The sequence below is a fragment of the Microbacterium bandirmense genome, assembly GCF_037204185.1.
GTDB lineage: Bacteria > Actinomycetota > Actinomycetes > Actinomycetales > Microbacteriaceae > Microbacterium > Microbacterium bandirmense.
In genome coordinates this window covers 1-56,597 of sequence record NZ_JBBDGM010000002.1, presented here as the reverse complement: position 1 = coordinate 56,597, position 56,597 = coordinate 1, and the positions used below count along the sequence as shown (strand labels likewise).

Sequence of the window (56,597 nt, the reverse complement as noted above, 5' to 3'; positions counted from 1 at the left end):
AGGACGCCGGCAGCAGCATCCCCTCGAGGTACGCGCCGAGCTCGTCCACGGCGTCCAGCGGCAGGATCGCCGAGACGTACTGATCCGGGCGCACGACCACCACGACGCCGTCGCGCGAGAGCTCGCGCGCGTCGAAGATGTCGGTCTCGGTCCACTTGCTCGGCCCGGCCGCGTACACCTTCTCCCAGTCGGTCAGACCCAGCGGACCGCTCTTCGGCGCGAACAGCGCGTGCGCTGCGGTGACCTCCAGCTCTTCGAAGGGCTGCTGGTGGATGGCTTTCACGTCGAAGACGGCATCGGCATCGGCATCCGACGGCGTGTACCGGGCGAACAGCGGCGCGGCCCGCTCTGCCCACGCGTCGAGCGCCGCTCCGGTGCGGTCGCCGAAGGCGTACACGCGCCAGCGGCCGTCGGCGCGGGCATGATGCCCCAGATGCACCACATTGCCGTCGCACACCCGCACGACCTCGGCCGACTTGAACCGCTTGCCGAGCGGGAATCCGGCGGCGAGCGCCTGATGACCATCGGTGCCCGTGATCATCGACGAGGAGTACTGCGTCATGAAGCCGGAGGGGAACTCCGCGGTGCCGAGGTAGAAGGTCGCCAGCTCCTGCGGGTCGGAGATCTCCTCGGGCTTGCGCGCCATCAGGCTCGACCACTCGCGGTCGAAGTCGATCAGCTGCTGTGCCACCGGACGCCGCTCGGCGCCGTAGGTCGACAGCAGCGACTCGGGGCTGCGCCCGGTGAGCACCGATCCGAGCTTCCAGCCCAGGTTGAAGCCGTCCTGCATCGACACGTTCATGCCCTGACCGGCCTTGGCGCTGTGCGTGTGACACGCGTCCCCGGTGAGAAACACCCGCGGGGTGCGCCCCGAGTCGTCCAGCACATCGTCGAACCCGTCGGTGACCCGATGCCCCACCTCGTACACGCTGTGCCAGGCGACCTCCTTCACGTCGATCGAGTACGGATGCAGGATCTCGTTCGCCCGCCGGATGATCTCCTCGATCGGGGTCTGCCGCACGCGGTGGTCGTCATCCTCGGCGACCGCGCCGAGGTCGATGTACATCCGGCTGAGGTAGCCGCCCTCCCGCGGGATGTGCAGGATGTTGCCCGCCTCGGCGTTGATCGCGCACTTGGTGCGCCAGTCGGGGAAGTCGGTGTTCACCAGCACGTCCATCACGCCCCAGGCGTGCGCCGAGATGCCGCCGACGTGCTTGCGTCCGATCGCCTCGCGCACCCGGCTGCGCGCACCGTCGCATCCGACCACGTACTTCGCGCGGATCGTGCGCTGCCCGCCCGCCTGCGAGACCTGCACCTCGACCGGGTGCTCCCCCGCCTCGTGCACCGTAAGCCCGAGGAACTCCACGCCGTAGTCGGGAACGATGCGTCCCGGCCCGTCGGCCGCCGCCTCGGCGAAGTAGTCGAGCACCCGCGCCTGATTCACGATCAGATGCGGGAACTCGCAGATGTCGAACGCGTAATCGGCGGTGCGCGTGGTGCGGATGATGTTCTGCGGGTTCTCGGGATCAGGACCCCAGAAGTTCATCCAGCCGATGTTGTACGCCTCGGCGATGATCCGCTCGGCGAAGCCGAACGCCTGGAAGGTCTCGACGCTGCGCGGCTGGATGCCGTCGGCCTGGCCGAGCACGAGCCGTCCCTCGCGCTTCTCGATGATGCGCGTGTTCACCTCGGGATACTGCGACATCTGCGCCGCCAGCAGCATGCCCGCCGGCCCTGAGCCGACGATGAGCACGTCCACCTCGTCGGGCAGCTCGGTGGGTCGGTCGACGCCCAGCCCCTCGGCGGGGAGCACCCGCGGGTCGTGGGAGACGTAGCCGTGGTGGTGGAACTGCATCTTTGCTCCTTCGCGAGGAGCGGATGCTCGTCAGCATCCGCTCCTGAGGGTTTCAGGCCTTCGACAGGCCGTAGATGGGGCTCTTGGCCTGCTCGGCCTCGTGCTCGGGGCCGAGCGGGATGCCGGTGCGGTCGCGCAGCAGCAGCGTCGCGATCAGGCCGATGACGGTCATGCCGGCGAGGTACCAGGTGATGCCGATGGTGGCGCCGGTGGCCTGGAAGATCGCCTGCGCGATCATCGGCGAGAACGCGCCACCCAGGATCGCGCCGATCGCGTACGAGATCGAGACGCCCGAGAACCGGATGGATGCCGGGAACAGCTCGCTGTACAGCGCAGCCTGCGGCCCGTAGGTGAGCCCGAGGCCGAGAGTGAGGATGACCAGGGCCCAGGCGAGCGACGCGATGGTGCCGACGTTCGTGAGGGGGAACAGCAGGAACACGCCCACCAGCTGCAGCACCCAGCCGAGGATGTAGGCGTTGCGCCGTCCGATCTTGTCGGAGATCCAGCCGCCGAACCAGGTGGACAGCAGCCACGTGACACCCGACAGCGCGACGACCCAGAACACCGGCGAGGTGTCGAGCTGGATGGGGCCGTTCGGGTCGGTGGCGTAGCGCTGCACGTAGCCGCCGGTGGTCATGTAGCCGACGGCGTTGTTTCCCGCGAAGACGAGCGCGGCGATGATGACCAGCAGCAGGTGGTGACGCAGCAGCTGCAGGATCGGCATGCGCGACTCCTCTTTGCGCTCGGCGATCTCGGTGAAGACCGGGCTCTCCGAGACCGTGCGACGCACCCAGTAGCCGACGCCGATCAGCACGATCGACAGCAGGAACGGCACGCGCCAGCCCCACTCGAGGAAGGCGTCGCCCGGAGCGATCTGCGCCATCAGCGCGAGCATCATCGACGCGAGCAGCAGGCCGATCGGCACGCCGATCTGCGGAGAGGCGCCGAACACGCCGCGCTTGGACTTGGGCGCGTGCTCGACGGCCATCAGCACGGCGCCGCCCCACTCGCCGCCGGCCGAGATGCCCTGCACGACGCGCAGGAAGATCAGCAGGATCGGCGCCCAGACGCCGATCACGGCGTGGGTGGGCAGCAGACCGACCAGTGTGGTGGCGATGCCCATCAGCAGCAGGGTGATGACCAGCATCGGCCTGCGGCCGATCTTGTCACCGTAATGCCCGGCGAGGAATGCGCCGAGAGGCCGGAAGAGGAAGCTGACTCCCACGGTGAAGAACGACACGATCTGCGCGAACTCCGAGCCCATCGGCTCGAAGAACAGCGTCGCGAACACGGTCGCGGCCGCGAAGGCATAGATGAAGAAGTCGTACCACTCGACGGTGGTGCCGACCACAGTCGCGAACACCACCCGCTTGCGGTCCTTGGGACTGGCGATGGTGCCGGTGGGGGTGAAGCCGGCCGAGCCGGGCTGATCGCTCATGATGCTCCTTGAGACGTCGTTGTCGGATGCGGCGGAGGATGATGCTTGCCACGCGCTGCGATGATCATATACGATTTCAAATACGACGCACAAGACATCGCTCGCAGAGTCGATCCGCGAAGCAGCACAGCGCGAGGAGGCGCAACCGTGGCACTGCCCGTCACCCCCGGCAAGATCATCGCCGTGCACCTGAGCTACGAGTCCCGCGCGGCTCAGCGCGGCCGCAAGCCCGCGCACCCCTCGTACTTCTTCAAGCCGCTGAGCTCGCTCGCCGCATCCGGCGGCACGGTCGAGCGTCCGGCCGGCACCGAGCTGCTCGCCTTCGAGGGCGAGATCGCCCTGGTCATCGGCGATCCGGCCCGCTGGGTCGGCGTGGACGACGCCTGGAACCACGTCGCCGCCGTCACCGCCGCGAACGATCTCGGCCTGTACGACCTGCGTGCGAACGACAAGGGATCCAACGTCCGCAACAAAGGCGGCGACGGGTACACCCCCATCGGCCCAGAGCTCATCGACGCCACCGACCTCGACCCGGCGGGCATCCGCGTGCGCGCCTGGGTCAACGGCGCGCTGCGCCAGGACGACACCAGTGCCGGCATGTTCTTCTCGCTCGCACAGCTGGTCGCCGACCTCTCGCAGCACTTCACGCTGCAGAGGGGCGACGTCATCCTCACCGGCACACCCGCGGGGTCGTCGGTCGTCGTCCCCGGCGACGTCGTCGAGATCGAGGTCGACGTCCCCTCGACCGGCGCCACGTCGGGTCGTCTGACGACCACCGTCACCCAGGGCGAGCACCCCTTCGATGAGAAGATCGGCTCGCTCCCCTCGATCGACGACCTCCAGCGCGAAGAGGCCTGGGGCTCGCGCGAGGCCGCCGGCCTGCCGCCCGAGACGATTCCTGAGCGAGCGCAGCGAGACGAAGGGCTCGACCCGTCGCTGCGGGCGAAGCTGCTCGAGGCGCCCACCGCCGGGCTGTCCAGCCAGCTGCGCAAGCGCGGCCTGCACTCCTGCTTCATCGACGGCCTGACGGCGAACATCCCCGGCACCAAGATCGTCGGCAGCGCGAAGACCCTGCGCTTCGTGCCCGCCCGCGAAGACCTCTTCAAGAGCCACGGCGGCGGCTACAACGCGCAGAAGCGCGCCTTCGACGCGGTGGGCGAGGGCGAGATCATCGTGATCGAGGCCCGCGGCGATGCGAGCACCGGCACACTCGGCGACATCCTGGCGCTGCGCGCGAAGACCCGTGGCGCGGCGGGTGTCGTCACCGATGGCGGTGTGCGCGACTTCGACGCGGTCGCCGAGATCGGTCTGCCCGTCTTCTCGAAGGGTGCGCACCCCTCGGTGCTCGGCCGCAAGCACGTGCCGTGGGAGTTCGACGTCACGATCGGCTGCGGCGGCGCGACCGTGCAGCCGGGCGACGTCATCGTCGGCGACGGCGACGGCGTGATCGTCATCCCCGCCCACCTCGCCGAGGAGGTCGCCGACGCCGCGCTCGCCCAGGAGGACGAGGATGCCTGGATCGCCGAGCAGGTCGCCGCCGGCCATCCCGTCGACGGGCTGTTCCCGATGAACGCCGAGTGGCGGGCCCGCTATGAGTCGCAGGAGCGAGCATGAGCACCGTCCGCGAGGGGAGCAAGTCCGAGCAGGCCTACACATGGCTGCGCGGACGCATCTCCTCGCACGCCTACGGCCCCGGCTACCGGCTGGTGCTCGGCTCCATCGCCGACGAGCTGCAGATGAGCGTCGTGCCCGTGCGGGAGGCGATCCGCCGGCTCGAGGCCGAGGGGCTGGTCACGTTCCAGCGCAACGTCGGCGCGCGCGTCTCGCTCGTCGACGAGAGCGAGTACGCGCACACCATGCAGACCCTGGGGCTGGTCGAGGGCGCCGCCACCGCGCTGTCGGCTCCGCTGCTCGACGAGGCCACCCTGGCGCGCGCCGAGAAGATCAACGAGCGGATGCTGCGCCTGCTCGAGCACTTCGATGCGCACCGATTCACGCAGCTGAACCGCGACTTCCACTCGGTGCTGTACGAACCGTGCCCGAACCCACACATCCTCGACCTCGTGCACCGCGGCTGGGGTCGACTCTCGGGCATCCGCGACACGACCTTCGCCTTCGTGCCGGGCCGTGCCACCCACTCCGTCGAGGAGCACACCCAGATCCTCGAACTCATCCGCACCGGCGCCGATCCGCTCGAGATCGAGCTCGCCGCCCGAAACCACCGCTGGCGCACCATGGACGCGTTCCTGAACGCCCGGCATCCGCATCCCACCGAAGAAGGACGATGATGACTGACGTGTATACCCCGGCCGACCTGCCGGCGAAGATCCAGCACTACATCGACGGCGAGTTCACGGACTCCGCCGACGGCGACACCTTCGAGGTTCTCAACCCCGTCACCAACGAGACCTACGTGCGGGCCGCGGCCGGCAAGAAGGCCGACATCGAACGCGCCGTCGCCGCCGCGCGTCGCGCGTTCACCGAGGGCCCGTGGCCGCGGATGCTGCCGCGCGAGCGCTCCCGGGTGCTGCACCGCATCGCCGACATCGTCGAGTCGCGTGATGCGCGGCTGGCCGAGCTGGAGTCCTTCGACTCCGGCCTGCCGATCACCCAGGCTCTCGGCCAGGCTCGCCGCGCCGCCGAGAACTTCCGCTTCTTCGCCGACCTGATCGTCGCCCAGGCCGACGATGCGTTCAAGGTGCCGGGCAAGCAGCTCAACTACGTCAACCGCAAGCCGATCGGCGTCGCTGGCCTGATCACGCCGTGGAACACCCCGTTCATGCTGGAATCCTGGAAGCTCGGTCCGGCGCTCGCAACCGGCAACACCGTGGTGCTCAAGCCCGCCGAGTTCACGCCGCTGTCGGCGTCGCTGTGGGCGGGCATCTTCGAAGAGGCGGGGCTGCCGAAGGGCGTCTTCAACCTCGTCAACGGCCTCGGCGAGGACGCCGGCGACGCGCTGGTGAAGCACCCCGACGTGCCGCTGATCTCGTTCACCGGCGAGAGCAGCACCGGTCAGTTGATCTTCGGCAACTCGGCGCCGTTCCTCAAGGGTCTGTCGATGGAGCTGGGCGGCAAGAGCCCGGCGATCGTGTTCGAGGACGCCGACCTCGACCTGGCGATCGACGCCTGCATCTTCGGCGTCTTCTCCCTCAACGGCGAGCGCTGCACCGCGGGCTCGCGCATCCTCGTGCAGCGCTCGGTGTACGACGAGTTCGTCGAGCGCTACGCCGCACAGGCGAAGCGCGTGAAGGTCGGCATGCCGCACGATCCCGCCACCGAGGTCGGCGCACTCGTGCATCCCGAGCACTACGACAAGGTGATGAGCTACGTCGAGCTCGGCAAGAGCGAGGGCCGATTGGTCGCCGGCGGCGGCCGGCCCGACGAGTTCCCCGAGGGCAACTTCGTTCAGCCCACGGTCTTCGCCGACGTCCCCTCCGACGCCCGCATCTTCCAGGAGGAGATCTTCGGTCCGGTCGTCGCGATCACCCCGTTCGACACTGAGGCGGAGGCGCTCGAGCTCGCCAACAACACCAAGTACGGCCTGGCCGCCTACGTGTGGACCAACGACCTCAAGCGCGGCCACAACTTCGCGCAGTCCGTCGAGGCCGGCATGGTGTGGCTCAACTCGAACAACGTGCGCGACCTGCGCACCCCGTTCGGCGGTGTGAAGGCATCCGGCCTCGGCCACGAGGGCGGCTACCGCTCGATCGACTTCTACACCGACCAGCAGAGCGTCCACATCACGCTCGGCGAACCCCACAACCCCACTTTCGGCAAGCAGCAGCATCCCGACGAGTCGTCGCTCGACGACCCGGACCCGCGCTGAACCGCAGCCGAACGAAAGCAAGGACGCTGACATGACGAACCGCAAAGACATGACGCTGACCTCGTCCGGTTTCTTCGTGAGCCAGGAGGTGCCGATCACCTGCGAAGACCCGACGCCGACCCCGAAGGCGCCAGCACCGGACATCCTGCGCTGCGCGTACATGGAGCTCGTGGTCACCGATCTCGCGGCCTCCCGCGAGTTCTACGTCGACATCCTCGGGCTGTACGTGACCGAGGAGGACGACGAGACGATCTACCTCCGCTCCACCGAGGAGTTCATCCATCACAACCTCGTGCTGCGCAAGGGCGAGCTCGCCGCCGTGCGCGCGTTCTCGTACCGCGTGCGCACGCCGGAGGATCTCGACAGGGCCGTGGCGTTCTTCACCGAGCTCGGCTGCGAGGTGCGCCGCAAGGAGGACGGCTTCGTCAAGGGCATCGGCGACTCGGTGCGGGTCATCGACCCGCTCGGCTTCCCGTACGAGTTCTTCTTCGAGACCACGCATGTCGAGCGGATGTCGTGGCGCTACGACCTGCACATCCCCGGTGAGCTGGTGCGGCTCGACCACTTCAACCAGATCACCCCGGACGTGCCGCGCGCGGTGAAGTACATGCAGGACCTCGGCTTCCGCGTCACGGAGGACATCCAGGATGAGGAGGGCACGGTCTACGCGGCGTGGATGAGACGCAAGCCCACCGTGCACGACACGGCCATGACCGGTGGCGACGGCCCGCGCATGCATCACGTCTGCTTCGCGACGCACGAGAAGCACAACATCCTCGCCATCTGCGACAAGCTGGGCGCGCTGCGCCGGTCGGATGCCATCGAGCGCGGCCCCGGCCGTCACGGTGTCTCGAACGCGTTCTACCTGTACCTGCGCGACCCCGACGGTCACCGCGTCGAGGTCTACACGCAGGACTACTACACCGGCGACCCCGACAACCCGGTGGTCACCTGGGACGTGCACGACAACCAGCGCCGTGACTGGTGGGGCAACCCGGTCGTACCGTCCTGGTACACCGACGGTTCGCTCGTGCTCGACCTCGACGGCAACCCGCAGCCCGTCGTCGCCCGCACCGACAGCTCCGAGATGGCGGTGACGATCGGCGCCGACGGGTTCTCGTACACCCGCCCCGACGAGGGCGAGCAGTCGATGCCGGAGTGGAAGCAGGGCGAGTACAAGCTGGGTCACCAGCTGTGACCCTGCCCGCCGAGACGATCGAGCAGCTCGCCGCCGAGCTGGCCGAGGCAGAGCGCGAGCGCGGCGTGATGCCGCGCATCACCGCGCGCTATCCGGATGCCACGATCGAGGACTCCTACGCCATTCAGGGCGTCTGGCGCGACTCGCAGCTCGCCGCGGGCCGAAAGCTGGTGGGCCGCAAGATCGGTCTGACCTCGAAGGCGATGCAGCAGGCGACGGGCATCACCGAACCGGACTACGGTGTGATGTTCGACGACACCGTGTACGCCACGGGTGCCGACATCCCGTTCGATCACTTCTCGAACGTGCGCATCGAGGTCGAGCTCGCTTTCGTGCTGAAGGCCCCACTCGAGGGGCCGGACTGCACCCTCGAGGATGCCCTCGCCGCGATCGACTACGCGGTGCCCGCACTCGAGGTGCTCAACTCGCACATCGAGCTGGAGGGTCGCACGATCGTCGACACGATCAGCGACAACGCCGCGTACGGTGCGATGGTGCTCGGCGACGTGCACATGCGCCCCGACGAGATCGACCTGCGCTGGGTGCCCGGAGTGCTCTCGCGCAACGGGCAGATCGAGGAGACGGGTGTCGCCGCCGGAGTGCTCGGGCATCCGGCCACCGGCGTCGCGTGGCTGGCGAACAAGTTCCACCAGCACGGCCAGCGGCTGGAGGCGGGCGAGATCATCCTGGCAGGATCGTTCACACGACCGATGTGGGTCGAGCGCGGCGATGAGGTGCTGTGCGACTACCGCGAGATGGGGACCATCAGATGTCGCTTTGTCTAGCCCGCACGTTCCGCGACGCGCTCGCGGCGGCGGACCGCCCGCTGATCGGCATGTGGCTGAGCACCGGGTCGATGCTGAACGCAGAGATCTGCGCTGGATCGGGCGTCGACTGGCTGCTGATCGACATGGAGCACGGCCCCAACACGATCATCACCGTGCAGCGGCAGCTGCAGGTGATCGCCGCGTATCCGGTCACTCCCGTCGTGCGAGTGCCCGTCAACGATCCGGTCATCATCAAGCAGGTGCTCGACACCGGCGCGCAGAGCCTGATCGTTCCGATGGTCGCATCGGCCGAGGAAGCTGCTGCGGCCGTCGCCGCGGTGCGCTATCCGCCCGAGGGCGTGCGCGGCGTCGGCTCGGCGCTCGCGCGCAGCGGCCGCTGGGGCCGGATCGCGGGCTACGTGCCGAACGCGACCGAGACCGTCTCGCTGTTCGTGCAGATCGAGTCGCGCGATGCTGTGGATGCCGCCGCTGAGATCGCCGCGGTCGACGGTGTCGACGGCGTGCTCGTCGGCCCCGCCGACCTCGCGGCATCGATGGGCGTTCCCGGTGAGCAGGGGCATCCTGAGGTGGTCGCCGCCGTGCGCCAGGTGTTCGAGGCGGTGATCGCCGCCGAAAAGAAGGTCGGTGTGAACGCCTTCGACCCGAAGACGGCGGACGCCTACATCGCCGCTGGCGCGCACTTCGTCTCGGTCAGCGCGGATGTGACGATCCTCGCCCGCGGCGCCGAGGCTCTCGCCGCCCGGTTCATCCCCGCATCGGCCTCCTCTTCTGCCGACACGTATTGACGGCTCCCGTACGCGGCTCGAGGAGCGCGAACGGCTCTCCGAACGCTCGGTATGCAGCCCTTTGCGCTCCTTGAACGGGCGGATGCTACGGCCAGCCCGGATCGTGCCAGGGGCCGTCCTCGGCGAAGAGCGTGCGGACATCGGCGCGCAGCTCGGCGGTGCGACCCGGGCGGGCGATCTCGGCGGCGGCGATCCAGTCGTCTGCGAAGCCGAGCCAGTCAGAATGCCGCTCACGCAGCGGTGCGGCAGCGACACGCAGCCTTTCCCTGGCGCGCGTGCCGCTGGTATGGCGCAACGCGACGCCCAGCCGCAGCAGCATCGCGAATGACGACAGCGTCCAGACGGCCAGCGGGTCAGCGGCGTCCGCCAGGTGCTGCTCGGCTCGGGCGGTCTCGCGCTTCCAGGCATCCGCCCTGGTGACGCCCCAGCGCTCGGCGACGACCGCCAGGTGCCGCTTCCAGGCGTCGGAGCAGAATGCCGGGACCAGGCTCCAGCGATCGTGCAGCAGCCCGACCGGCTCGACGAATGGCGCGGCGAGGCCGAGCAGCCAGCGCTCCTGCGGATCGTCCACCGGCGTGCGGTTCACCGTCGCTCGCATGTCGGCGGGCGAGTAGCCGTCGAGATCGGTGCGGATGCCGACAAGCCCCGGCCCCCAGTCGCCGCGGCGCTCCCGGCGCCGCGCCCAGGCCGCGACGGCCAGCAGCAGCCCGCACAGCAGCAGGACCGCGGCGAGGACCGCGAGCGGCCAATCGTCGCGGATCAGCCGGAGCGGGTTCACCCCTGCGCCGCCAGCCGCTCGGACGTCACCCCGTCGAGCACCTCGGCGAGCCGCGTCGGCGAATGCACCGGCACCTGCTCGATGAGACCCTCCCGCAGCATCGCATCCACGAGCAGTACCCGACTGTCGGGGATCGGCATGATCCACGGCACGTGCGACCACGGTCTGCGAGGCGGAGCCAGCAGCGCGGCCTGCCGGCTGGCGTCATGGGCATCATTCTGCCGGGAGGTCTGTGAGGTGTTGCCGCCCCAGAACCACCGCGCCCGCAGGAAGTGGTCGCCCATCTCCTCCCACCCGTCGTAGCTGCGCTGCAGTTCGGCGCTGATCAGCCGCAGCGTGTCGTCCGCCTCCTGCTCGCTGAGCCAGCCCAATGAGAATCCGGCGCGGGTGAGCATGGCTGCACGCACCAGGTCCCAGGCGACGAAGACGACGCTGCGGATGCCGCGGGCGTCCGCCCGCACCTGCTTCAGCCGCCAGGCGTGCTCGCGGACCTCGGATGAAGCCGTTCCCGCCGCGCCGGCGACGACTCTGCGCGCCTCGGCGTCGTCCAGCTCCTCGCCGTCCGCGACCTCGTCGGCGAAGCCGACCCGGTGCCCCTCACGGAGCAGCCAGTGCAGCCGACTCAGCAGTTGGGCACGGGAGCGGATGCCCCAGGCCTCCTCGAGCCCGTCGCGGGCGACGTCGAGATTATGCAGGGCGAGTCGATCCCACGGCTCGCCGCCGCAGATGCCGAACACCGCCGTGACCGCGAGGGGCCAGTGCTCGGGGCGGGTGACGAAGGAGCCCGGGTCGGCCTGCCAGGCCACACGGTGGTGCTCGGCGTAGTCCTCGGTCCGCGTCCAGGTGACCTTGCCTGCGGCGCCGGACGGGCGCGGTCCGCGTCGGCGGCGGCGTAGCGCCCACACGATCACCCCGATCAGCAGGATCAGCACACCCCAGAACAGATAACCGCCGATCCGCTCGCCGATCGGCTCATCCGTCACCAGGGGCAGCTGCGCGGCGATGCTCATGCCGACAGCCTAGACAGTCCCGGCGCCCCGGCCGGACTGCGCCGTGTCGGTGTGCGAGGGTGAACGGCCGTGCGAGGATGAGGGGATGCCGCCCCCAGACCCCCGCCGATGAACCGCGGGCTCGCCGCCCTGGGGGATCGCAACTTCCGCTGGTTCTTCCTCGCCCGCGCGATCACGATGGTGACCGGATCCATGTCGTCGATCGCCCTGGCGTTCGCCGTCCTGCAGATCGACAACGACCCGGTCAGCCTGTCGCTCGTGCTCACCGCCTTCACGCTCGCCAACATCGTGTTCGTGCTGTTCGGGGGCGTCGTCGCTGATCGGCTCCCCCGCGCACTCGTGATCCAGACCTGTTATGTCATCGACATCCTCTCTCTCGGGACGATCGCCTACCTGCTGTTCACCGATACCGCCACGATCCCGATCGTGGTCGCGCTCGCGGCCGTCAATGGTGCGTCCACGGCCTTCGTACTCCCCGCTATGCAGGGCATCATCCCCCAGTTGACCCGGCCGGAGAACCTGCAGCAGGCCAATGCGATGCTGTCGTTCGTCCGCTCGGCGGTCACCATCGGCGGCCCGGTGATCGCCGGCATCCTCGTCACCACCGCCGGACCCGCGTGGGCGATGGTGGTGCAGATCGTCGGGTGGCTGGTCGCGATCCCGATTCTCGCCATGGTCAAGCTGCCGCCGCCCGCGGGCGATGGACGGTTCTCGCTGTTCGCCGACCTGCGCGTCGGATGGAGCGAGTTCTGGAGCCGCTCGTGGCTGGTCGTGGTCGTGTTCGCCTTCATGATCATGAACGCCATCCATGTCGGCGCCTGGGGCGTGGTCGGTCCGTACATCGCGAAGAACGACGACCGCCTCGGCATCGCCGGATGGGGCTGGGTGGTCAGCGCGGAAGGCGTCGGCGTGCTCCTGATGACGCTGGTGCTGATGTGGTTCCCGATGAAGCGTCCGCTGCGCCTCGGCATGATCGGCATCAGCCTGTTCGCGATCCCGCTGACCATGCTCGGTGTGCACCCGGCGGTCGTGCTGGTCGCGATCGCAGCATTCCTCGCCGGAGCGGGCGCCGAGCTGTTCAGCACCGGCTGGAACGTGGCGATGATGGAGAACATCCCCACCGAGAAGCTCAGCCGCGTCTCGAGCTACGACATGCTCGGCAGCTTCGTCGTCATGCCGATCGGCACGCTGGTGTATGGCTGGCTGATCACGCACGCCGATCCTGCCGTCGTGCTGACGACCTCTGGCATCCTCTATGCCGCCATCGCGCTCGTCACGCTGTTCGTGCCGAGCGTCTGGAAGATGGGCCGCGTCGAGGCAGCGACCGTGCGGGGCTGATCTCACGTCGCATAACCATTTCACCGCTGGACCTTTGGCATCCCACAGCCGTGGCGCGCACACTGGACACATGACCTTCGACACCCTGCGCTCACTCGCCGATCGTGCCGCCCTGTTCGCGGCCCTCCGCCAGGACCAGTTGATCGGCGCCGTCGACGATCTGGGTGAGCACCGCTGGAGCGTCGACCTCGCAGCCGACCTGTTCACCTTCGCCGCAGAGGCCGACCCGTCGCGCACGCTGCAGGCGACGCCGCACCTGATCGCGTCGATCGCACCAGGCCCGCGGTCGTTGATGTGGGCGTGGGCGCTTCCCGAGCAGTACGACGTCACCACCGCCGAGCGACTGCGCGCCTACGGCGAGCAGCACGGCATCGCAGAGCTCAGCGAGAGCGAGGTGCCGTTCGAGGACGGCACGGCGGAGGACACCGCATCGGCGATCATGGATCTCGCGCACATCGTCGGAGGCGCGGCGACCGAGATCACCGGCCTCTCGCCGTACTACATCGCGAACATCGGCGATAGCCGTGCCGTGATGCTGCTGGAATCACCATTGCCCCCGCTGTCGGTCGCCGTGGCCGTCACCGCCCTCCCCCGCGTGCTCTCCGGTCTGACGATGCAGGACCCGCGGGCATCCGTCTGGGACCTGGCACGGCTCGCGGGATGGCGGCTGGAGTGGTCCGACGAGGCGTTCTCCGCAGCGGTCGTGTCGGATGCCACCGGCACCGCCACGTTCCGCTTCGACGAGCAGGCGCGCATCGCCGGGATCGAGAGCACGCTCACCGGCGCCTGACGTTCGGTGCTGTTTCACACGCGCACGGCGTGTGAAACGCTGTACCCATGCGCAACGCGATCGTCCGCTTCGGAGCCCTCTACGTCTTCAACGCCGCGGTGCTGCTGCTGGTCGGACTGCTGCTGCCCAGCGTGCGGGTCGGATGGCACGCGCTGTGGGCATCGGTCATCCTCACCGCGGCCGCGCTGCTGATCAAGCCGCTGCTCGCCAGGGCCTTCGCCGAAGGCACGGCCAAGTCTGCGGCGCAGCGCACGCGGCTCGGCGAGAAGGTCGTGCAGTACGGCAGCGTCTTCATCGTCGAGCTGATCATCTGGGTGCTCACGGTGCTCTTCAGCGGCGTGACGGTTCGCGGTCTGTTCTGGGGCTGGGCGCTTCCGCCGGTGCTGCTGCTGATCGGCTGGATGGTCTACGACCGCATCGACGACCGCCTGCACGCGAAGGCCGGCGAGCTCTACGACGCCGCGTCGTCGAAGATCGGTGGTTCGCGGGCATCCGACTCGGACGACAAGGCGACCGCGCCGCCGTCGCCCGCCGCCGAGGCGGGCCGCGAAGAACTGAAGGACGGTCTCACGCCCGAGCAGCGTCGCATGCTCGACGAACTCGGCTGACGCTCAGCGTCAGCGGACGCTCCGCGCTTCGTCTCGCTACGCTCGCTCAGCACACCGTTCCGCCGCCTCGACGACGTTCGTCATCAGCAGCGCGACGGTCATCGGTCCGACGCCTCCGGGGTTGGGCGAGAGCCAGCCCGCCACCTCGGCGACGTCGGGATGCACGTCGCCGTACACCTTCGACCTGCCGGTCTCGGGGTCGTCCTCGCGCGTCACACCGACGTCGAGCACCGCCGCGCCTGGCTTGACGTCGGATGCCCGGATCAGGTGCTTCACGCCGGCACCGGCCACGATCACATCTGCCATGCGCAGGTACGGCGACATGTCAGGGGTACCGGTGTGCACCTGCGTCACCGTGGCGTTGATGTCGCGACGGGTCAGTAGCAGCCCCATGGGTCGGCCGATGGTCACGCCGCGACCGACGACGACCACGTGCTTGCCCTTCAGGTCGTAATCGTTGCGCAGCAGCAGCTCGATCACACCACGCGGCGTGCACGGCAGCGGGGTGTGGATGGGCGCATTCACGTTGAGCACCAGGCGCCCCAGGTTGGTCGGATGCAGACCGTCGGCGTCCTTCGCGGGGTCGATGCGCTCGAGGATCGCGTCGGTGTCGAGGTGCTTCGGCAGCGGCAGCTGCACGATGTACCCGTGGCACGCCGGGTCGGCGTTGAGCTCGTCGATCAGCGCCTCGACCTGGTGCTGCGTGGCGTCAGCCGGCAGCTCGCGCTGGATCGAGTTCATCCCGATCGCTTCGGACTGCCGGTGCTTCATGCCGACGTACAGCTGCGACGCCGGATCGGCGCCGACCAGCACGGTCGCGATCCCGGGGACGATGCCCCGCTCGCTCAGCGCCGCAACGCGCTCGGTCAATTCGGCCCGGATCTCGGCTGCCGCAGCCTTGCCGTCCAGTGTCTTCGCGGTCATCGGCCGCTCCTTCCTGCCGGCGTCCTTCGTCTCGCTGCGCTCACTCAGGAACCGGATCCTGCCGGTTCCTGAGCGAGGAGCGCAGCGACGAGACGAAGGACGCGAATACGCGTCTGAGTTACTGGCTCAGGCCGGGGTACAGCGGGAACGCGTCGGCCAGCGTCGCGACTCGGGCACGCAGCGCCTCGACGTCGGCGCCGGGGAGCAGCGCCAGCGCGATGATGTCGGCGACCTCGGTGAACTCGGCGTCGCCGAAGCCGCGTGTCGCGAGCGCGGGCGTGCCGATGCGCAGACCCGAGGTGACCATCGGCGGGCGAGGGTCGTTCGGCACCGCGTTGCGGTTCACGGTGATGTGGATCTCGTGCAGCAGGTCTTCGGCCTGCTTGCCGTCGATCTCGGCGTCGCGCAGGTCGACGAGCACGAGGTGCACGTCGGTGCCGCCGGAGCGCACGGCGATGCCGGCGTCCTTGACGTCCTGCTGCGAGAGGCGGTCGGCGATGAGCGCGGCGCCGCGCAGGACGCGCTCCTGACGCTCCTTGAACTCCGGCGTGCCGGCGATCTTGAACGCGGTCGCCTTGGCGGCGATCACGTGCATGAGCGGTCCGCCCTGCTGGCCGGGGAACACGGCCGAGTTGATCTTCTTCGCGATGTCGGCATCGTTGGTGAGGATGAAGCCCGAGCGCGGGCCGCCGATGGTCTTGTGCACGGTCGACGAGACGACGTGTGCGTGCGGCACCGGGTTCGGGTGCAGCCCCGCGGCGACGAGTCCGGCGAAGTGGGCCATGTCGACCCACAGCAGCGCGCCGACCTCGTCGGCGATCGCGCGGAACGCGGCGAAGTCGAGAGTGCGCGGGTACGCCGACCAGCCGGCGATGATCACCTTCGGCTTGTGCTCGATCGCGAGGGCGCGCACCTCGTCCATGTCGATCTGCGAGGTCTCGGGGTCGACGCCGTAGGCGACGATGTCGTAGAGGCGGCCCGAGAAGTTGATCTTCATGCCGTGGGTCAGGTGGCCGCCCTGGTCGAGCGACAGGCCCAGCAGGGTGTCTCCGGGGCGCGCGATGGCGTGCAGCACGGCGGCGTTGGCCGTGGCACCCGAGTGGGGCTGCACGTTGGCGAACTCGGCGCCGAACAGCTCCTTGGCACGCGAGATGGCGAGGGACTCCGCGACATCGACCTCTTCGCAGCCGCCGTAGTAGCGGCGGCCCGGGTAGCCCTCGGCGTACTTGTTCGTGAGCACCGACCCCTGCGACTGCAGCACGGAGACGGGCACGAAGTTCTCGGAGGCGATCATCTCGAGGTACGTGCGCTGGCGGTCCAGCTCGCGCTCGAGCACCTCGGCGATCTCGGGGTCGACCTCGGCGAGCGGGGCGTCGAAGTAGCGGTCGGTCATGGCGGTCTCCTGTCCACGCGGGAAATAGGGGTGTACCTCATCGGCCCAGGCGCGCGGTCGAATCCCATGAGGTCGCTCCCCGGTGGTGCCCCACCCAGACGCCAGTCGCGACGCACACGAGCTTAGCGGATGCGCGGCGCCCGAACACGATAGGTTTTGTTCATGGCCTTTACTGATCCTCTGCCCCTGATCCCGTCACCGATCTCGGCCACCGCCGGACAGGGGCGCGTCGCCCTCGCGCCGACGGCCACGGTCCACGGAGCGCCTGCCGCGGCATCCACGCTCATCGATGCCGTCGAGCGGCGCACCGGCTTCCGGCTTCCGGCCTCGGACCGCGCCGATGACGCAGCCATCAGTCTGCTCGTCGACCCGGCCACCGCGGGCGCCGAGGGGTACACGCTGCGCGTCGCCGACCGCGTCGAGATCATCGGCGGCGACGAGGCCGGCCTGTTCTACGGCATCCAGACGCTGCTGCAGCTGCTGCGCGACGGTGACGAGGGCTGGGGCTGGCTGCGTGCCGACGTGGCGGATGCCCCGCGCTTCGCGTACCGCGGCGTGATGCTCGACGTGACGCGCCACTTCTTCCCGGTGGCCGAGGTCAAGACCGTGATCGACCGGATCGCGGCCCTCAAGTTCAACCACCTGCACCTGCATCTCACCGACGACCAGGGGTGGCGCATCCAGATCGACTCGTGGCCGCTGCTGGCCGAGAAGGCCGCGGTGTCGGCCGCGAACGGCGACGAGGGCGGCTTCTACAGCAAAGACGACTTCCGCGAGATCGTCGCATACGCGGCATCCCGCCACATCACGATCGTCCCTGAGATCGACCTCCCCGGTCACACGCACGCGATCGGCGTCGCCTACCCCGAGATCGTCGAGGCACCGGTGCTCAACGACGAACTCGTGCGCAGCACCGCCCTGTGGGGCCAGAAGCTCCCCGTCGCCGGCGAGCCGTACACGGGCTGGGGCGTCGGCCACTCCAGCGTGCGCATCCGCGAGGAGGGCACCTACGACTTCGTGCGCGACGTGCTCACCGAGGTCGGCGACCTCACCCCCGGGCCCTACCTGCACATCGGCGGCGACGAATCGCTGGGCACGTCCGCCGAGGACTTCGCGCACTTCGTCGAGCGGGTCAGCGCGATGGTGATCGAGCTCGGCAAGACGCCCATCGCGTGGCACGAGGCCGGTGCGGTCTCGGGCATCGCGCAGGGCACGATCGGTCAGTTCTGGGGCGGCGTCGAGCCCTCCGAGGCGCACGCCGCCGAGGCGGCGCAGTTCGTCGAGCGCGGCGGCTCGCTGATCCTCTCCCCCTCGAATGCGGTGTATCTCGACATGAAGTACGACGCCGACTACCCCCTCGGTCTGGCCTGGGCGGGCCTGGTCGATGTGCGTCGCGCCTACGACTGGGAGCCGACCGACGTGCTCGACGTGCCCGCCGATGAGATTCTCGGTGTCGAGGGTCCGCTGTGGACCGAGACCGTGCGCAGCCTGGCCGATGCCGAGCAGCTGATGTTCCCGAGGATCGCGGCGGTCGCCGAGCGCGCGTGGACACCGGCCGATGGCGCCGAACTGACCTGGGAGTCGTTCCGGGCGCGGCTGGGCGCGATGGCCCCGCTGTGGCAGGCTGACGGCATCCGATTCCACCCCACCTCCGAGATCGACTGGAGCACTCGATGACCCCGACCACCGACTTCCGCGGATCGCGGGTCATCCACTCCGCGCGACTCGCCGACGGCGACGGCTCGATCACCGAGGACGCGTGGGTGCGCTTCGAGGAGGGCATGGTCGTCGCGCGGGGCACGGGGGCCGACTGGGCACCCGCCGACGACGTGGTCGATGCGTCGGCTCTCGCCGGCGACGGCGCCCTGCTCACGCCGGGCTTCATCGACATCCACGGTCACGGCGGCGCCAGCGCCGCCTACGACGAGGGCGCCGATGCGATTCGCATCGGCCGCGACATGCATCGCTCGCACGGCACCACCCGCGCGGTGATCTCGCTGGTCACCGCGAGTGTCGACGACCTCGCCCGGCAGGTGGCGGTGATCGCCGATCTCGCCGAGTCGGATGCTGAGATCCTCGGCAGTCACCTCGAGGGCCCGTTCCTCGACCCCGGCCACCAGGGAGCGCATGAGCCGTCGCTATTGCGCCACCCGACATCTGCCGACATCGCCCGCCTGCTGGAGGCAGGACGCGGCACCGTGCGGCAGATGACCATCGCCCCCGAACTGCCCGGCGGCCTCGACGCGGTGCGCCAGATCGTCGCCTCGGGAGCCGCGGCGGCGGTCGGGCACACCGACGCCGATGCGGATGCCGCGCGCGCGGCGTTCGAGGCTGGCGCATCGATCCTGACTCACGCGTTCAACGCCATGAACGGCATCCACCACCGTGCGCCGGGCCCGGTGGTCACGGCTGCCGCCGACCACCGCGTGGTACTCGAGGGGATCGCCGACAACATCCATCTGCACCCGCACATCATCAAGCTGCTGTTCGATGTCGCGCCGGGACGCGTCGCGCTGATCACCGACGCGATGGCCGCGGCCGGCAGCGCCGACGGACACTACGACCTCGGCGCCGTGAAGGTCACGGTGAAGGACGGAGTGGCACGCACCGACGACACCGGGTCGATCGCCGGCTCCACGCTCACGCAGGATGTCGCGCTGCGCCGTGCCGTCGAGGCGGGCGTGCCGCTGGGCGAGGCCGTCCGCGCACTCACGGCGACGCCGGCCGACGCCGTCGGTCGCGGATCGACCCTGGGCTTGCTGCAGCCGGGCTTCGTCGCCGACGCGGTGCTGCTGGATGCCGACTTCGCGGTGCAGGGCGTGTGGGTGGGCGCGGCGCCCGCCCGCTGACGTCGGGTAGTCAGCGGACGGGCGGATGGGCCGTCACACCCCCCGGTGCGACGGCCCTCTCGTCCCCAGAAGAGCGACTCTCTCGCCCCCAGAAGAGCTGGCCGGGTCGAAGGCTCCTCCCCCGAGGTCTCCGACCCGACCAAGTTTTTCGATGCGATACCCCTGGCATCGACCCCGCCGCACCGCCCCCCGGTGGCGCTTTGGGATGCTCTACGAGAAGAGACGACGCACCACGCGTTCCATTACGCGACTTCTCACAAATTTCTCGGCGAAGTTCCCCGACGAGTGCGGGGAGTTCTCCACAGGGGTGGTTCAGACGGCCGTTTCCGGTCAGAATGGATAAGACGCGTGATGAATCGAGCACTCACGCGTCTCTTCTTGTGAGAGCGATCCCGCAGACCGCGGGGTGAGGACATCCAGTGGGAGACCAGAACACCGATCATGGGGCATCGGCCGATGCCAACCTCGTGCTGCGCACCCGGTCGGGTGACACCGAGGCCTTCGGTGAACTCTGGCGACGCCACTACCCCTCAGGCCTCACGGTGGCACGGTCGATCACATCGTCGATCGACCCGGACGACCTGGTGCAAGAGGCGTACGCCCGCATCTACCAGGCGATCCTCAAGGGCGGCGGCCCCAACGGCTCGTTCCGGGCGTACCTGTTCACCAGCATCCGCAACACCGCCGCGGCTTGGGGCCGGGCCCGCCGCGAGACCGCGATCGACGAGCTCGAGACGGTCGCCGATCCCAGCACCACCGAATCCGCCGCCGATGAGGCGCTCGACCGCGGGCTGACCGCCCAGGCGTTCCGTTCGCTACCCTCCCGCTGGCAGGAGGTGCTCTGGTACTCCGAGATCGAGCAGATGAAGCCGGCCGAGATCGCCCCGCTGCTGGGCATGACCGCCGGGGCTGTCTCGCAGCTGACCTTCCGCGCCCGTGAGGGGCTGCGCGAGGCCTGGATCCAGGCGCACCTGCGCAGCGCGGGTGATGGCTCGGAGTGCCGGTGGACCATCGAGCACCTCGGCGCGCACTCCCGCGGCAACCTCGGCATGCGCGCCCAGCAGCGCGTCGACGCGCACCTCGAAGAGTGCGCGCGGTGTCTGATCGTCGCCGCTGAGGCGAAGGACGTCTCGGGCCGCCTCGCGATCATCCTGCTTCCGCTGGTGCTCGGTGTCGGCGGTGCTTCGAGCTACCTCGCCGCGCTGCAGGGCGGTGGCGCTCCGATCGTCGCACTGGCTGCGATGCCCCCGGGTGTCGTCGAAGGCGGAATCGGCAGCGCGGGCATCGCCACGGTCGGCGCCGCTGGCGGCGCGGCTGCGGCCGGCGGCAGCGGAGCCTCCGCTGGTTCGGGCACCGGCTCGGTCACGGGCATCGGCGCCCTGGTGGGCGTCGGATCGGCCGCGCTCGTCGTCGCCGGAGTCGTCGCCGCGGTGGCCGTCGTACCCGTCATCACCGCCGCCGGCGTGGCGACCTCGCCGCCGAGCGCCTCGCAGTCGGATTCGTCAGCGATCGACTCCGAGGTGAGCCCCGACACGTCGATGGGGATCGAGAACCCGATGGTGATCGAGGTCGACGACGAGCAGCCGCCCGCGCCGTCACCGATCGTGCCGCCGGCACCGCCGGCGACCGATGACGAGGAGGCGTCCGCGCCCGAGACGGCTCCCGCGGAGCCCGCAGAGTCCCCGACGCCCGAGCAGTCGACCGCGCCCGAGCCGGAACCCGAACCGACGCCGGCCCCGGAGCCGACGCCCACTCCGACCCCGACTCCCCCTCCCAGCCCGGAGCCGACGCCCACGCCTGAGCCGACGCCGAGCCCCGAGCCGACCCCCAGCCCCGAGCCGACGCCCAGCCCCGAGCCGACACCGTCGCCCGATCCGGGTCCGGGTGAGGAGACTGATCCCGGGATCAGCGACGAACTGACGCTGGGCACGGCGGAACTGACCGATGACTGGCTCGGCTCGCGTTTCACGATCCCCGTCCAGGGCACGCCCGGTGCCACGGTGTACGTGCGGATCGGCCCAGGAATCGGCATCGGGCGCGGCGACAACGTCACACTCGACGGCGATGGACAGGCGACAGCGGTCATCGACGCGGCATTCTGGCAGATCGAGAACGCGACCATCCGTTTCGGCTACGCGGTCGACGGCAACGTCCAGGAGTGGAAGACCACTTCGCTGTCGGCGCTGCTCCCTGCGACTGATGAAGGCACTGCACCACCCGCCGAATAGACTGGGAGCATGCCCCAGGACCCCGTCACCGAACCGGGCGTGAGCCGTCCCGCCGTCACGCCGCTCGACATCATCCGCGTGCTGGTGCTGCTCGCCGCGCTCGCCACCCTCGCCCTGTGGGGCTTCGCGACGTGGCCGCTGCCGTGGAGCATCGTGGTCGGCATCGGGGCGCCCGTCATCGTGCTGGTCCTCTGGGCGCTGGTCCTCTCGTCCAAGCCCGTGCTGCGTCTGCACCCCTTCCTGCGCGCCCTGGTCGAGCTGCTCATCTACGTCGGCGTCACTCTCGCCTGGTGGTCGATGGGCTCCGCCTGGATCGGCATCGCCTTCGCCGTCGTGGCGGTCGCCGCCGGAGTCATCGCCGGTCGTCGCGCCCTGAGCTGAGCAGCGCGTCATGACCGATCTCCTCGAGTCGCTGCGGCGCGAGCTCGGCGACATCGTCGACTGCTCGCCGGAGACGCTCGAGACGGCCAGGGCAGATCGCAGCGGACACCGCTCGGCGGAGCGCCCGCTCGCCGTGGTGCATGCGCGTACCGTCGATGACGTGCAGCGCACCATGCGCTTCGCCTCCCGCACCGGCACGCCCGTCGTGGTCCGCGGCGCGGGCACCGGATTGGCCGGCGCCGCCAACGCGGGCCCGGGCGAGCTGGTGCTGTCGACGGCCCTGATGACGGGCATCCTCGAGGTGCGCGCCGACGATCTCATCGCCGTCGTCGAACCGGGCATCCTGAACGGCGATCTGAATGCGCAGCTGGCCGCACACGGCCTGTGGTGGGCACCCGACCCGGCCAGCCGCGACATCTCCACGGTGGGCGGCAACATCGCCACCGGCGCCGGCGGACTGCTGTGCGCGAAGTACGGCGTCGTCCACGACGCCGTGCTGGGCATCGATCTGGTGCTCGCCGACGGGCGGATGCTGCGTCTCGGCCACCGCACGGTGAAGGGCGTCACCGGGCTCGACCTGACCTCACTCGTGATCGGCTCCGAAGGACGCCTCGGCGTGGTGGTCGGAGCGACGCTCAAGCTGCGCCGTCTCGCCCAGGGGGCGATCTGCACGATCACGGCGATGTTCCCCACGGTGCGCGATGCGGCCGCGGGGGCAGCTGCGGTCACAGCCGCCGGTGTCCAGCCGGCGATCATGGAGCTGATGGACGCCGCCTCGCTGGCCGCGGTGCACGCCCTGCTGGCCCTCCCCTCGCCCGCGCCCCACGCGGCACAGCTGACGATCCAGACCGACGGTCCCGCGGCCCGCGAGGAGGCCGCGGTGATCGGCCGGGTGCTCGAAGCCGCCGGCGGCGTGGTGGCCATCACCGATGACCCGGCCGAGGGTGAACGCCTGCTGCAGGTGCGACGCGCGATGCATCCGGCCATGGCCTCGCTCGGCACGACCCTGATCGAGGACGTCGCGGTGCCGCGCAGCGCGATGCCGGCGATGTTCGACGAGATCGCCCGCATCGAGCGGCAGCACGGCGTCAGCATCCCCACCGTCGCGCATGCCGGCGACGGCAATCTGCACCCCAACTTCATCTTCGACGGCGACGAGGTTCCGGCTCACATCTGGGCCGCGGCCGACGAGCTGTTCCGCGCCGCGATCCGTCTGGGCGGCACCCTCACCGGCGAGCACGGCATCGGCATGCTGAAGAGCCGCTGGCTCGCCGAAGAGCTGGGCGATGACCAATGGCAGCTCCAGCGCGACATCGTGCGCGTGTTCGACCCGCAGGGGATCCTCAACCCGGGAAAGGTGTTCCTCGGTGCCTGACATCCGCGTGAGTGCCGCCGTGATCGTCGACGCGACGGGTCGCGTGCTGGTCGTGCGCAAGCAGGGCACGACCAGGTTCATGCAGCCCGGCGGCAAGCCCGAGCCCGGCGAGACGCCCGCGCAGACGCTGATCCGAGAGCTCGACGAAGAACTGGCATTGCGTATCGACGAGGCGGCGCTGCGACCGCTGGGCACCTTCGTGTCGGCCGCCGCGAACGAGCCCGATCACCGTGTCGTCGCCGATGCCTTCGCGCTGCGCGCCGAGGCCGATCAGGTCATCGTGCAGGCCGAGCTCGCCGAGCTGCGCTGGCTCGAGCGCGGCGACGTCGACAGCGTGCCGCTCGCGCCGCTGAGCATCGAGCACCTGCTGCCCATCGCCTGGGCCTGAGCCGCACCCGAGGCCAGCAGACCCCGCCCGAGTGTCAACGGCGGGTCAGATGCCCTGCCAGGCGGGCTTGTTCGCGTAGCTGTAGCGGTAGTAGTCGGCGAGCTTCAGCTCACTCGCAGCGGCCTCGTCGAGCACGACCGTGACGTGCGGGTGCAGCTGGATCGCCGAGGCCGGCAGCAGGGCGGTGACAGGTCCTTCGACGGCCGCGGCGACCGCGCGCGCCTTGCCCTCGCCGAACGCGAGCAGCACCAGGTGGCGCGCCCGCAGGATCGTGCCGAGCCCCTGGGTGACGCAGTGCCGCGGCACGTCGTCGATGGAGTCGAAGAAGCGCGCGTTGTCTTCACGGGTGCGTTCGGTGAGGGTCTTCACACGCGTGCTGGAGGCGAACGACGAGCCAGGCTCGTTGAAGCCGATGTGTCCGTCGGTGCCGATGCCGAGGATCTGCAGGTCGACGCCGCCCGCCGCCGCGATGGCCTCCTCGTAGTCGGCGCCGGCGTGCTCGATGCTCTCGATCGCGCCGTTGGGCACCCGGATCAGCTCGGGATCGAGACCGAGCGGTTCGATGACCTCGCGCATGATGACCGAACGGTAGCTCTCGGGGTGCGCCGGGTCGATGCCGACGTACTCGTCGAGGGCGAATCCGCGCAGGTGCGAGACGTCGTGTCCGGCGAGGCGTTCGCGGAGAGCCTCGTAGACCGGCAGCGGGGTAGACCCGGTGGCCAGACCCAGCACGGGATCGGCGACGGAGTCGATCAGCCGCACGATCTCGTCGGCGACCAGGGCACCGGCCGCGGCCTTGTTCTCGAGGATGACGACTTCAGCCATGGGGGACGATCTCCTTGTCGAATGAGGTGGTGTCCGCGAGGGCGGTGCCCAGCAAGGCGGCCCCGATGGCCGCCACCGGCGAATGCGCCGGAAGCATGTCTATCCTCTCATCGAGGCGCAGCGACTGCAGGAACGGTGACGTCGTGGCATCCGAGCGCAGGGCGGCGCGGATGCCCGACTCGAGCCGGTCTGCGAGTGCGGTGAGCCCGCCGTCGATCACGACGGTCTCCACGTCGAAGGACAGTACGAGCGCACGCACGGCCGCAGCGACGCCTCGGAACAGGTCGTCGCGCAGCACGATCGCGGTCGGATCGCCAACGGCTGCGGCGTCGAGGATGTCACGGACCGGCCACTCGCCGTCGCGCCCCCAGGCGCGGGCGAGTGCGCCCCCGCCGCACAGCGTCTCGATGCAGCCGCGCTGACCGCAGCCGCACGAGCGACCGTTCGGGTCGACGACGAAGTGCCCCACCTCGCCGGCAGTGCCCCTGGAGCCGCGCCAGATGCGTCCGTCCACGACGACGCCGGCGGCGACGCCGGTACCCAGGTTCAGATAGGCGATCGGCGCGCTGTCGTCACGCAGTGACGCCGCCCCGAGTGCCGCCGCCTTGACGTCGTTCTCGACGTGGCAGGGCACTCCGATGGCATCCCGCACGCGCGCTGAGATGGCGAGCGACTCCACGCCGAGGTTCACCGCGTGCAGCACGCGCCCCTCGGCCACGTCGACCAGACCGGGGATGCCGATCCCGATCGAGAGCAGCTCGACGACCGTGTCGAGCTGTGCGCGCAGTGCGTGGACGGCGTCGAGGATGCCCGAGAGCACCGCTTCGCCCCCGCTGCCGGTCGCACTGCGGACAGTCGCCAGCACGGTGCCGTCGTCGGCGCGCGCGATGCCCGCGATCTTCGTGCCGCCGACGTCCAGGCCGATGCGCACGCCAGGATGCCGGTTCGCGATCGTCATATTTGTTAGTACACCTTACGAACCGTGCACCGCGCAACACGAGCGACTTCTCGGGCGCGCCGGTTACCGAAACGTTACGGATCGCGGGTATCCTCCGCCCCGGGACGGCCCCCGCTCGCCCTGCGCGTCACATACCATGAGTGCATACGTCACGTTTCCTTGGGGGGTGAGTCCGTGACCGATGTGATCTCTGGACCCGATACGGGCGCCGCGCGAGCAATCCCGTCCGATGCGCAGACGGCAGTCCTGCCGCCTGTCGACGGGGATCAGCCCGTGGAATGGGCCCCCTATGAGCCCGCTCCGAAGAAGCGGCGCACGGGCCTGTGGATCGGACTCGGCGCGGGAGCCGTTCTGCTCGCCGCGGTCGGTGCCTCACTGGTGCTCATCGCCCCCGGCACGACGGTCGCCGGTGTATCGGTCGGCTGGATGACACCCGGGATGGCGGCCGACGCGATCGGCAACCGCATCGCGACGACCGAGGTCGAACTGACCGGCGGCGCGGACACGAACCTCAGCGGCGCCGATCTCGGAGCCGCCGTCGACGCGCAGGCGCTCGCCGAGCAGGCGTTCGCCGACAGCCCGATGTGGAACCTCGGCACCTGGATGGGCGACCCCGTCACCGTTCCGGTCACACTCGACCCCGAGACCGCCGAGCAGGCGCTGCGCGCCGCAGTCCCCACCAGCTACATCGACCCCACGGATGCGACCGTGGTGTTCGACGAGGCCGCATCGAAGTACGTCACAACACCCGCCGAGGCGGGCACCGGCATCTCGGTCGACGAACTGGCGACGGCCTTCAGCACCGCCGCCAACGACGGGCAGACGAGTTTCACGCACTCCGCCGAACCGGCAGCCGTGCCCGCGCCGATCACCGATGACGAGGCCGCAGCCACCGCCGAGCAGCTCAACGGCATGCTCGCCCAGATCGGCTTCTACGTCGGCGACGAGCGCACCGTCCCCGTCTCTCCCGCCGTCGCCGCGAGCTGGCTGACGGTCAGCGCCGAGGACGGCGCCCTGGCGATCAGCGCCGACGAGTCGAAGGTGCAGGCCGTCGTCGACACGCTCGCGAAGTCCGTCGACCGCGCGCCCGAACCCGCGAAGACCATCGTCGACTCCGGCGGACAGGTGCTGCGCACCGAGGTCGAGGGCGTGACCGGCCGCGCACTGGGCGACACCTCAGGCGTGGCATCCGAGTTCGCCGCCGCACTCGAGGACGGCGATGCGGTCTACCCGCTCACGGTCACCGAGACCCCGTTCGAGACCGCGGCCATCGCGCGCAGCCTGATCGTCGACATCAGCGACCAGCGCACCTACCTGATCGAGAACGGCGTGACCGTGCGCTCGTGGCTGGTGTCCACGGGACGGCCGGGCACCGACACCGATCTCGGCCACTTCCGCGTGCGGGCGCACGTGCCCATGCAGGACATGAGGGGCACGAACGCCGACGGCTCGAAGTACGTCACCGAGAACGTGCCCTGGGTGGTCTACTTCAACGGTGACGAGGCGTTCCACGGCACCTACTGGCACAGCAACTTCGGCAACCGGATGAGCCACGGCTGCGTGAACATGCCCATCGATGTCGCCCGGCAGGTGTACGAGCTCGCCCCGACGGGTCTCGAGGTGTGGGTGCGCGCCTGACGCGCCACGATACGACGAAGGGGGCGGATGCTGCAGCATCCGCCCCCTTCGGTGTCTCGATCAGGCGAGAGCGTCGATGACGCCGTTCAGCGTCTGCGACGGGCGCATGGCTGCGGCGACCTTCTCGGCGTCAGGACGGTAGTACCCGCCGATGTCGACCGGCGAACCCTGCACGGCATTCAGCTCGTCGACGATCTTCTGCTCGTTGGCCGCGAGCGTCTCGGCGACCGGGGCGAACGCCGCCGCCAGCTCGGCATCCTTGGTCTGCTTCGCCAGCTCCTGCGCCCAGTAGAGGGCGAGGTAGAAGTGGCTGCCGCGGTTGTCGATCGTGCCGAGGGCACGGCCCGGCGAGCGGTCCTCCTCGAGGAAGGTGCCGGTGGCCGCATCCAGCGTCTCAGCGAGGATGCGGGCGCGCTCGTTGTCGGTGCGGTCTCCGAAGTGCTCCAGCGATGCCGCCAGCGCGAAGAACTCGCCCAGCGAGTCCCAGCGCAGGTAGTTCTCGCCGACGAGCTGCTGCACGTGCTTCGGAGCCGAGCCGCCGGCGCCGGTCTCGAACAGACCGCCGCCTGCGAGCAGCGGCACGATCGAGAGCATCTTCGCCGACGTGCCGACCTCGAGGATCGGGAACAGATCGGTCAGGTAGTCGCGCAGCACATTGCCGGTGACCGAGATGGTGTCCAGGCCGTGGCGCATGCGCGCCAGCGTGTACCGCGTGGCCTCCTCGGGCGCGAGGATGGTGATCGTGATGCCCTTGGTGTCGAGCAGCGCGAGACCCTGGTGCACCTTCGCGATGATCTGCGCGTCGTGCGAGCGGTTGGCGTCCAGCCAGAACACCGCGGGCGCACCGGTCGCGCGTGCACGGGTGACGGCCAGCTTGACCCAGTCCATGACGGCGATGTGCTTGGTCTGCGTGGCGCGCCAGATGTCGCCCGCGCCGACGGTGTGCTCGATGAGGACGGTGCCCTCGCTGTCGACGACCTGCACGACGCCTTCCGAGGCGATCTCGAACGTCTTGTCGTGGCTGCCGTACTCCTCGGCCGCCTGTGCCATCAGACCGACGTTCGGCACCGTGCCGATGGTGGCGGGGTCGAGCGGTCCGTTCGCGATGACGTCTTCGATCACGGCCTGGTAGACACCCGCATACGAGGAGTCGGGAATGACCGCAAGGGTGTCGGCCTCGCCGCCGTCGACGCCCCAGAGCTTTCCGCCGTTGCGCACCAGCGCCGGCATCGACGCGTCGACGATCACGTCGCTCGGCACGTGCAGGTTGGTGATGCCCTTGTCGGAGTTGACGTACGACAGGCGCGGGCCGTCTGCGATCGCCCGCTCGAAAGCGGCCTTGATCTCGTCGCCACCGGCGATGTCCGACAGTCCGGCGAGGATCGAGCCGAGTCCGTCGTTCGCGCTCAGACCGGCCTCGGCGAGCTGCGTGCCGTACTGGGCGAACACCTCCCTGAAGAACGCCTTCACGACGTGGCCGAAGATGATGGGGTCGCTGACCTTCATCATGGTCGCCTTGAGGTGCACCGAGTAGAGCACGTCGTCGCTCTTCGCGGCCTCGAGGGTCTCGGCCAGGAAGGCGTCGAGGTGCGCAGCCGACAGGAACGTCGCGTCGATGATCTCGCGCGGCAGCACCTTCAGACCCTCCTTCAGCACCGTCTCGCTGCCGTCCGCGGCGATGTGGCGGATGCTGAGCACGTCGTCGTGGGCGGCGACCCACGAGCGCTCGTTCGACTTGAAGTCGTCGTGGCCCATCGTGGCCACCCTGGTCTTGGAGCCGTCGGCGAACGGCTTGTTGCGGTGCGGGTGCTTCTTGGCGTAGTTCTTCACGGCCAGCGGCGCGCGACGGTCGCTGTTGCCCTCGCGCAGCACCGGGTTGACGGCCGAGCCCTTGATGCGGTCGTAGCGCGCGCGGACGTCCTTCTCCTCGAGGGAAGACGGCTCGTCCGGGTAGTCGGGCACGTCGTAGCCGCTCTGCTGCAGCTCGGCGATGGCGGCCTTCAGCTGCGGGATCGACGCCGAGATGTTGGGCAGCTTGATGATGTTGGCCTCGGGCAGCGTAGCGAGTCCGCCGAGCTCGGCGAGCGCGTCGCCGACCTGCTGCTCAGGGGTGAGCTTCTGGGGGAATGCGGCGAGGATGCGTCCCGCCAGCGAGATGTCACGCGTCTCCACCTCGATGCCCGCCTGGCTCGTGTACGCCTTGATGATCGGCAGGAAGGACGCGGTCGCCAGTGCCGGCGCCTCGTCTGTGTAGGTGTAGATGATGGCGTCGTCGGTCACCGGATCTCCGTTTCGCTGCGGCAATTTATCTCGATACCAAGATACCTGAGTGCGGCACGCGCCGTTTGAGGCCGTCTTCAGGCACTTCTTGCGTCATCCGATGACATTTCCGCCACCGGCCGCCTTGAGGGGCTAGCCTGGGGTCATGTCGGAACTGCGCGTGGTCGAACTCTCCGCGGCGACGATCGTCGCCGTGAACAAGCTGTCGCTCAAGCCGGGGCAGGAGCAGTTCCTCGCCCCTGTGTCCTACGGCATCGCCGCCACGGTGGTGAACCCGCAGACATCCTGGCAGCGGGTCGTACTCGACGGCGACCAGGTGGTGGGCTTCGTCAGCGCGAGCTTCGATGCGGAAGCGCTCGAAGAGAACTTCCGCAGCGTGCTCTGGCGCATCAACGTCGATGCCGATGACCAGGGGCGTGGCGTCGGTCGCTTCGCCGTGCAGGCCCTGATCGACGAGGCCCGCGCACGCGGCGTCGATCATGTGAACGTGATCTACGAAGCCGGTGACGGAGGGCCCGAGGCGTTCTTCCGACGCGTGGGCTTCGAACCGGTCGGCGAGACCGAGTACTCCGAGGTCATCGCCCAGATCCGCGTCACGTCCTGAACAGGCGGCGGGGTCTCGAATCCCCTCCCCCATCGAGGCTCCGTCGCCGCTTTCCTGAGAGCGTTCTCGCACGCTGAGCGCGCGCAAGTGCCGCGGGTGTTTCCACTTCTGCAGGAGATCTCGGCCGCTGGCATCCGATGGAATTGAAATCGTCCGCCGAACCTGATGGCCCACTCCCCCTGCACAGTCCACGGCTTTCGGAATCAATCCACAGAACCCGGGTTCTGGGCGTCATCGACTGCTGATTCTGCCGCAGGCTGTCGGGCATGGATCTGACGAAGTGGTTGAGTGAACGCGACAATATCGGCCATCGCGATGATGCAGCGGATGCCGGCTTCACAGCCTCCCACATCCGCGCTGCGATCCGCGCGGGCCGCGTACGCCGTATCCGCGCGAAATGGATCGCACTCGGCACCGCCGCGCCGGACCTGGTGACGGCGGCGACGAACGGCGGAGTCCTTACGTGCGTTTCGCTCGCCCGGCGGCGCGGATGGTGGGTGCCACCGGACACCGACGCAGGGGTGCACCTGCATCTGCCGCCGCACGGGTCATTGCAGGTCGATGACGTCACGGCGCATTGGGCGAAATCGCTGAGCCCCCGCCGTCCCCGCACATTGGAGGCGTCGATCGAAGATGCGCTGGCGGATGCTGCGCAGTGTTTCGATCTGGATCAGGCAGTCGCCATCTGGGAATCAGCGATGCGCGCGGAATCGACCACACTGGAGTCACTGCGGAGCGTGCGGTGGCGCAGCGCGGCAGCCCGCCGATGTCTCGAGCATGTGCGGCCGGGAGCCGGCTCGTCACTGGAGACGCTGTTCCATGTGCGGCTGAGTTCCTGGGGCGTACGCATGCGCATGCAGGTGAACCTCGCCGGTCACGACGTCGACTTCCTCATCGGCACGCACCTAGTCATCCAGATCGACGGCTGGGCGTATCACTCGTCATCTGCCGACCGCACCCGCGACATCGCTCACGACGCCGAACTGCGAATGCGCGGATACACCGTGCTGCGGTTCTCGTACGCGCAGGTCATCTACGACTGGGAACACGTCGAGCGGACGCTCGCCGCGGCCATCAGCCGAGGTCTGCACCTCGCGCCGGCGCTCCGGAATCGGGCACGAATCTAGGGTGTTTGCAATTCTGCAGGAGATCACGACCACTGGCATCCTATGCAATTGCAGCCGCCCTCAGCGGCGTGCGGTCTCAGCGACCGTCGCGCGGCGGCTCATCCCGATCGCGACCCCACGACCCCAGGGCGTCCGACGCACGACCCAGCACGTCGGTGGTGCGCTCCATCAGCGTGCGCGCGGCGTCGCGCAGCGCCTCGGGCACCTCGGTCTGCCGCGGCGCGCCGCGCACACTGCGTTCGGCGATGTCGAAAGCACGCTCGAGCCGCTCGACGGCGTCGCGGTACGCACCGTAGTCGGATGCCGTCACTCGCGCCCCCTGCTCACCGGGGCGCAGCTCGCGGGCCGTCTGCAGTGCCGCCAGGAAGTCGGCGGTCGCGGGCACCCTGGCATCCGTCATCGCGGGAAAGGCGAGCAGTTTGTCCGCGTCGGTCTCGTACTGCATCCACCGACCGAGCACCGCGTCGTGACGCGCACGCAGCCGGTTCAGTGGGGGCTCGCCACCCCTCGAGAGCGCCGTGCGCTCGGCCGACAGGCGGGCACGAGCGGCCCTCACCCTGGCCGTGGCCGCCTTCGACGCCAACTGCGCCTCGCGCAACGCGCGTCGCGCGGCCGCCACCGCACCGGCATCCGTTCTCGCCGCCGCTCGCTCCGCGTTCACCCGCGTCGACTCGGCCCTGGCGATGCGGGCGTTGTCAGCGGCGACCTTGGCGTCCTGCTGAGCGCGGCGCAACTCGAGCCGTGCCGCGTCGTAGCCGAGACGTCTGCCGCTCACCACGTCACGCCTCCGCGTCGCGCCGAACGCGACCGCCCCGCCGCCGGCGACGACGGCAGGGGCGATCCACCACAGCTCGGCTGCCATCGCCCAGAACGGATCCACACCTTCAACCTAACCACGTGATGACCCGCCGCGGACAGCCTCAGACCAGAGTCTCCTGCCAGGCCGCATGCAGCTGCGCGAACTTGCCGGTGCCGCCGATGAGGGCCTCCGGGGTGTCGTCCTCGATGATGCGCCCGTGCTCCATGACCAGCACGCGATCCGCGATCGCGACCGTCGACAGGCGGTGCGCGATGATGATCGCCGTGCGGTCGGCCAGCAGCGTCTGCAGCGCGTCCTGGATCAGCCGCTCCGACGGGATGTCGAGCGACGCGGTCGCCTCGTCGAGGATCAGCACCGCGGGGTCGGCGAGGAACGCCCGCGCGAACGAGATCAGCTGACGCTGCCCCGCCGACACGCGACCGCCGCGCTTGTTCACGTCGGTGTTGTACCCGTCGGGCAGGCTCTCGATGAACCCGTCGGCGCCCACGGCCCGCGCGGCCGCGCGGATCTCGTCCAGCGTGGCGTCCGGCTTGCCGAGCGCGATGTTGTCGGCGACCGTGCCGCTGAACAGGTACGCCTCCTGCGTCACCATCACGATCGCGCGGCGCAGGTCCTTCGGGTGCAGCATCCTCAGGTCGACGCCGTCGAGCGTCACCGAGCCGATGCTCGGGTCGTAGAATCGCGAGATGAGCTTGGCGAGCGTCGACTTGCCGGCACCCGTCGTGCCGACCAGCGCGATCGTCTGACCGGCCGGGATGTCGAGGGTGAACTCGGGCAGGATCGTCTTCTCGCCGTTGTAACCGAAGGTGACCTCGTTGAAGCGGATCGCACCGCGCGACTCCCACAGGTCGACCGGCTTGTCGGGGTCGGGCACCGTCGGCACCTCGTCGAGCACGCCCGAGACCTTCTCCAGCGCGGCCGTGGCCGACTGGTAGGAGTTCAGGAACATCGCGATCTCCTGCATCGGCGCGAAGAAGTTGCGCACGTACAGCACGGTCGCCAGCAGCACGCCGACACCGAGCACGCCGTCGGAGACGCGGATGCCGCCCCACAGCACCACCAGCGCGATCGTCAGCGCCGAGACCGCCATGAGCCCGGGCTCGAACGTGCCGAACAGCACCATCGAGCGGCGGTTCACATCACGGTAGTCGCCGGCGACCTTGCGGAACGTTTCATCGTTGCGCGGCTCCTTGCGGAACGACTTCACCGCGCGGATGCCCGTCATCGTCTCGACGAACTGCACGATCACCTTCGCGCTGATCACCCGCGACTCGCGGTACACGAGCTGCGACCGCTTGTAGAACCAGCGCATCAACAGCACCAGCGGGATTCCCGCGAGGGCCAGGATCACACCGGACTGCCAGTCGTAGCTCACCAGTGCGATGAAGGTGAACAGTCCGAACAGCACACCCGAGACGAGGTTGTTGAGGCCACCGTCGAGCAGCTCGCGGATCGAGTCGAGGTCACTGGTCTGCCGCGAGATGATGCGGCCAGAGGTGTACGACTCGTGGAACTCGAGGCTCAGCCGCTGGGTGTGCAGGAAGATGCGCTTGCGCAGCTCGAGCAGCACCGCCTGGGTGATGCGAGCAGCCAGCACCACGTACAGGCCGATCAGCGCGGCGCCGATGCTGCCCGCGAGCAGGTATGCGACGGTCACGGCGATCGCCGGCATCCAATCGGCATTCTCGAGCAGCTGCGGCAGGGCGCTGTCGAGGGCGACGCCGATCAGGATCGGCCCCGCCACCTGCAGCGCCGTCGAGACCACGAGCACGAGTGCGGCGATCACGATCCGCAGGCGCAGCGGCTGGATCAGCGATCCGAGCAGGCGCAGCGAGCGCTGCCGGATGGCGCGGCTCTCCTCCTTGGTGTAGTCGGAGCGATCCTCGTTCTGGGTTCCGATGATGGTCATGCCTGCACCTCCTCTTCGAGTGCGTCCTGGTCTGCGGCATCAGCTGCTTCCTGCTGCTCACGCTGGTGCGCCTCGGCGACGGCCTCGGTGATGATCGGTATCGCCCCGGTGCGAGCGGCCTCCTCGGCTTCGAGGCTCGAGATCACATGCCGATAGTGGGCGCTGGTGCGCAGCAGGTCGGAGTGCTTCCCCACCGCGGTGATCCTTCCCTTCTCCAGCAGAGCCACCCGGTCGGCCAGCGCGACGGTCGAGGGACGGTGGGCGACGATCAGCGCAGTGGTCTCGGCGAGCACGTGCCGCAGCGCCTCCTCGACCAGCGCCTCGGTGTCGACGTCGAGCGCGGACAGCGGGTCGTCGAGCACGAGCACCTTGGGGGCGGCGGCGACGGCACGGGCGAGTGCGAGACGCTGACGCTGTCCGCCGGACAGGCTCAGTCCCTCTTCGCCGATGATCGTCTCCAGCCCCTCGGGCAGCTGCTCGGCGAAGCCCGCCTGAGCGACGTCTAGGGCTTCATGCAGCACCCGGTCGGCCTCTTCGCTGCGCAGGTCGAGGTCGGCGCGGCCGAGCAGCACGTTCTCGCGCACGGATGCCGAGAACAGCGTCGCGTCCTCGAAGGCCATCGCGACATGACGACGCAGCTCGGAGAGCTCCAGGTCGCGGATGTCGACGCCGTCGAGCGTCACCCGCCCCCCAGTCACGTCGTACAGACGCGCCGGCAGGGTGGTCAGAGTCGTCTTGCCGCTGCCGGTCAGGCCGACCAGCGCCATCGTCTCGCCGGGCTCGAGCACGAGGTCGATGCCGTCGAGCAGATCGCGTTCGGCGGCGCCGGCGTCCTGATACCGGAAGTGCGCGCCCTCGAAGGCGAGCCGACCGTGCGGCTCGGCGATGCTGACCGGGTTCTCGGGGTCGGTGATCGTGTTGGTCTCCTGGAAGATGTCGAACACGCGGTCGGTGGCCGTGCGGGCATCGAGCATGAACGAGAACAGGAACCCGATCGACTCGATCGGCCAGCGCAGCACGGTGGCCATCGCGAAGAAGGCGAACAGCTGCGGCACGTCGATCGCACCGTCGGCGATCAGCCAGATGCCGGTGATCAGGCTCAGCCCGAAGGCGATCTGCGGCATCAGGTCGAGCCAGAACCAGATCTCGCCCACGGCGCGCGCCTTGCTGAGCTCGGTCTCGCGCAGGGTCTCGGCCTGGCGGCTGAAGCGGCTCAGGGCGTGCTTGCCGCGCCCGAAGGCCTTGAGCACGCGGATGCCGTGCACGCTCTCCTCGACGCTGGTGGCGAGGTCGCCGGCCTGGTCCTGACTGCGGCGGGCGAGCGTGCCATAGCGCTTCTCGAACAGGTATCCCTGGATCCACATCGGGAGGCCTGTCACGAGGAAGATCGTGCCGAGCAGCCAGTGCCAGCGGAACAGCAGCACGGCGCCGATGCCGATGGTGAGGATGTTGACCACCAGCAGGATCAGCCCGAAGGCGATCCAGCGGCGGATCAGCCCGATGTCCTGCATCATGCGGCTGAGCAGCTGGCCGGACTGCCAGCGGTCGTGGAACGCGACCGGCAGGCTCTGCAGCCGCGAGTACAGGTCGGTGCGCATCTGGAACTCGACCTCGGTGGCGGGCGTCAGCACGAACCAGCGGCGCAGCCACACCATGGCGGCCTCGCCGAGGGCGAGGGCGAGCACACCGAAGGCGCCGACGGCGATGAGCCCGATGCCGCCGGTGGCGATGGGGCCCTTCACGATCTGCTCGAGCACGATCGGGATCATCAGCGCGATGACGGCTGCGGCGAGGGCGCTGAGCGCTCCGCCGATGAGGCGGCCCATGATGGGCCGTACGAAGGGCTTGAGCCGCCAGAGCGCGGCGAAGGTGGACAGCGACGACGAGGAAGAGGTGACAGACATGACTCTCAGATGAGTAGCGAGCGGAAGACGAAGTCGGGGCGGATGCCGGGGGCATCCTGTCGAGGGCGGATGCTGCGAGCATCCGATCTGGGCGGTGCGACGCGAACCGGTCGCGGACCGCGATCAGTCGCGCGGTCGAACCGCGCGCGAGCCGAGGGCGATGAGCGTCTTGACATTCGTCGTGGCCATGGTGTCCTCCTCAGGCTCGGCTTCGTCGCCCGGTCGGCGCGACAGCCTTTGAGCCTATTCCTGCGAACGTGTGCGACGCAAGTGTCATTCCCGGCGCGTACGCTGACTGACATGAGTTCGCGTCTGCGCATCGAAGCCATAGACGTCGGCCCGGCCGACCTCCCCCCGCAGCTGCCCGCCGAGGCGCGGCTGCTGCGACAGGCCCCCGGTCCCGACCGCCCCGACTACTTCTTCGCCGTGCTCGACGAGGCGATCTCCTACCGCACGACCCTGACCGCCCTGCAGGAGCTGGGAGTCGACCCGCAGGCCGCGGACCCGCAGCTGATCCGCGTCGCCGACGACGGCACGGTCGACCTGCGCGTGTTCGGGATCGTCTTCACTGCCCGCGTCGCCGGCGAGACGCCGCACGCGGGGATGAAGGACTTCCCGGTGTCACTGGCCTACGTGGTCGACAACACCGCCATCCGCGATGAGGTCGTCGACTTCTCGAAGCTCGTCTACGCGGCCGTCGCCTTCATCACCGACATCGACGACGAGGCGCCTGCTGTCTGACCGGAAGGTCAGCCGGCGAGACCGGCCTCGCGGTCGAGGAGGCTCTGCTTGACGTCGAGGCCCCAGGCGAAGCCGCCGAGGGATCCGTCCGACCGCAGCACGCGGTGGCAGGGCACGAACAGCGCGGGCGCATTGCGCGCGCAGATGGATGCTGCCGCCCGCACGGCCTGCGGACTGCCGAGTTCGATCGCGAACTCGCTGTAGGTCAGCGGGCTCCCCGGGGTGATCCGGCGCAGTGCCGCCCAGCCGGCCCGCTGAAGCTCGGTGCCGTGCTGGTGGACGGCGACGCCGTCGATCGCCGACAGTTCGCCGCCGTAGTACGCGCGGGCGGCGCCCGCAGCATCCGATTCGCCCTCCGCGATCTGCTCCGGACGCAGGGTCGGATGCACGCGCGCGACGATCTCGGCCTGATCGGCGCTCCACCCGGAGGCGAGCACGCGCTGCTGCGCGTCGGTGAGGATCGTCAGCGCGCCATCCGGGGTGTCGATGGTCTGGATGAGGGCGGTCATTGAGACTCCTTCGTCAGGGTCTTGGCGCGTGGTGTTCGCGGCGCCCGCACTGGTGCTGCGCGCCAGAGGTGAGCGGTGAGGTAGCTGCGCCACGGGGCGAGGCGCTCGGCCCACGCGGTGAGCGCCTTCGCGTCTCCCGGCAGGCCGGATGCCGCAGCTCCCGCGCGCATCGCGACGTCGCCGGGCAGGAAGACGTCCGGGTCGCCGATCACTCGCATCCGCACGTAATCGGCCGTCCACGGTCCGATGCCCGGCAGGGCCAGCAGCCGTTCTCGCTGCTCGGCCGCATCGTCGCCGACGGTGAGGATCAGTGACCCGTCGGCGAGCGCCGCTGCCGCTCCGGTGATCGCGCGGATGCGCGCGGCGGGGCCGCGCAGCACCTCGGCGCCGTGCTCGGCGATCGCGGCCATGGTCGGGAAGAGCAGCCCGCCATCGGCGGTGCGCTCCCCCAGCTGCTCGGCGAGTGCCGTCAGCGCGGTGCGCGCCGCGGCGACGGTGATCTGCTGCCCGACCATGGCGCGGATCAGCATCTCGTGCGGGTCGGCCGCACCGGGAACGCGGATGCCGGGGACTGCCGCGACGAGCGGCGCGAGTTCTGCATGTGCGGAGAGGATGGCATCCACCCCCTCCGGGTCGGCGTCGAGGTCGAACAGCCGTCTCGCGGTCGCCACCAGCGGCGACAGATCGCCGAGCCGGGTGACGCGTGCGCGCAGCCGCAGGCGACCGGCGGCATCCTGCCGGATCTCGAGGTGTGCGGGGCCGCCGGGCATCCGCAGACGCCGGGCGAACGAGTTCTCGGTGGCGGTCTCGACGCCCGGCAAGGTGCGCGCGGCCATCCAGGCGAAGACACCACTGGCATCCATCGGCGCACGATGTGGGAGCAGCAGGTCGATGGCGCCCTGCGCATCGGCATCCGACTCGGCGTGGTGCGGGCGACGCGTCGCGCGCAGCTGCCCCGGCGTCATCGCGAAGACCTCGCGGATCGTGTCGTTGCACTGCCGGATGCTGGCGAAGCCCGCCGAGAACGCGACCTCCGAGATCGCCATGTCGGTGCCCACCAGCAGCATGCGGGCGGTGTGCGCACGGTGCGCCCTGGCGAGGGCGAGCGGGCCCGCGCCGAGCTCGGCGGTGAGCAGCCGGGTGAGATGCCGCGGCGAGTAACCCAGCCTGCGGGCGAGACCGGGAACGCCCTCCTGCTCCACGACCCCGGCGGCGATCAGACGCATGGCGCGCGCTGCGGCGCCCCCGCGCAGATTCCACGCGGGTGACCCGGGCGTCGCCTCGGGCAGGCACCGCTTGCACGCCCGGTAGCCGGCCTCGTGGGCTGCCGCGCTGGTCGGATAGAACGTGACGTTCGCGGTCTTCGGGGTGCGGGCGGGGCAGCTCGGCCGGCAGTAGATCCCGGTGGAGCGCACCGCCGTGACGAACTGGCCGTCGAAGCGGGTGTCGCGCGCGCTGATGGCGCGGTACCGCTCGTCGAAGGTCATCGTCGGGAAGCTCATGCCTCCATGGTGACACGCACAGAAGGGTACGGCTGGCGGAAATCGGACACGACAGTGGGGCGTCAGCGCGCGTCGAGGTGGATGCCCGCGAGCATGCACCGCACCGATCCGCCCGCCAGCTCGATCGGCGCGACATCGACCGCCAGCACGCGGCACGATGCCGACAGGATGTCGAGCTGTTCATCGGTCAGACTGCGGTGCGCGGTCTCGGAGATCACGAGCAGGCGCTCCCCGCCGTGCCCGCGCACCTCGAGGGCGTTGCCGGCGAACGACGCGACCTGCTGCGCCGTCAGCGGGATGAGCGTGCGTCCGGTCTCGCGGATGCGCCGGGCGATCTCTTCGCGACGCGCGTCGCCGACGATCGCGTCCAGGCCGATCAGCGCGATGTCGGTGCCGATGCACATCATGACGTTGGTGTGGTAGATCGGCACGCCATCGGGATCGACGGCGTCGAAGACGACAGGTTCGTACCCGAACACCGTGCAGAAGCGTTCGACGAGCACCGGATCGCACCGCTTCGAGCGCACCGCATAGGCGATCCGCGAGACGTGGTCGAGCACCATCGCGCCGGTGCCCTCGAGGAACAGGTCGTCGGGCTCGAGCCCCGAGTAGTCGATGACCTCCTGCACGCGGTACTCGGCCTTGAGCATCTCGATGATGTCGGCGCGGCGCTCGCCGCGCCGGTTCGGCGCGTACATCGGATACACCGCGACGCGGCCCCCGGCGTGCGTCGAGAACCAGTTGTTGGGGAAGACGCTGTCGGGATGGGTATCGCCCTCGTCGTCGAAGACGTGCACGCGCACGCCCGCCTCGGCGAGGGTCTCGGCGACCCGCGTGCACGCGTCGTAGGCCTCGCGCGAGACGTCGTGGTCGGCGGGACGCTGGAAGTTGTTGTCGGCCGCGGTCTGCGGGTTCGGGCGGAAGTGGTGCGGTCTGATCAGCACCACGGCGCCCGGCGCCTGCGCGGACGCCGCTCTCACGCCAGGCTCGGCGCCGCGGCGCCCTCGGCGACGAGGGCGAACAGGTTCTTCGGGTCGTCTGGCTCGGCGATGATGTCGACCTCGGTGAAGAAGTCGGTGCCGTCGATCGCGGCGGCGAGGTAGCGCAGTGCCGAGAAGTCCTCGATCGCGAAGCCGACCGAGTCGAAGATGGTGATCTGCTCGGCGGAGGTGCGTCCGGTGGCCTCGCCGTTCAGCACGCGCCACAGCTCGGTGACGGGATGCTGGGGGTCGAGCTGCTGGATCTCGCCCTCGATCCGCGTCTGCGGCGGGTACTCGACGAAGGTCTCGCCGCGGTGCAGGATGCGCGCGTCGAGCTCGGTCTTGCCGGGGCAGTCGCCGCCGATCGCGTTGATGTGCACTCCGGGCACGACCATGTCGTCGGTGAGCACCGTGGCGTTGGCCTTGTCGGCTGTGCAGGTGGTGATGATCTGCGCGCCGGCGACCGCCTCGGCCGCGCTGTCCGCGCGGACGATGTCGAAGCCGAGCGGACGCATGTTCGCCTCGAAGACGTCGAGCGCGTTCGGGTCGGTGTCCCACACCCGCAGGCGCTCGATGCCCAGCAGCGCGCGGAAGGCCAGCGCCTGGAACTCGGCCTGGCTGCCCGTGCCGATCATCGCCATCGTCGTGGCATCCGCGGGGGCGAGCGCGCGCGCCACCATCGCCGAGGTGGCGGCGGTGCGCAGCGCGGTGAGGATGGTCATCTCGGTCCACAGCGTCGGGTAGCCGCTGTCGACATCGGCGAGCACGCCGAACGCGGTGACGGTCTGCATCCCGCGGGCGGGGTTGCCGGGGTGACCGTTGACGTACTTGAAGCCGTACTGGCGGCCGTCACTGGCGGGCATCAGCTCGATCACGCCGATCTCGGAGTGACTGGCGACGCGGGCGGTCTTGTCGAACTGCTCCCAGCGAAGGAAATCTTCGACCAATGCGTCGGCGATCCCCTCGATCGCGCGCTCGATCCCGGTGCTGACCAGCCAGCGGCGCATGTTCGGAACATCGACAAAACGGACCATCGCCCACCCTTTCAGTCTGAGAGTCCCAATCTAGGAAAGGTGCGCTTGCACTTTCAATCAGCAACATGGATCATTTGCGCTAAAGATCACACATTCTGCTGAGACTCACTGTAAGTTCTGTCACATGAGCTCTCTGGATGATCTCGATCGCCGCCTGCTGTCGCTGCTGCGTGCCAACAGCCGCGAGTCGGTCGTGAACCTCGCGAGGCGACTCGGAGTCACTCGCGCGACGGTCGACAGCCGCCTGAAGCGACTCGTCGAGAGCGGGGTGATCGTGGGGTTCTCAGTGCGCGTGCACGACCCCGCCGAAACCTCGGTGGTGCGCGCGATCATGCTCATCGCCGTCGAGGGGCGCAACACCCGCGACGTGATCCGCAGTCTGCGCGGTGTCCCTCAGATCGCCACCCTGCACACCACCAACGGGCGCTGGGATCTCGTCGCCGACATCAGCTGCGACAGCCTGGCGTCGTTCGACGAGACCCTCAGCATCATCCGTGGGATCGACGGCATCCGCGACAGCGAGACCAGCATCCTGCTGAGCTCGGCCACGATCTGACTAGTGGAAGAAGTGGCGCTCGCCGGTGAAGAACATCGTCACGCCGGCCTTGCGGGCAGCATCCACGACCTCTTCATCGCGCACCGAGCCGCCGGGCTGCACGATCGCCTTGATGCCGGCGTCGATCAGCACCTGCGGGCCGTCGGCGAACGGGAAGAACGCGTCGGATGCTGCGACCGAACCCGCCGCGCGATCGCCGGCGCGCTCCACCGCGAGGCGGCATGAGTCGACGCGGTTGACCTGCCCCATGCCGACGCCCACCGTGGCGTTGCCCTTGGCGAGCACGATCGCGTTCGACTTCACGGCGCGGCACGCCTTCCACGCGAAGATGAGGTTCTCCATCTCGGCGTCGTCCGGGCGCTCGCCCGAGACGAGCTCCCACCCCTTGGCGACCGAGAAGATGTCGTCCGGGAACCGGTCGGCGTCCTGCAGCAGCAGGCCGCCGGAGACGAGGCGGATGTCCATGCGCTCCTGCTGCCAGTCCGAGGGCAGCTGCAGCAGACGCAGGTTCTTCTTCGCCTTGAACACCTCCAGCGCAGCCGGCTCGAAGTCGGGCGCGACGATGACCTCGGTGAAGATGTCCTTCAGGTTCTCGGCCATCTTGAGCGTGACCGTGCCGTTGGCGGCGATCACGCCGCCGTACGCCGACACCGGGTCGCACTCGTGCGCACGCAGGTGGGCGCTGGCGATCGGGTCGAGTGCGTTGGGGGCGGTGGTGGCGATACCACACGGGTTGGCGTGCTTGATGATCGCCACGGCCGGAAGCACCATGTCATAGGCGGCGCGCAGGGCGGCATCCGCATCGACGTAGTTGTTGTACGACATCTCCTTGCCCTGCAGCTGCGTGGCCTGGGCGATGCCGTGCCCGCCGGCGCGGGTGTAGATCGCGCCGCGCTGGTGCGAGTTCTCGCCGTAGCGCAGCGTCGCCAGGCGCTCGGCCTTGACCGTGAGGTGTGCGGGCAGGTCGCCGGGCTCGGCCAGCGTGCCCTCGGCGAACCACTGCGCCACTGCCGAGTCGTAGTTCGCGGTGTGCGCGAACGCGCGCGCGGCGAGCTCGCGGCGCTGCACGAGGCTGGTGCCGCCCGCCTCGACCGACTCGATGATCGCCGGATACGACTCGGGTGAGACGACGATGGCGACGTTGGCGTGGTTCTTGGCCGCGGCGCGCACCATGGCGGGGCCGCCGATGTCGATCTGCTCGACGATCGCGTCGGGCTCCGCGCCCGAGGCTGCGGTCTCGACGAACGGGTACAGGTTCACCACGACGAGCTCGAACGGCTCGATCTCGAGCTCTGCGAGCTGCCGCTCGTGGTCTTCCAGGCGCAGGTCGGCGAGCAGCCCGCCATGCACCTTCGGGTGCAGCGTCTTGACGCGTCCATCGAGCATCTCGGCGACGCCGGTGACGGCGGCGACGTCGGTGACGTCGTGTCCCGCGTCGCGGATGGTCTGCGCGGTCGAGCCCGTCGAGACGATCTCGACGCCGGACGCCACCAGGGCCGCCGCCAGCTCGAGCAGACCGGACTTGTCGCTGACCGAGACCAGTGCGCGTCGGATCGGCACCAGATCGCGGTCGCGGTACAGCGTGGGGTCGAGACGGGGGCCGGCCATGAGGGTTGCTCCTTCGTTCGGGCGGGGTCGTGCGGGCGGATGGTTCAGGGGTGCGGATTCAGGGAGCGAGCTCGAGCTCGCCTCTGGCGATGCGCTGCACCACATCGATGAGCAGTCGGCGCTCCACGGGCTTGATGCGCTCGTGCAGGGTCGCCTCGGTGTCGCCCGGCAGCACGGGGATGCGCTCCTGGGCGAGGATCGGTCCGCTGTCGACGCCGTCGTCGACCACGATCACGCTGGCCCCGGTCTGCGAGACGCTCGCGGCGAGGGCATCCCTCACGCCATGCGCACCCGGGAACTCCGGCAGGTACGCGGGGTGCGTGTTGATGATGTGGGGCGCGTAGCGCGCCACGACGGCCGCGGGCAGCAGCCGCATCAGGCCGCTGAGCACGATCAGGTCGGGCTGCCACACGTCGAGCTGCGCCGCGAGCTCGTCACCCCATGCCTCGCGGGTGGGGAAGGCCGCATACGGCACGGTGAACGAGGGGATGCCGAACTCCTCGGCGTGAGCGAGGCCATCTGCTTCGCGGTCAGCCCCGACCGCCACCACGCGGGCAGGGAAGTCGGGGTGGGCGGCGGCCTCGAGCAGGGCTCGGAGATTCGAGCCGGTACCGGAGATGAGAACCGCGAGCGTCAGCACCCGGTCAGTCTACCGGCGTGGCGGCGCCCTTCCGGGCGGGTGACGCAGCCGCCCACCGGCGCCGTCCGATGCGTGCGCCGCGGAAGCGCACACGACAGACTGGATGGATGGAGTTCACCGTCTTCACCGAACCGCAGCAGGGCTTCAGCTACGACGATCAGCTCGCCTTCGCGCTGTCGGCCGAGCGCCACGGGTTCGATGCCTTCTTCCGTTCCGACCACTACATGCGCATGGGCGGCGGCGACCCGCTGCCCGGGCCGACCGATGCGTGGACGACGCTGGCCGGGCTCGCCCGCGAGACCAAGAGCATCCGTCTGGGCACCCTGGTCTCGTCGGCGACGCACCGTGTGCCGGCAGTGCTGGCCATCCAGGTCGCACAGGTCGATGCCATGTCGTCGGGACGCGTCGAGTTCGGTCTCGGCACGGGCTGGTTCGAGGAGGAGCACCGGGCCTACGGCATCCCGTTCCCGACCCGGCGGTTCGGCCTCCTCGAGGAGCAGCTGGCGATCATCACGGGCCTGTGGCAGACGCCGGTGGGCGGGTCGTTCTCGTTCCAGGGCGAGCACTACGCCCTGACCGAATCCCCCGCCCTTCCCAAGCCCGTGCAGGATCGCGTCCCGGTGATCGTCGGGGGCAGCGGCCCCCGGCGCACCCCGGCGATCGCCGCCCGGTACGCGACGGAGTTCAACATCGGGTTCCAGCCGGAACGCGTCGTCGCCGACCGCATCGCGGTCGTCAGCGCCGCCTGCGAGGCGATCGATAGAGACCCCGCGAGCATGAAGTTCTCGGTGGCGATGACGACGTTCGCCGGCGGCTCGGATGCTGATATCGCTCGACGCGTCGAGGCCGTCGGCCGCTCGTCGGCCGACATCGATGACGAGGCGAACCTCGTGGGATCGGCGCAGCAGATCGCGGCGAGGGTCGAGCGCCTGCGGGCGCTCGGCGTGGCGCGGGTGCACTTCCAGCTGCTCGATCTGCGCGATCTCGAGCATCTGGACTACCTCGGTTCCGAGGTGCTGCCCCTGCTGCGCGGGTGATCCGCTGCGTCACTGGGCGTCAGCCCGAGGTGGACGAGCCCTCCCACTGCGCCATCTCCGTGCGCCAGCGGTCGGTGCGCTCCTCGGCCAGCTCATCGGGATGGCGCGGCGCGAGCAGCAGGATAGCCGCTCCGATCAGCACCTCCAGGCCGATCGCGAGCGCGAACCCGCCGACACTCGGTCCGATCTCGGTCAGACGCCCAGGACCGATGGACCCTGATGCCAGCAGGGCGGCGAGCGCCGCCGCCCCCGCGGAGAGCGCCGCGATGCCGCCCGCGATCGCGACGCGAGGCGCGAACGCATCGGCCGACCCCTCCCACGCGAGGCGGGAACGCACCATCCACCCGGCCAGGGCGCCGCAGGCGATGGGCACGAGCACGCTCACCAGCATCCAGATCGAGGAGTGTTCGGGGATCAGTCCCAGCACGGGGATGCCGGGCACCGGGCCCAGCTCGGTGCCCGCGGGAGAGACGGCGGTGCCGACGCCGAGCGCGAACCCAGGTCCGGCGAGCCAGCTCGCGGCCCACACCAGCAGCGTGGGCAGGTAGGCGAGGTGCGCCAGGGTGAGCATGGTGGCGCCCAGCGCGTCGACGTGTGCAGCTTCGAAGAGCGCGATCACCTCTCCCCCGCGCAGCATCGTCATGACGGCGATCCCGACCGCCGATGCGCCGGCCAGTGCGACCATCGCGGCTGCGGCGCCGCGGATCGTCTCGGCGGGAACGGATGCCCAGTCACCCCATTCGTCGACGAGGTCGTGCAGGCGATCGATCACGCCGGAATCGCCCTCACCCCAGGCGTGCGTCAGGGCGCCGAGGAGCAGACCGGCGGTGTACACCGAGGCCGGCACGACGATGGCCGCCCAGAGCGGCGCACGCAGGACCGCCGACGATGCGGTGAGTGCCACCAGCACGCCGATCAGGGCGAACGTGACGGCCCCGGATGCCACGCCTCCCGACCACGTGCCGGCGACGGCCGCCCGCCGGCCGGATCGCGCGGCGAACAGCAGGGTGAACACGAGGATCGCCAGCGGGGGCACCGAGAGCGCGAACTGCGCAGCCTCCTTCGGCAATGCCAGCGCCGACATCAGCGCATCGGGCAGCACCACCTCGAGCGGCACCCCGTGACCGAACTGCCAGAGCGTGCCGCTGACCGGCCACAGCGCACCCCATTCCGCGTCTGCCCCGAAGGCGAGCACCCACAGCAGGGTGAAGGGCGCGAGCACGATCGTGAGCCCCACGGCGGCCGCAATGGCTGCGTCCAGGGCGGCGAGGAGGACGACGGTGACACGTTGCATGACTCCACGAGCCTACGACGTGCGCTGGGGCCTTCGCGCTGGGCACGCGCGAGTGACAGGACGCGATAGATTCTGTGCGGAGGTTTCCCGATGACAACTGCCCCTGCCCGCCCCGACACCGAGCGCAAACCGACCGGACGGCTCGACCGGTACTTCGAGATCACGAAGCGGGGGTCCAGCTTCGGCGCGGAGATCCGCGGCGGTCTCGTCACCTTCGTGACGATGGCGTACATCGTCATCCTCAACCCGATCATCCTCGCCGGCAAGCCCGATGTCGCCGGCGATGTGCTCGGCTTCAACGCGGTCGGCGCGGCAACGGCATTGACCGCCGGTGTGATGACGATCCTGTTCGGCCTGATCAGCCGCCTGCCGTTCGGCTTCGCCGCGGGGCTGGGCATCAACGCGTTCGTCGCATTCAGCGTCGTCGGGCAGGTCACCTGGCCCGAGGCGATGGCCCTGGTCATGATCAACGGCGCGCTGATCGTGCTGCTGGCTGCCACCGGGCTGCGGAAGGCGATCTTCGACGCCGTGCCGTTCCAGCTCAAGATCGCGATCACCGTCGGAATCGGCCTGTTCATCGCCTTCATCGGCTTCGTCAACTCGGGCTTCGTCACCGCCACCGGCACGTCGTCGCCGCCGGTCGGTCTGGGTGTGAACGGCTCGGTCGCCACCGTTCCGACGCTGTTGTTCGTGATCACGCTGATCGTCACCGGCATCCTCGTCGCCCTGCGGGTGAAGGGCGGCATGCTCATCGGTCTCGTCGCGGGCACGGTGCTCGCCGTCGTCGTCGAGGCGATCTGGAAGATCGGGCCCCGCACATTCGACGCCGAGGGCAACGTCACCAATCCCGGCGGCTGGGGACTGACCGTCCCGGCACTGCAGGGCTCGCCCGTCAGCATCCCCGACCTCAGCCTGGTCGGCGCCGTCGATTTCACCTTCGACCTGGGCAAGGTCAGCTCGGTGGCCCTGGTGATGATCGTCTTCACGCTGCTGTTCACGAACTTCTTCGATGCGATGGGCACCATGACGGGTCTGGCGAAGGAGGCCGACCTGGCCGATGAGAAGGGCGACTTCCCGCGCATCAAGTCGGCGCTGATCGTCGAGGGCGTCGGCGCGATCGCCGGTGGTGCGACCTCGTCGTCGTCGAGCACGGTGTTCATCGAGTCGGGCGCCGGCATCGGCGAGGGAGCCCGCACGGGCTTCGCGAACCTGATCACCGGCGGCATGTTCCTGGTGGCGATGTTCCTCACGCCGCTGACGTCGATCGTGCCGACGGAGATCGCCGCGGCGGCCCTGATCATCGTGGGTGCCATGATGATGGCGCAGATCCGCCACATCGACTTCGCGGACTTCCGGGTGCTTCTGCCGGTGTTCCTGACCGTGACGGTCATGCCGCTGACCTACTCGATCGCGAACGGCATCGGGGCCGGCTTCGTGAGCTGGGTGCTGGTCCACGCGTTCTCGGGTCGCGCCAAGCAGATCAGCCCGCTGCTGTGGGTCGTCGGTGCGGGCTTCCTCATCTTCTTCGCCCGCGGGCCTATCGAGATGCTCTTCGGCGCGACGATCTAGCCGCAGTCCGGTTCAACTCTGAAGGACGATTCCACTTCTACAGGATGATCTCGCCACGAGCATCCTGCAGAAGCGGAGTCGTCCTTCGTGCTCGAGGGGGTTATCCCTCCAGCAGCGTCTCGCCGATGTACCCGCCCTCACGGCAGCCGGGCGGCACGGCGAACACTGCGCTGCCGATCGGCGTCGTCCACAGGTTCAGCAGGTCGGCCTTCGCGGGCAATACGCGGCGCGCGACCCCGGCTGTGGAATTCCGCAGGACGAATGCAACTCGACAGGATGTTCCGGCCGCCAGCATCCTGCGGACGTGAAATCATCCTGAATTCTTGCGCGGGCGTCGGATGCTGTGCATGAGCGCGCGTAAATGACGAAGGCCCCGAGGTGGAGCTCGGGGCCTCCGTCGTTCAGTCTAACTCAGAGCGCTTCGACAATAGAGCGCATCAGCTCAGCGGTCTCGGAGGGGGTCTTGCCCACCTTGACGCCGGCGGCCTCGAGGGCCTCCTTCTTGGCCTGCGCGGTACCGGCCGAGCCCGAGACGATGGCGCCGGCGTGGCCCATCGTCTTGCCCTCGGGGGCGGTGAAGCCGGCCACGTAGCCGACGACCGGCTTGGTGACGTTGGCCTTGATGTACTCGGCAGCACGCTCTTCGGCGTCGCCGCCGATCTCACCGATCATGACGATCGCCTTGGTGTCGGGGTCGGCCTCGAACGCGGCGAGCGCGTCGATGTGCGTGGTGCCGATCACCGGGTCGCCGCCGATGCCGATGGCGGTCGAGAAGCCGATGTCCTTCAGCTCGAACATCATCTGGTAGGTGAGCGTGCCCGACTTCGACACCAGGCCGATGGGACCGCTGCCGGTGATGTTCGCCGGGGTGATGCCGGCCAGTGCCTCGCCGGGGGTGATGATGCCGGGGCAGTTCGGACCGATGATGCGGGTCTTGTTGCCCTTCGACTTCGCGTACGCCCACGCCTCGGCGCTGTCGCCGACCGGGATGCCCTCGGTGATGACGACCAGCAGCGGGATCTCGGCGTCGATGGCCTCGATCATCGCGTCCTTGGCGAACTTCGGCGGCACGAAGGCCACCGACACGTCGGCGCCGGTCTTCTGCATCGCCTCGGCGACCGACGCGAAGACGGGCAGCTCGACCTCGCCCTCGTGCGGCTTGTCGTGGGTGACCACGGTGCCGGCCTTGCGGGCGTTCACACCGCCGACGATGTTGGTGCCGGCCTTCAGCATCAGAGCCGTGTGCTTGGTGCCCTCACCGCCGGTGATGCCCTGGACGATGACCTTGGAGTCTTTGTTGAGGTAGATCGACATTTCTCTCGTTCCTTAAGTCTCAGGCGTTCGCCAGCTCAGCGGCCTTGTCGGCGCCCTCGTCCATACCTGCGGCGAGCGTCACCAGCGGGTGGTTCGCCTCGGCGAGGATCGCACGGCCCTCTTCGACCTGGTTGCCGTCCAGGCGCACCACGAGCGGCTTGGTGGCCGCGTCGCCCAGGATCTCGAGCGCCTTGACGATGCCCTCGGCGACGGCCACGCACGAGGTGATGCCGCCGAACACGTTGACGAACACGCTCTTGACCTGCTCATCGCCCAGGATGACGTCGAGGCCGGCGGCCATGACCTGCGCGTTGGCGCCGCCGCCGATGTCGAGGAAGTTGGCCGGCTTGACGTCGCCGTGGTTCTCGCCGGCGTACGCGACGACGTCGAGGGTCGACATGACCAGGCCCGCGCCGTTGCCGATGATGCCGACCTGACCGTCGAGCTTGACGTAGTTGAGGCCGGCGGCCTTGGCCTTCGCCTCGAGCGGGTCGGCGGCGGCCTTGTCCTCGAGCGCCTCATGCTCGGGGTGACGCACCTCGGAGCCGTTCTCGTCGAGCGAGACCTTGCCGTCGAGGGCGATGATGTCACCGGACTCGGTGCGCACCAGCGGGTTGACCTCGACCAGGGTCGCGTCCTCGCCCTTGTAGACGTCGTAGAGCTTGACGAACACGTCGGAGACCTTCGAGACGAGGTCGTCGGGGAACCCGGCGGCCTTGGCGATCTCGATCGCCTTGGTCTTGTTGATGCCCACGAGCGGGTCGACCTCGATGCGGGCGAGCGCTTCGGGCTTCTCGACGGCGAGCTGCTCGATCTCCATGCCGCCCTCGACGCTGCACAGCGACAGGTACGAGCGGTTGGCGCGGTCGAGGAGCACCGAGAAGTAGAACTCCTCGGCGATGGCGGCGCCCTGCGCGACCATGACGCGCTTGACGATGTGCCCCTTGATGTCGAGTCCGAGGATCGCCTTGGCCGCCTCGTACGCCTCGTCGGGGGTCTTCGCGACCTTCACACCGCCGGCCTTGCCTCGACCACCGGTCTTGACCTGGGCCTTAACGACGACCACGCCGCCGATCTTCTCGGCTGCCGCCTTCACCTCCTCCGGCGTATCCGCGACGATGCCGGCAAGCACCGGCACTCCGTACGATTCGAAAAGGTCTCGTGCCTGGTACTCGTAGAGATCCACTCTGCAGTCCTTCGCTGGTTGCGGCGGTTGGGACGCGACAAATGTGTCGGGTGTCGATATCATTCGACCCGGTGTCCAAGCCTACTACCGCCCGCGACATCGAAAGCACGCCGGGTCTAGGCTCTGCGTTATGCAGCAACCGACCCAGCTCCGCACCGGCGTCGTGGCCGCGGCACTCGAGCTGTTCGCCACGCAGGGGTTCGAGGCGACCTCCGTCGAGCAGATCGCGAAGGCCGCCGGGGTCTCGCGTTCGACGTTCTTCCGTCAGTTCGGCGGCAAGGAGGACGTCGTCTTCACCGACCACGAGCAGATGCTGGACGATGTGCGGCTGTTCCTCGAGCGGCCGCACGACGATCCGTGGGCTGCGGTGTGCGAGGCGTCCGAGCGGGTCTTCGACCATTTCGTGCGTGACCCCGAGCTGGCGCGGAGGCGTTACGAGGTCGTGCGGCAGGTGCCGGTGCTGCGCGAGCGCGAGATCATCACGGTGTTCCGCTACGAGCGGCTCTTCGATGAGTACCTGCGCGGTGCGCTGCCCGGCCTGGCCCCGATCGACGCTGTCGGCTTCTCGGCGCTGGTGACGGCGGTGCACAATCACGTCCTGCGTCAGCTGCTGCGTGGGCAGGATGTGCCGGTGACGACGCTGCGCGCGGCGCTCGACGAGGTACGCCGCCGGTACGGTGTCCTTCCGGATGCTGCGGATGCGGCATCCGACGACGTCGTGGTCGCGGTGTTCCCCCGTTCGATGCCGATCGCCGAGATCTCACGCCGGGTGCAGGCCGAGCTGTCCTGAGCGGGCGGCGGGGAACCTCGATCTCCCTTGCGGGCTCACGTCGTGGAGGGCCCCACAGCCAGAGGCTCCGCGCAGCGCGCAGCAATGGGTGGAGGAGGCCGAGGGATCAGTCGTCGCAGCCGCACTTCCCTGCGGCGTTCTTGACCATGAAGCAGACGTCGCACACGCCGTAGTCGCGCTCCTCGCGGGGCGTCGCCTTGGGGGTGCGCGGAGCAGCGGGGGCGGATGCCCGTGCGGCCGTCGTCCGCTTCGGGCGTGCGGGCGCACCGGGCAGCGTACTGGGGTGGTTCACGTAGAAGTACGGGGCGCGTCCCTCGCTGGGCAGCAGGGGCAGTGCGCGTCCGCCGACGAGCACCTGCTCGTCTTCGGTGAAGCCGTTCGTGTAGGTGCGGCCGATGTGCAGCGCCGCGCCGTCGCGGCGCAGCGCCTCGATGTAGCGGCCGCGGTCGATGTAGGCGGTGGTGCCGACGGCGGCGGTGACCGCGACGATGAAGTCGTGGTTCTCCTCCGGGATGCGGTGCGCGCGCAGCGCCTCGGCGAGGGATCGGTACGGACGGGAGGTTCCTGCGGGGGTCGGGCCCTGGACTTCGTTCATCACCTCGATTCTCTCACCCGCGGGGCCGTGCCGACACCGCTCGTGCCGCGACGGCGCCCCTCGTGACACACTGAGGGGATGGCACGCGCGACAGTGATCGGCAGCGGTCCGAACGGGCTCGCCGCGGCGGTCGCCCTGGCCCGTGCGGGCTACGCCGTCGAGGTGCTCGAGTCCGCCGAATCGGTCGGCGGCGGCGTGCGCACCGAGCAGGCGACGCTGCCCGGGTTCGTCTGGGACGTCTGCTCGGCCGTGCACCCGGCAGCTCTGGCCTCTCCGTTCCTGCGCGCCTTCGGCATCCGCGATCGAATCGACTGGATCGTGCCCGAGATCTCATACGCGCACCCCCTCTACGACGGACGCGCCGCCGTCGCCTGGCACGATATCGAGCGCACGGCGGATGCCCTCGGTGCCGACGGCCGCGCCTGGCGCGCCCTGCTGCGGCCGCTGGTGCGACGCATCGACGGTCTCGTCGACTTCACCGGCGACGCGCTGCTGCGCGTGCCGTCCGATCCGGTCACCGCCGTGCGGTTCGGATTGCGGATGCTGGAGCAGGGCACACCGCTGGCGCGGAGCGTTCTGCGCACCGAGGCCGGTGCCGCGCTGCTGAGCGGCGTCCTGGCACACGCGAATGCCCCGCTCCCCTCACTGAGCGGCGCCGCGGCCGGGCTGCTGCTCGCCGCGCACGGTCATGCCGCGGGATGGGGATATCCGCGGGGCGGCGCCCAGCGCATCGCCGACACCCTGGTCGCCGATCTCGAGGCGCACGGCGGTGGTGTGCGAACAGGCGAGCACGTGCGCGACCTGGCGACCCTCGACTGGGGCGACCCCACCCAGGGAGACCTGCTGATGCTGGCTGGCTCGCCGCGCCTGGCGCTCACGCATCCCGGCATCCCCTCGCGGTATTCCCGGGCGCTGCGCGCCTATCGCTACGGCCCCGCGGCGGCGAAGGTGGACTTCGCGCTCGACGGCCCTGTGCCGTGGGCGAACGAGCTGGTCGGCCGGGCGCCGACCGTGCACGTCGCCGGCACGCGCGCAGAGGTGCTCGAGAGCGAGAACGCCGTGGCCCGAGGCACGGTCAGCGACCGGCCGTACGTGCTGGCGGTGCAGCCGTCGGTGCTCGACGACACGCGGGCCCCCGCCGGACAGGCGGTGCTGTGGTCATACATCCATGTGCCCGCCGGATCCCAGCTCGACGCCACCGAGCTCGTCACCCGCCAGATCGAGCGCTACGCCCCCGGGTTCCGCGACCGTGTGCTCGCCAGCCGTGCGGTGCCGGCGTCCGCCCGCGAGATGCTGAACCCCAGTGAGATCGGCGGCGACGTGTTCGGCGGCGCGTTCACGATCCGGCAGGCGTTCCGCCGCCCGGTGCTCTCCCCCACCCCGTGGCGCACGCCGATGCCCGGGGTCTATCTCGCGTCAGCATCCACCCCACCCGGCCCGGGCGTGAGCGGCATGGCGGGCTGGCATGCCGCCCGCACCGCTCTCCACGACGCCGACGCGCCCGCATCTCTCGAGGAGCTGTTCGCATGAGCAGGTACGACATCCCGGCGCCCATGCTCGCGAAGGCCGCATCGAGCGTGCCCGATCCGGCGACGAAGCCGATGCTGTACGAGCCCAAGTGGGATGGATTCCGCGGACTGATCGCCTGGGATGGCGAGACTGTGGAGATCGGCTCGCGCGGCGCGAAGCCGCTGACCCGGTACTTCCCCGAGCTCGTGGAACAGCTCGCCGGCATCCTGCCCGGGCCGTGCCTGCTCGACGGCGAGATCGTCGTCGCCACCGGCCCCGACGGCGCGCAGCGCCTGGACTGGGAGGCACTCAGTCAGCGCATCCACCCCGCCGCTTCCCGAGTCGCGAAGCTGGCCGTGGAGACGCCGGCGATGTTCATCGCCTTCGACCTGCTGGCCGATGGCGACGAAGACCTGCAGCCCCTCCCGTTCCGTGAGCGGCGAGCGCGACTCGAGCGGATGCTGGCGAACGCGCGCTCTCCCCTGCACCTCACGCGAACCACCGACGACCCCGAGCTCGCCCGCCGCTGGCTGGCCGAGTTCGAGGGCGCGGGTCTCGACGGGATCGTCGCGAAACCCCTCGATGACCCGTATGCACCGGGAAAGCGCGCGCTGATCAAGGTCAAGCACGCGCGCAGCGCGGATGTCGTCGCACTCGGCTATCGGGTGCACAAGAGCGGCTCGGGCGTGGGATCGCTGCTGGTGGGCCTGTACGGTGACGACGGGGTGCTGCGGCAGGTCGGCGGGGTCGCCGCCTGGTCGAACGCGATGCGGCAGCAGCTGGTCGACGAACTGGAGCCGCTGGTCGAACGCGACGCCTCCGGCGACGTCGTCACCGGTGAGGGCGAGCGCTCGCGCTTCACCGGCGCCAAGGACGTCTCGTTCGTGCGGCTGCGCCCCGAGCGGGTGCTGGAGGTGCGCTACGACCAGCTGGAGGGCGCGCGGTTCCGGCACACCGTGCAGTTCGAGCGCTGGCGCCCCGACCGTGACGCGCGCTCGTGCACCTACGATCAGCTCGACACGGTGCCCGGCTACGACCTCGCCGACGTGCTGGAGTGAGCCGGGGCATCCCGCGGGTCCGGCGGGGTGAACTCGACGATCGGGATGTCTGCCTCGCCACCGGCGGCGTAGTCCATCGCCGCTCCCAGGTGCTTCCACGCCTCGGGATGCTCCGCGGCATAGCGCTTCAGCAGGGCCGCCGACTCCTCAGCATCCAACAGCCGCACTTTCGCCGGCACGCGTCGGGCGCGACCCGTGCTGAGGTAGGCGACGCCGTTCGCCTTGAGATTGCGGTACCACTGCGCGCGCGGGCCGAAGCCCGAGGGCACCCGGATCAGATTGTGCGCACGCTCAGCCACCTCGACCACGACGTAACGCGGCTCGTGAGAGACGCGGCCACGATGCTCGATCATCACCAGCCGCTTGCCGAAGATCCACCCGAAACCCGCCCGATAGACCGCGATCGGCAGCCGCACCAGCCACCGGGTGCGCAGCAGCCCCACGGCCAGGCGATCCACGACCCCGGTGCGCTCAGTCATCCTCGTCCTCCCAGTTCGCGGCGACCTTCTTGCTCGGCTGCACCCGCGGCGGCTCACCGGGCATCTTCGGGAACTCCGGCGGAAACGACAGCTCGCCGAGCCCGTTCTCGACGTCGCGGTCCCACCATTCCAGCAGCGTGTCGATGCGGCCCGGCGTCTGCTGCATCTCGGCCCACGGGTCGCCGATCTCGGCGAGCCGGCCGGGGATGCTGCGGATCGTGAATCTCGTCGGGTCGAGGTCGTCGAGCTCGTCCCAGTGGATCGGCGTCGACACCGGTGCACCAGGGATCGCCCGCGGGCTGTACGCGCCCGCCATGGTGCGGTCGCGATTGGCCTGGTTGAAGTCGACGAAGATGCGCTCGCCGCGCTCCTCCTTCCACCAGCTCATGGTGACGGCTTCGGGCATCCGACGCTCCAGCTCGCGCCCTGCCGCGATCACCGCGTGACGGACGACGAGGAACTCCCACTCGGGCACGATCGGGCAGAACACGTGCAGGCCGCGGTTGCCGCTGGTCTTGATGAACGCTTCGAGACCCGCCTCGGCGAGCACCTCGCGCAGCGCGTGCGCGGCGACGACGGCGTCGGCGATGTCGGTGCCCGGCTGGGGGTCGAGGTCGATGCGCAGCTCGACCGGGTTGTCGGTGTCCGACTCCAGCGACGCCCAGGGGTGGAACACGATGGTGTTCATCTGCACCGCCCAGACGATGGCGCTCGGCCGGTTCAGCACGATCTGCGGATGGCTGCGGCCACTGTTGTAGGTGACGGTGACAGCATCCACGAAGTCGGGGGTTCCCTTGGGCGGGTTCTTCGAGAAGAAGCCCTCGGCGCGCTTTCCCGGCGACGCGGCGATGCCGTCGCGGAAGCGCTCCAGCGACACCGGCCGATGCCCATTGGATGCCAGGAACGGCGCGGCCACCTGCTGCACGTACTCCGCATACTCGGCCTTGGTGATGCCATCCTCACCCTCGACGGGCCAGACGATCTTGTTCGGGCTCGAGAGCGAGACGTCGCGCTCGCCGTCGGGATCCTGCACGGTCACGGTCACACGCTCGGATGCCATGGTTATCTCCTATGTCAAGCGGCTTGTGGAATGCAAGTCGCTTGCGCTTGTTCGTGGTGGATGAGGATGTTGAAGACGATGCGGGCTAGGCGCCGTTTCAGTGCCCGGTAGGCCTCTGTGCTGGTGTCGCCGTTCGAGCGGCGATGGTCGTAGTAAGCGCGTCCCAGACCGCCGAGACGGACCTGGGTGATTGCGATGCGGTGCAACGCGGCATTGAGTTGTCGGTTGCCGCCGCGGTTCAGGCGCACTCGCCCTGCGGTGTTGCCGGACCAGACGGGTATGGGTGCGACTCCGGCGTTCATCGCGAAGCAGGCTTCGGACCGGAATCGGCTGGCGCCAGCGGTCTCGGCGAGGATCTTCCCCGCCGTCAGCGTTCCGCAACCGGGCAGCGCGAGCAGTTCCGATGGAGCCTGCTCGACAGTGAGTCGTTCGATCCGGCCGGTGAGTTCACGGATCAGGTCGCAGAGCTGGTCGATGTGATCCAGGACCATGCGAGCCAGATCCGCGTCGATGCCCTGCCGTGCGTCTAGCCAGTGGTGCAGCCGGGAACGCATGGCGGCGGTGTTGAAAGCGGAAGACGCGGGGTCTTGCGCGGGATCCAGGGCATGCAGGTGCCAGCGGATCCGATTCACTTCCCGCGTCCGTTCGCCCACGAGCTGCTCGCGGCGCTCAATCAACAGCTTCAGCTCTCGGGTCGGCTCATCCAGCTGCGCTTCGGGCAGATCGGACTCGGCCAACGCTGCCCGCGCGACCGACAGCGCGTCGATCGGGTCGGACTTTCCCGGGGATCTGACCGAACGCCGCGCACCCGCCATCAGTTTCGGAGGCACCCGGACCACGGACTGTCCCGCACTGAGCAATGCATGCTCGAGGCGTCCGGTCAGGTGGCGGCAGTCCTCGATCGCCCACCGATCCGGAACCTGCCCGAATCGTCGGCGCGCCCAGCCGAGCAGCTGCCGGTGACCGGCATCCGTCGCCGGAACGACGACCTCGCCGACCTTCTTGCCGACACCGTCTACAGCGACAGCCGTGTGGGACTTCTTGTGCACATCGATACCGACGACCAACATGGGAGTTGGCTCCTTTCATGCCCGAGAGGAACAAGGTCGGGCCGGTCGG

At 69.4% G+C, this 56,597-nt stretch carries 50 protein-coding genes and 1 riboswitch (1 of these 51 running past the window's edge); of the genes, 25 read left to right on the top strand and 25 right to left on the bottom strand.

What is annotated here, in order from left to right:
- Both WDU99_RS02235 and WDU99_RS02230 read right to left on the bottom strand, forming a co-directional pair.
- On the bottom strand, positions 1-1,855 hold the 5' portion of the coding sequence (locus WDU99_RS02235) for an FAD-dependent monooxygenase (RefSeq protein ID WP_337330813.1). 2 nt of this gene lie to the left of the window's left edge; only the first 1,855 of its 1,857 coding nucleotides appear in the window; it begins with the start codon at positions 1,853-1,855; only part of the stop codon is in view: it crosses the left edge, with 1 base visible at position 1.
- 52 nt (positions 1,856-1,907) lie between these two features.
- Positions 1,908-3,293 (bottom strand): MFS transporter, encoded by a 1,386-nt coding sequence (locus tag WDU99_RS02230; protein ID WP_337330812.1) that lies wholly within the window; start codon positions 3,291-3,293, stop codon positions 1,908-1,910.
- Positions 3,294-3,353: 60 nt separating this feature from the next.
- On the opposite strand from WDU99_RS02230, the gene WDU99_RS02225 reads away from it, so the two are divergent.
- The 6 genes from WDU99_RS02225 to WDU99_RS02200 are packed head-to-tail and all read left to right on the top strand — an operon-like array spanning position 3,354 to position 9,890.
- The gene (locus WDU99_RS02225; protein ID WP_337330811.1) at positions 3,354-4,907 is read left to right on the top strand and encodes a fumarylacetoacetate hydrolase family protein; all 1,554 of its coding nucleotides are present in this window, start codon (positions 3,354-3,356) and stop codon (positions 4,905-4,907) included.
- Positions 4,904-5,581, top strand: coding sequence for a GntR family transcriptional regulator (locus WDU99_RS02220; protein WP_337330810.1), 678 nt, complete (start codon positions 4,904-4,906; stop codon positions 5,579-5,581). Before WDU99_RS02225 ends, WDU99_RS02220 begins: the two co-directional genes overlap by 4 nt.
- Positions 5,581-7,119: a 5-carboxymethyl-2-hydroxymuconate semialdehyde dehydrogenase gene (hpaE, locus tag WDU99_RS02215; protein WP_337330809.1), complete on the top strand. Its 1,539-nt coding sequence runs from the start codon at positions 5,581-5,583 to the stop codon at positions 7,117-7,119. Before WDU99_RS02220 ends, hpaE begins: the two co-directional genes overlap by 1 nt.
- 31 nt (positions 7,120-7,150) lie before the next feature.
- On the top strand, positions 7,151-8,317 hold the full coding sequence (hpaD, locus tag WDU99_RS02210; RefSeq protein WP_337330808.1) for a 3,4-dihydroxyphenylacetate 2,3-dioxygenase: 1,167 nt from the start codon (positions 7,151-7,153) through the stop codon (positions 8,315-8,317).
- Positions 8,318-8,319: 2 nt separating this feature from the next.
- Positions 8,320-9,102 carry a fumarylacetoacetate hydrolase family protein gene (locus tag WDU99_RS02205; protein ID WP_337331099.1) on the top strand — a complete coding sequence of 261 codons (783 nt, stop codon included), beginning with the start codon at positions 8,320-8,322 and terminating at the stop codon, positions 9,100-9,102.
- Complete coding sequence (locus WDU99_RS02200; protein WP_337330807.1) at positions 9,087-9,890, top strand: aldolase/citrate lyase family protein; 804 nt, start codon at positions 9,087-9,089, stop codon at positions 9,888-9,890. Before WDU99_RS02205 ends, WDU99_RS02200 begins: the two co-directional genes overlap by 16 nt.
- 85 nt (positions 9,891-9,975) lie before the next feature.
- Here the strand turns inward: WDU99_RS02200 and WDU99_RS02195 are convergent, their stop codons facing one another.
- Together WDU99_RS02195 and WDU99_RS02190 are read right to left on the bottom strand one after the other, a co-directional pair.
- The gene (locus WDU99_RS02195) at positions 9,976-10,668 is read right to left on the bottom strand and encodes a hypothetical protein (RefSeq protein WP_337330806.1); all 693 of its coding nucleotides are present in this window, start codon (positions 10,666-10,668) and stop codon (positions 9,976-9,978) included.
- Entirely contained in the window at positions 10,665-11,678 is a 1,014-nt protein-coding gene (locus WDU99_RS02190) for a DUF1266 domain-containing protein (protein WP_337330805.1), read from the bottom strand. Before WDU99_RS02190 ends, WDU99_RS02195 begins: the two co-directional genes overlap by 4 nt.
- Before the next feature lie 108 nt (positions 11,679-11,786).
- Between WDU99_RS02190 and WDU99_RS02185 the strand changes: the two genes are divergently transcribed.
- From WDU99_RS02185 to WDU99_RS02175, 3 genes are all read left to right on the top strand, one after another.
- The gene (locus WDU99_RS02185; RefSeq protein ID WP_337330804.1) at positions 11,787-13,016 is read left to right on the top strand and encodes an MFS transporter; all 1,230 of its coding nucleotides are present in this window, start codon (positions 11,787-11,789) and stop codon (positions 13,014-13,016) included.
- 70 nt (positions 13,017-13,086) lie between these two features.
- Positions 13,087-13,806, top strand: a complete 720-nt coding sequence (locus WDU99_RS02180; RefSeq protein ID WP_337330803.1) for a DUF6882 domain-containing protein — start codon at positions 13,087-13,089, stop codon at positions 13,804-13,806.
- Between the two features lie 47 nt (positions 13,807-13,853).
- The gene (locus WDU99_RS02175; protein ID WP_337330802.1) at positions 13,854-14,414 is read left to right on the top strand and encodes a hypothetical protein; all 561 of its coding nucleotides are present in this window, start codon (positions 13,854-13,856) and stop codon (positions 14,412-14,414) included.
- 36 nt (positions 14,415-14,450) lie between these two features.
- Here WDU99_RS02175 and WDU99_RS02170 read toward each other — a convergent pair whose 3' ends face one another.
- Both WDU99_RS02170 and glyA read right to left on the bottom strand, forming a co-directional pair.
- Positions 14,451-15,338: a bifunctional methylenetetrahydrofolate dehydrogenase/methenyltetrahydrofolate cyclohydrolase gene (locus WDU99_RS02170; RefSeq protein ID WP_337330801.1), complete on the bottom strand. Its 888-nt coding sequence runs from the start codon at positions 15,336-15,338 to the stop codon at positions 14,451-14,453.
- Positions 15,339-15,456: 118 nt separating this feature from the next.
- A complete protein-coding gene (glyA, locus tag WDU99_RS02165) occupies positions 15,457-16,731 on the bottom strand; it encodes a serine hydroxymethyltransferase (RefSeq protein WP_337330800.1) in 1,275 nt (424 codons plus the stop codon).
- Between the two features lie 36 nt (positions 16,732-16,767).
- A riboswitch (ZMP/ZTP riboswitch) is annotated at positions 16,768-16,850 on the bottom strand.
- 43 nt (positions 16,851-16,893) lie between these two features.
- On the opposite strand from glyA, the gene WDU99_RS02160 reads away from it, so the two are divergent.
- The 6 genes from WDU99_RS02160 to WDU99_RS02135 all read left to right on the top strand — a co-directional run bounded on the left by WDU99_RS02160 (position 16,894) and on the right by WDU99_RS02135 (position 23,952).
- Positions 16,894-18,408 carry a beta-N-acetylhexosaminidase gene (locus WDU99_RS02160; RefSeq protein WP_337330799.1) on the top strand — a complete coding sequence of 505 codons (1,515 nt, stop codon included), beginning with the start codon at positions 16,894-16,896 and terminating at the stop codon, positions 18,406-18,408.
- Positions 18,405-19,580 carry an N-acetylglucosamine-6-phosphate deacetylase gene (locus WDU99_RS02155; protein WP_337330798.1) on the top strand — a complete coding sequence of 392 codons (1,176 nt, stop codon included), beginning with the start codon at positions 18,405-18,407 and terminating at the stop codon, positions 19,578-19,580. The genes WDU99_RS02160 and WDU99_RS02155 overlap by 4 nt, the downstream gene beginning before the upstream one ends.
- A gap of 419 nt (positions 19,581-19,999) precedes the next feature.
- Positions 20,000-21,808 (top strand): sigma-70 family RNA polymerase sigma factor, encoded by a 1,809-nt coding sequence (locus WDU99_RS02150; protein WP_337330797.1) that lies wholly within the window; start codon positions 20,000-20,002, stop codon positions 21,806-21,808.
- Between the two features lie 9 nt (positions 21,809-21,817).
- On the top strand, positions 21,818-22,189 hold the full coding sequence (locus tag WDU99_RS02145) for a YrdB family protein (protein ID WP_337330796.1): 372 nt from the start codon (positions 21,818-21,820) through the stop codon (positions 22,187-22,189).
- 10 nt (positions 22,190-22,199) lie between these two features.
- The gene (locus tag WDU99_RS02140) at positions 22,200-23,564 is read left to right on the top strand and encodes an FAD-binding oxidoreductase (RefSeq protein WP_337330795.1); all 1,365 of its coding nucleotides are present in this window, start codon (positions 22,200-22,202) and stop codon (positions 23,562-23,564) included.
- A complete protein-coding gene (locus tag WDU99_RS02135; RefSeq protein WP_337330794.1) occupies positions 23,557-23,952 on the top strand; it encodes an NUDIX hydrolase in 396 nt (131 codons plus the stop codon). The genes WDU99_RS02140 and WDU99_RS02135 overlap by 8 nt, the downstream gene beginning before the upstream one ends.
- A gap of 45 nt (positions 23,953-23,997) precedes the next feature.
- On the opposite strand, the gene nagB is transcribed toward WDU99_RS02135, so the two are convergent.
- Positions 23,998-24,777: a glucosamine-6-phosphate deaminase gene (gene nagB / locus WDU99_RS02130; protein WP_337330793.1), complete on the bottom strand. Its 780-nt coding sequence runs from the start codon at positions 24,775-24,777 to the stop codon at positions 23,998-24,000.
- Entirely contained in the window at positions 24,770-25,735 is a 966-nt protein-coding gene (locus WDU99_RS02125) for an ROK family protein (RefSeq protein ID WP_337330792.1), read from the bottom strand. Before WDU99_RS02125 ends, nagB begins: the two co-directional genes overlap by 8 nt.
- A gap of 273 nt (positions 25,736-26,008) precedes the next feature.
- On the opposite strand from WDU99_RS02125, the gene WDU99_RS02120 reads away from it, so the two are divergent.
- Entirely contained in the window at positions 26,009-27,373 is a 1,365-nt protein-coding gene (locus WDU99_RS02120; protein WP_337330791.1) for a L,D-transpeptidase family protein, read from the top strand.
- Between the two features lie 60 nt (positions 27,374-27,433).
- On the opposite strand, the gene WDU99_RS02115 is transcribed toward WDU99_RS02120, so the two are convergent.
- Entirely contained in the window at positions 27,434-29,653 is a 2,220-nt protein-coding gene (locus WDU99_RS02115; protein WP_337330790.1) for an NADP-dependent isocitrate dehydrogenase, read from the bottom strand.
- A gap of 145 nt (positions 29,654-29,798) precedes the next feature.
- Here WDU99_RS02115 and WDU99_RS02110 point away from each other — a divergent pair, with 145 nt between their 5' ends.
- Together WDU99_RS02110 and WDU99_RS02105 are read left to right on the top strand one after the other, a co-directional pair.
- The gene (locus tag WDU99_RS02110) at positions 29,799-30,257 is read left to right on the top strand and encodes a GNAT family N-acetyltransferase (protein WP_337330789.1); all 459 of its coding nucleotides are present in this window, start codon (positions 29,799-29,801) and stop codon (positions 30,255-30,257) included.
- Positions 30,258-30,523: 266 nt separating this feature from the next.
- Positions 30,524-31,384, top strand: a complete 861-nt coding sequence (locus tag WDU99_RS02105) for an endonuclease domain-containing protein (RefSeq protein ID WP_337330788.1) — start codon at positions 30,524-30,526, stop codon at positions 31,382-31,384.
- Positions 31,385-31,460: 76 nt separating this feature from the next.
- On the opposite strand, the gene WDU99_RS02100 is transcribed toward WDU99_RS02105, so the two are convergent.
- From WDU99_RS02100 to WDU99_RS02090, 3 genes are read right to left on the bottom strand one after another with little or no spacing between them, the layout of a single operon-like run.
- Positions 31,461-32,264, bottom strand: a complete 804-nt coding sequence (locus tag WDU99_RS02100) for a hypothetical protein (RefSeq protein WP_337330787.1) — start codon at positions 32,262-32,264, stop codon at positions 31,461-31,463.
- 40 nt (positions 32,265-32,304) lie between these two features.
- Positions 32,305-34,113, bottom strand: coding sequence for an ABC transporter ATP-binding protein (locus WDU99_RS02095; protein ID WP_337330786.1), 1,809 nt, complete (start codon positions 34,111-34,113; stop codon positions 32,305-32,307).
- Positions 34,110-36,017, bottom strand: a complete 1,908-nt coding sequence (locus WDU99_RS02090) for an ABC transporter ATP-binding protein (RefSeq protein ID WP_337330785.1) — start codon at positions 36,015-36,017, stop codon at positions 34,110-34,112. Before WDU99_RS02090 ends, WDU99_RS02095 begins: the two co-directional genes overlap by 4 nt.
- 300 nt (positions 36,018-36,317) lie before the next feature.
- On the opposite strand from WDU99_RS02090, the gene WDU99_RS02085 reads away from it, so the two are divergent.
- The gene (locus WDU99_RS02085) at positions 36,318-36,758 is read left to right on the top strand and encodes a hypothetical protein (RefSeq protein ID WP_337330784.1); all 441 of its coding nucleotides are present in this window, start codon (positions 36,318-36,320) and stop codon (positions 36,756-36,758) included.
- Between the two features lie 8 nt (positions 36,759-36,766).
- Here the strand turns inward: WDU99_RS02085 and WDU99_RS02080 are convergent, their stop codons facing one another.
- The 4 genes from WDU99_RS02080 to WDU99_RS02065 form a co-directional block, all read right to left on the bottom strand.
- Positions 36,767-37,267 (bottom strand): methylated-DNA--[protein]-cysteine S-methyltransferase, encoded by a 501-nt coding sequence (locus WDU99_RS02080; RefSeq protein ID WP_337330783.1) that lies wholly within the window; start codon positions 37,265-37,267, stop codon positions 36,767-36,769.
- Positions 37,264-38,769 (bottom strand): DNA-3-methyladenine glycosylase 2 family protein, encoded by a 1,506-nt coding sequence (locus WDU99_RS02075; RefSeq protein ID WP_337330782.1) that lies wholly within the window; start codon positions 38,767-38,769, stop codon positions 37,264-37,266. The genes WDU99_RS02080 and WDU99_RS02075 overlap by 4 nt, the downstream gene beginning before the upstream one ends.
- Before the next feature lie 62 nt (positions 38,770-38,831).
- Positions 38,832-39,749: a citrulline utilization hydrolase CtlX gene (ctlX, locus tag WDU99_RS02070; protein ID WP_337330781.1), complete on the bottom strand. Its 918-nt coding sequence runs from the start codon at positions 39,747-39,749 to the stop codon at positions 38,832-38,834.
- Positions 39,746-40,783 carry an ornithine cyclodeaminase gene (locus WDU99_RS02065; RefSeq protein ID WP_337330780.1) on the bottom strand — a complete coding sequence of 346 codons (1,038 nt, stop codon included), beginning with the start codon at positions 40,781-40,783 and terminating at the stop codon, positions 39,746-39,748. Before WDU99_RS02065 ends, ctlX begins: the two co-directional genes overlap by 4 nt.
- Positions 40,784-40,907: 124 nt before the next feature.
- Between WDU99_RS02065 and WDU99_RS02060 the strand changes: the two genes are divergently transcribed.
- Positions 40,908-41,339 (top strand): Lrp/AsnC family transcriptional regulator, encoded by a 432-nt coding sequence (locus WDU99_RS02060; protein ID WP_337330779.1) that lies wholly within the window; start codon positions 40,908-40,910, stop codon positions 41,337-41,339.
- Here the strand turns inward: WDU99_RS02060 and purH are convergent, their stop codons facing one another.
- Entirely contained in the window at positions 41,340-42,947 is a 1,608-nt protein-coding gene (gene purH / locus WDU99_RS02055; RefSeq protein ID WP_337330778.1) for a bifunctional phosphoribosylaminoimidazolecarboxamide formyltransferase/IMP cyclohydrolase, read from the bottom strand.
- A gap of 58 nt (positions 42,948-43,005) precedes the next feature.
- On the bottom strand, positions 43,006-43,587 hold the full coding sequence (purN, locus tag WDU99_RS02050; RefSeq protein WP_337330777.1) for a phosphoribosylglycinamide formyltransferase: 582 nt from the start codon (positions 43,585-43,587) through the stop codon (positions 43,006-43,008).
- A 107-nt stretch (positions 43,588-43,694) separates the two neighbouring features.
- Here purN and WDU99_RS02045 point away from each other — a divergent pair, with 107 nt between their 5' ends.
- The gene (locus WDU99_RS02045) at positions 43,695-44,624 is read left to right on the top strand and encodes an LLM class F420-dependent oxidoreductase (RefSeq protein WP_337330776.1); all 930 of its coding nucleotides are present in this window, start codon (positions 43,695-43,697) and stop codon (positions 44,622-44,624) included.
- 19 nt (positions 44,625-44,643) lie between these two features.
- On the opposite strand, the gene WDU99_RS02040 is transcribed toward WDU99_RS02045, so the two are convergent.
- Positions 44,644-45,918 carry a cell division protein PerM gene (locus WDU99_RS02040; RefSeq protein WP_337330775.1) on the bottom strand — a complete coding sequence of 425 codons (1,275 nt, stop codon included), beginning with the start codon at positions 45,916-45,918 and terminating at the stop codon, positions 44,644-44,646.
- Positions 45,919-46,008: 90 nt separating this feature from the next.
- Here WDU99_RS02040 and WDU99_RS02035 point away from each other — a divergent pair, with 90 nt between their 5' ends.
- A complete protein-coding gene (locus tag WDU99_RS02035; RefSeq protein ID WP_337330774.1) occupies positions 46,009-47,487 on the top strand; it encodes an NCS2 family permease in 1,479 nt (492 codons plus the stop codon).
- Positions 47,488-47,898: 411 nt separating this feature from the next.
- Here WDU99_RS02035 and sucD read toward each other — a convergent pair whose 3' ends face one another.
- Both sucD and sucC read right to left on the bottom strand, forming a co-directional pair.
- Entirely contained in the window at positions 47,899-48,801 is a 903-nt protein-coding gene (gene sucD, locus WDU99_RS02030; protein ID WP_337330773.1) for a succinate--CoA ligase subunit alpha, read from the bottom strand.
- A gap of 19 nt (positions 48,802-48,820) precedes the next feature.
- Positions 48,821-49,987, bottom strand: coding sequence for an ADP-forming succinate--CoA ligase subunit beta (gene sucC, locus WDU99_RS02025; protein WP_337330772.1), 1,167 nt, complete (start codon positions 49,985-49,987; stop codon positions 48,821-48,823).
- Between the two features lie 130 nt (positions 49,988-50,117).
- On the opposite strand from sucC, the gene WDU99_RS02020 reads away from it, so the two are divergent.
- Entirely contained in the window at positions 50,118-50,777 is a 660-nt protein-coding gene (locus WDU99_RS02020) for a TetR/AcrR family transcriptional regulator (protein ID WP_337330771.1), read from the top strand.
- A 106-nt stretch (positions 50,778-50,883) separates the two neighbouring features.
- On the opposite strand, the gene WDU99_RS02015 is transcribed toward WDU99_RS02020, so the two are convergent.
- Complete coding sequence (locus WDU99_RS02015) at positions 50,884-51,372, bottom strand: hypothetical protein (RefSeq protein ID WP_337330770.1); 489 nt, start codon at positions 51,370-51,372, stop codon at positions 50,884-50,886.
- A gap of 78 nt (positions 51,373-51,450) precedes the next feature.
- On the opposite strand from WDU99_RS02015, the gene WDU99_RS02010 reads away from it, so the two are divergent.
- The gene (locus WDU99_RS02010; protein ID WP_337330769.1) at positions 51,451-52,902 is read left to right on the top strand and encodes a phytoene desaturase family protein; all 1,452 of its coding nucleotides are present in this window, start codon (positions 51,451-51,453) and stop codon (positions 52,900-52,902) included.
- Positions 52,899-53,939 carry an ATP-dependent DNA ligase gene (locus tag WDU99_RS02005; RefSeq protein ID WP_337330768.1) on the top strand — a complete coding sequence of 347 codons (1,041 nt, stop codon included), beginning with the start codon at positions 52,899-52,901 and terminating at the stop codon, positions 53,937-53,939. Before WDU99_RS02010 ends, WDU99_RS02005 begins: the two co-directional genes overlap by 4 nt.
- Here WDU99_RS02005 and WDU99_RS02000 read toward each other — a convergent pair.
- From WDU99_RS02000 to WDU99_RS01990, 3 genes are read right to left on the bottom strand one after another with little or no spacing between them, the layout of a single operon-like run.
- A complete protein-coding gene (locus WDU99_RS02000; RefSeq protein WP_337330767.1) occupies positions 53,912-54,418 on the bottom strand; it encodes a nitroreductase family deazaflavin-dependent oxidoreductase in 507 nt (168 codons plus the stop codon). The two genes, WDU99_RS02005 and WDU99_RS02000, sit on opposite strands and share 28 nt — an antisense overlap.
- Positions 54,411-55,478 carry a DNA polymerase domain-containing protein gene (locus tag WDU99_RS01995; protein ID WP_337330766.1) on the bottom strand — a complete coding sequence of 356 codons (1,068 nt, stop codon included), beginning with the start codon at positions 55,476-55,478 and terminating at the stop codon, positions 54,411-54,413. The genes WDU99_RS02000 and WDU99_RS01995 overlap by 8 nt, the downstream gene beginning before the upstream one ends.
- Positions 55,479-55,492: 14 nt before the next feature.
- Positions 55,493-56,548, bottom strand: coding sequence for an IS110 family RNA-guided transposase (locus WDU99_RS01990; RefSeq protein WP_337330765.1), 1,056 nt, complete (start codon positions 56,546-56,548; stop codon positions 55,493-55,495).
- Positions 56,549-56,597 lie beyond the last annotated feature (49 nt).

Excerpts from the sequence above, each read along its gene's own strand:
- WDU99_RS02230 (WP_337330812.1), bottom strand. The coding sequence starts at position 3,293 with ATGAGCGATCAGCCCGGCTCGGCCGGCTTCACCCCCACCGGCACCATC.
- WDU99_RS02225 (WP_337330811.1), top strand. The coding sequence starts at position 3,354 with ATGATCATATACGATTTCAAATACGACGCACAAGACATCGCTCGCAGA.
- WDU99_RS02220 (WP_337330810.1), top strand. The coding sequence starts at position 4,904 with ATGAGCACCGTCCGCGAGGGGAGCAAGTCCGAGCAGGCCTACACATGG.
- hpaE (WP_337330809.1), top strand. The coding sequence starts at position 5,581 with ATGACTGACGTGTATACCCCGGCCGACCTGCCGGCGAAGATCCAGCAC.
- hpaD (WP_337330808.1), top strand. The coding sequence starts at position 7,151 with ATGACGAACCGCAAAGACATGACGCTGACCTCGTCCGGTTTCTTCGTG.
- WDU99_RS02200 (WP_337330807.1), top strand. The coding sequence starts at position 9,087 with ATGTCGCTTTGTCTAGCCCGCACGTTCCGCGACGCGCTCGCGGCGGCG.
- WDU99_RS02190 (WP_337330805.1), bottom strand. The coding sequence starts at position 11,678 with ATGAGCATCGCCGCGCAGCTGCCCCTGGTGACGGATGAGCCGATCGGC.
- WDU99_RS02185 (WP_337330804.1), top strand. The coding sequence starts at position 11,787 with ATGAACCGCGGGCTCGCCGCCCTGGGGGATCGCAACTTCCGCTGGTTC.
- WDU99_RS02180 (WP_337330803.1), top strand. The coding sequence starts at position 13,087 with ATGACCTTCGACACCCTGCGCTCACTCGCCGATCGTGCCGCCCTGTTC.
- WDU99_RS02175 (WP_337330802.1), top strand. The coding sequence starts at position 13,854 with ATGCGCAACGCGATCGTCCGCTTCGGAGCCCTCTACGTCTTCAACGCC.
- WDU99_RS02170 (WP_337330801.1), bottom strand. The coding sequence starts at position 15,338 with ATGACCGCGAAGACACTGGACGGCAAGGCTGCGGCAGCCGAGATCCGG.
- glyA (WP_337330800.1), bottom strand. The coding sequence starts at position 16,731 with ATGACCGACCGCTACTTCGACGCCCCGCTCGCCGAGGTCGACCCCGAG.
- WDU99_RS02160 (WP_337330799.1), top strand. The coding sequence starts at position 16,894 with ATGGCCTTTACTGATCCTCTGCCCCTGATCCCGTCACCGATCTCGGCC.
- WDU99_RS02155 (WP_337330798.1), top strand. The coding sequence starts at position 18,405 with ATGACCCCGACCACCGACTTCCGCGGATCGCGGGTCATCCACTCCGCG.
- WDU99_RS02145 (WP_337330796.1), top strand. The coding sequence starts at position 21,818 with ATGCCCCAGGACCCCGTCACCGAACCGGGCGTGAGCCGTCCCGCCGTC.
- WDU99_RS02140 (WP_337330795.1), top strand. The coding sequence starts at position 22,200 with ATGACCGATCTCCTCGAGTCGCTGCGGCGCGAGCTCGGCGACATCGTC.
- nagB (WP_337330793.1), bottom strand. The coding sequence starts at position 24,777 with ATGGCTGAAGTCGTCATCCTCGAGAACAAGGCCGCGGCCGGTGCCCTG.
- WDU99_RS02125 (WP_337330792.1), bottom strand. The coding sequence starts at position 25,735 with ATGACGATCGCGAACCGGCATCCTGGCGTGCGCATCGGCCTGGACGTC.
- WDU99_RS02110 (WP_337330789.1), top strand. The coding sequence starts at position 29,799 with ATGTCGGAACTGCGCGTGGTCGAACTCTCCGCGGCGACGATCGTCGCC.
- WDU99_RS02105 (WP_337330788.1), top strand. The coding sequence starts at position 30,524 with ATGGATCTGACGAAGTGGTTGAGTGAACGCGACAATATCGGCCATCGC.
- WDU99_RS02095 (WP_337330786.1), bottom strand. The coding sequence starts at position 34,113 with ATGACCATCATCGGAACCCAGAACGAGGATCGCTCCGACTACACCAAG.
- WDU99_RS02090 (WP_337330785.1), bottom strand. The coding sequence starts at position 36,017 with ATGTCTGTCACCTCTTCCTCGTCGTCGCTGTCCACCTTCGCCGCGCTC.
- WDU99_RS02085 (WP_337330784.1), top strand. The coding sequence starts at position 36,318 with ATGAGTTCGCGTCTGCGCATCGAAGCCATAGACGTCGGCCCGGCCGAC.
- WDU99_RS02080 (WP_337330783.1), bottom strand. The coding sequence starts at position 37,267 with ATGACCGCCCTCATCCAGACCATCGACACCCCGGATGGCGCGCTGACG.
- WDU99_RS02075 (WP_337330782.1), bottom strand. The coding sequence starts at position 38,769 with ATGAGCTTCCCGACGATGACCTTCGACGAGCGGTACCGCGCCATCAGC.
- WDU99_RS02065 (WP_337330780.1), bottom strand. The coding sequence starts at position 40,783 with ATGGTCCGTTTTGTCGATGTTCCGAACATGCGCCGCTGGCTGGTCAGC.
- WDU99_RS02060 (WP_337330779.1), top strand. The coding sequence starts at position 40,908 with ATGAGCTCTCTGGATGATCTCGATCGCCGCCTGCTGTCGCTGCTGCGT.
- purH (WP_337330778.1), bottom strand. The coding sequence starts at position 42,947 with ATGGCCGGCCCCCGTCTCGACCCCACGCTGTACCGCGACCGCGATCTG.
- WDU99_RS02045 (WP_337330776.1), top strand. The coding sequence starts at position 43,695 with ATGGAGTTCACCGTCTTCACCGAACCGCAGCAGGGCTTCAGCTACGAC.
- WDU99_RS02040 (WP_337330775.1), bottom strand. The coding sequence starts at position 45,918 with ATGCAACGTGTCACCGTCGTCCTCCTCGCCGCCCTGGACGCAGCCATT.
- WDU99_RS02035 (WP_337330774.1), top strand. The coding sequence starts at position 46,009 with ATGACAACTGCCCCTGCCCGCCCCGACACCGAGCGCAAACCGACCGGA.
- sucD (WP_337330773.1), bottom strand. The coding sequence starts at position 48,801 with ATGTCGATCTACCTCAACAAAGACTCCAAGGTCATCGTCCAGGGCATC.
- WDU99_RS02020 (WP_337330771.1), top strand. The coding sequence starts at position 50,118 with ATGCAGCAACCGACCCAGCTCCGCACCGGCGTCGTGGCCGCGGCACTC.
- WDU99_RS02015 (WP_337330770.1), bottom strand. The coding sequence starts at position 51,372 with ATGAACGAAGTCCAGGGCCCGACCCCCGCAGGAACCTCCCGTCCGTAC.
- WDU99_RS02010 (WP_337330769.1), top strand. The coding sequence starts at position 51,451 with ATGGCACGCGCGACAGTGATCGGCAGCGGTCCGAACGGGCTCGCCGCG.
- WDU99_RS02005 (WP_337330768.1), top strand. The coding sequence starts at position 52,899 with ATGAGCAGGTACGACATCCCGGCGCCCATGCTCGCGAAGGCCGCATCG.
- WDU99_RS02000 (WP_337330767.1), bottom strand. The coding sequence starts at position 54,418 with ATGACTGAGCGCACCGGGGTCGTGGATCGCCTGGCCGTGGGGCTGCTG.
- WDU99_RS01995 (WP_337330766.1), bottom strand. The coding sequence starts at position 55,478 with ATGGCATCCGAGCGTGTGACCGTGACCGTGCAGGATCCCGACGGCGAG.
- WDU99_RS01990 (WP_337330765.1), bottom strand. The coding sequence starts at position 56,548 with ATGTTGGTCGTCGGTATCGATGTGCACAAGAAGTCCCACACGGCTGTC.